The following is a 54,539-nucleotide window of genomic DNA, read 5'->3' as shown; positions in this document are numbered from 1 at the left end:
CTTTCCTAAGCCGTGAAGACTTTCCTAAGGTGAAGATTATCCCCGTTCTCCCACGTTTGGCTGGAGGGTCCGGCTGCAGGGCCTCCACCCGGTCCGCACGGCGCCGTGTCTCGCGGTAGCCTGACGGAATGGGTGCGATGAACGAGCTGATCAACAGGCAGGGCGTTGAAGCGCTGGCCGACATTCTGGCTACCGCGGCACCAGGTTCGCAATGGCCTGACCTCACTGCCGCCGCGACGACACTCAACGAACTCAGCCTGCGGGGACGGACAGACCGTGTCTGCGGCGCCCTGCTTCACGATCTCCGGCGGCTCCCGGGAGCCGGATACACCACTGCTGCCGGTATCTTCCGCCGTGCCCTCGACAACCCAGGGTTCACCGGCTGGATCCTCTGGCCGGTCTCCGAGGCGGCCGTGACCCTGGCGCTGGAATCGGGCGCCGCCCCGGACTTCGACGACTGCCTGGCGCTCCTGGCCGAACTGACCCCTCGGCTGACCGGCGAGTTTGCCATCCGGCGCCTGCTCGCCCACGATCCGGAGGCAGCCCTGCGGGCCATTTCGCAGTGGACGGGACACCCCGATGAGCATGTCCGCCGCCTGGCGAGCGAGGGCACGCGGGCCTACCTCCCCTGGGCCGTCCGGGTCCCGGCCCTGGTCCAGCTTCCGGAGGCCACCCTCCCCATCCTCAATACCCTCTACCGGGATCCCTCAGACTATGTGCGGAGGTCGGTGGCAAACCACCTCAATGACCTTGCCCGCCATGCGCCCGATGTTGTGGTGGCGACGGCGGCCGGCTGGCTGGCCGCGCCCGACGCCAACACCGCCTGGGTGGTCAGGCACGGCCTCAGGACCCTGGTCAAGAAGGGTCACCCGGGGGCGCTGGCACTCCAGGGGTTCGCACCGGCGTCGGTCGTTGTTACGGAGCTCCGGCTGGACCGACAGGTGGTGGTCATGCCCGACGACCTGGCATTCGAGTTCGATTTATCCAACACCGGCCCTGACGAGGCGCGGCTTGCGGTGGATTATGCGGTCCACTATCAGAAGGCGAACGGCAGCCAGTCCGTGAAGGTCTTCAAGCTCACGGCCCTGACGCTTGGCGCGGGTGAGACCAGGACGCTGGCCAAGCGCCACGCCTTCAGGCCCATGACAACCCGGGTCCACCACCCCGGGATGCACGCCCTGGAACTACAGATCAACGGAGTCCGCCATGGACGTTCGGAGTTCCGCGTGGAAACGGCCGGAATAAAAGTGATTTGACTCACATCTAACTCGCGAGTAACCTACTGTGTTAGCGCTAACAGGAACTCAATATACTGCACTCCGGCAAACAACTGACCTTCGTTCCTGCCTGTTGGCAGCTCTTGGTGATGTCCAAGGCCCCCGCCATGGCATCCAACCCCGTATCGCATTACCGGCAAGCGCAGATGCTTGCCGCCCCAGCACCACTTCGCGGATAACCCTCCGCGGAAGGAGAAATCGTGAGAATTAGGAAATTCCTGGGCGCCGTAGCAGTCGTCCTCGCAGTCACTGTGGGTGCCACAGGGTGCGGCACCCGCGGCGGAGCAACCACGCCCGACGCCACGGCGAATCCCAGCGAATCCCTGGTGGGCATCTCCATGCCCACCCAGACATCCGAACGTTGGATCGCCGACGGCGGAAACGTGGAAAAGTCCCTGAAGGATCTGGGCTACAAGACTGACCTGCAGTTCGCCAACGACGATATCCCCACCCAGGTATCGCAGATCGAGAACATGCTGACCAAGGGCGCCAAGGCGCTCATCATTGCGGCCATCGACGGCACCACCCTGACCGACGTGCTCGCTAAGGCGAAGGAGTCGAACGTCAAGGTCATCGCCTATGACCGACTCATCAACGGCACCGAGGACGTGGACTACTACACCACGTTCGATAACTACACCGTGGGCGTGCAGCAGGCAACGTCCCTGCTGACAGGCCTGGGACTGGTTGATGCCAGCGGCAAGAAGGTGGAAGGCAAGGGCCCGTTCAATGTTGAGCTTTTCGCCGGCAGCCCGGATGACAACAACGCCAACTTCTTCTGGACCGGCGCCATGGACACCCTGAAGCCATACATGGACGACGGAACCCTCAAGGTGCCCAGCGGCCAGACCAAGTTCGAGCAGGCGGCCATCCTGCGCTGGCAGGCCCCTGTTGCCCAGAAGCGCATGGAGGACATCCTCACCGCTGCCTACAGCTCCGGCACCAAGCTTGACGGTGTGCTCTCCCCTTATGACGGTCTCTCCATCGGAATCATCTCTGCACTGACCAGCACCGGCGGCTATGCCAAGGGCGACCTGCCGGTCGTCACCGGCCAGGACGCCGAGAAGGGCTCCGTGAAGTCCATCATCGCCGGTGAGCAGTACTCCACCATCTTCAAGGACACCCGCCAGCTGGGTACCCAGGCCGTCAAGATGGTCGACGCCCTGCTGAAGGGCCAGGAGCCCGAGGTCAACGACACCAAAACCTACAACAACAAGGTCAAGGTGGTTCCTGCCTACCTGCTCCAGTCCGTGATCATCACAAAGGAAAACTACAAGAAGGAACTCATCGACTCCGGCTACTACACCGACGCCGACGTCAAGTAACTCTTCTTGCGGGGTTGCGGCCGGCCCCAGGGCCTGGCCGCAACCCCTTCCCGTAGGCCCCCTGCAGCCGCAGGCCTGTCCAGTTTTCCAACCAGTCAGTGGGAATTGACGATGAACACACCCATTCTTCAAATGCGAGGAATCACCAAAACCTTTCCGGGCGTTAAGGCCCTCCAGGACGTCACCCTGGACGTAAACCGCGGCGAAGTCCACGCCATTTGCGGTGAGAACGGGGCGGGCAAGTCCACCCTGATGAAAGTCCTGTCCGGCGTTTACCCGCACAGCTCCTTCGAAGGGGACATCCTCTTCGAAAACGAACCCTGCAACTTCTCCAGCATCAATGACAGCGAGAAGCGCGGCATTGTCATCATCCACCAGGAGCTCGCCCTGAGCCCCTACCTCTCGATCGCCGAAAACATCTACCTCGGAAACGAGCAGGCAAAAAACGGCTGGGTGGACTGGCGAAAAACCAACTTGGAGGCCGCAAAGCTTTTGGCCCGGGTTGGTCTGAGCGAAAATCCCATTACTCCCGTCCAGCACATCAGCGTGGGCAAGCAGCAGCTGGTGGAAATCGCCAAGGCGCTCTCGAAGGAAGTCAAGCTCCTCATCCTGGACGAGCCCACGGCTGCGCTCAACGACGAGGACTCCGGCCATCTCCTGGACCTGATCCTGCATCTGAAGGGCCAGGGAATCACCAGCATCATCATCAGCCATAAACTCAACGAGATCCGCAAGGTCGCAGACGCCGTCACCATCATCCGCGACGGCAAAACCATCGAGACGCTGCGGCTGGATGAAGGCCAGATCACGCAGGAACGGATCATCCGAGGCATGGTGGGCCGGGACCTGGAAAGCCTCTACCCGGACCGAAACCCGCGGATCGGCGAGGAAGTCCTGCGGATCGAGGACTGGTCAGTCCGGCACCCCCAGGACCACACCCGCATGGTGGTCCATAACGCCAGCCTCAACGTCCGCAAGGGCGAAGTGGTAGGTCTAGCCGGCCTGATGGGCGCCGGCCGGACGGAGCTGGCCATGAGCGTTTTCGGACGCACCTACGGCACGGCGATGTCCGGCACGGTGTACAAGTACGGCAAGGAAATCAACACGTCCACGGTGTCCCAGGCGATCGGGCACGGTATCGCCTACGCCACCGAAGACCGGAAGCACTACGGCCTGAACCTCATTGAGGATATCCAGCGGAACATCTCGATGGCTGCGCTTCGCAAGCTGGTCAAGGGCGGCTGGGTGGACAAAAACAGGGAAACGGTGGTGGCCAACGGCTACCGCATGAGCATGAACATCAAGGCACCGTCGGTCGCGGCCATCACCGGCAAACTGTCCGGCGGAAACCAGCAGAAGGTGGTGCTCAGCAAATGGATGTTTTCCGACCCTGACGTGCTGATCCTCGATGAGCCCACCCGCGGGATCGACGTCGGCGCCAAATTCGAGATCTACACGATCATTGCCAAGCTTGCGGCGGAAGGAAAGGCGGTCATCGTCATCTCCTCGGAGCTGCCCGAACTCCTTGGCATTTGCGACAGGATCTACACCCTTTCCGCCGGCCACGTCACCGGTGAGGTGCCCATCGCCGAAGCATCCCAGGAAAAACTCATGCACTACATGACCAAAGAGAAGGAATAGGACCATGTCCGCCCTACGAGAATCCCTCGGCTTCCTGACAAGCCGCCTCCGCCAGGTTGGCATCTTCGTCGCCCTGATCCTGATCGTCCTGCTGTTCCAGGTGCTCACCGACGGAATCCTGCTGCAGCCGCAGAACGTCACCAACCTGGTGGTCCAGAACAGCTACATCCTGATCCTCGCCATCGGCATGGTGATGGTGATTATCGCCGGTCACATCGACCTCTCAGTGGGATCGATCGCCGGCTTCATCGGCGCCGTTGCCGGCGTCATGATGGTCCATTGGGGGTGGGCCTGGTGGCTGGCCATCCCTGCCTGCCTCCTGGTGGGCGCCCTGGTCGGGGCATGGCAAGGGTACTGGATCGCCTATGTCGGCATCCCGGCGTTCATCGTCACCCTGGCGGGCATGCTCATTTTCCGCGGCCTCACCCTGATCACCCTGAAGAACCAGCAGATCACCCCGTTCCCGTCCGAACTGCGCGCACTGGGCGGCGGCTTCCTCCCCGACATCTCCGGGGGAACATCCGTACTGGAATGGCTGACCGTCATCCTCGGGGTGGGAGCCACCCTGGCACTGGTCATCCAGGCGCTCAAGGAACGCCGTATCCGCAAGAAGTTCGACCTCGAGAACGAACCCATGGCGTGGTTCGCCACCAAGACCACCTTCATTGCCCTGCTCATGCTGACCATCACGTTCCTCCTCGCCAGCTACCGGGGCACACCCATCGTGCTGATCGTGCTGGCCGTCCTGGTGATCGTGTACACGGCGCTCATGAACAACAGCGTCTTCGGCCGCCACATTTACGCCATCGGCGGCAACCTGCACGCAGCAGAGCTCTCCGGCGTGAAAACCAAGGCCGTCACCTTCCGGCTCTTCGTCAACATGGGCGTCCTGGCTGCCCTGGCCGGCCTGGTGTTCACCGCCCGACTGAACTCGGCACAGCCCGCAGGCGGAACCGGCTTCGAACTGGATTCCATCGCCGCGGCCTTCATCGGCGGTGCCGCGGTTCAGGGCGGCATCGGCACCGTAGCCGGAGCCATGATCGGCGGCCTCATCATGGGCGTTCTGAATAACGGCATGTCAATCCTCGGCCTCGGCACCGACTACCAGCAGCTCATCAAGGGTTTGGTCCTCCTGCTGGCCGTGGGCTTCGACATCTTCAACAAAAACCGCACCGGTGGCGGCGGAAGCACCATCGGGAAGCGGTTCAAGCTTAGGAGCTCGCCTCCGGCCACGGGCGAACCGAAGGCGCCGGCAACCGTCCCCGTGCAGTCACAGGACCGACCCGTCCCTGTTACCGCAGCCAAGCCCGAGTAACCGGGGCTGCCGACCGCTGCCAGGACCCTCCGGCTTCCCAATCGGAAGCCCCGCGGGGCATAGTTAACGCTCACAATCAATTCCGCAGCACCTACACAACAAAGGAGCACCATGTCTACCCCCATAGACCGCATTGATATCGAGGTCGCCAGCCGCTACCTTCTCGACGAAGAGCTCGATGCCGCTGTCGGCCGCCTTCGGGAGGTTGCCCTCCTGACGGGCACCCAGGGCATTCTCGTTACCCGGGTTGGACCCGGCCGCTACACCGCAGCCCTGTCAGATCAGGTTCCATTCGGAATGACACGCGAACTCGTTTCCTGAGGACTGCCGGAACCATGGACGAGGCGACCGAGGACTGGCATCAGCTCATTGGCAGCTGGGTGGAACTGCGCTCTGGGGGGAGCGTCATCCGCACCGGCGAAGTTGAGACCGCAGCAGCGGACTCGTCAGTGATGTGGCTGAAGTTCAACGGTACCCATGGCCGGCAGATGGTGGCCAAGACGGACGGCTACGAGGTTCTGCCAATTCGTGAAGCAGGCTTCACGACGTAGCAGGCCGCAAAAGAAAAGGGAGGCCGACGGCGGCAGGTGACTGCCGCCGTCGGCCTCCTTTTGCTGTCCCCCGACAAAGCCGTCAGGGCTCGGTTGTCAGATAGAACCGGTGGTGAACTGCCAGGTCTTGGTGGCCAACTGGTTGCCGGCGAGGTCGCGGCGCAGGCGTGACTCTTGAGAACGAACGTTCCGCTGCCTACGCCCTGAACCGCGGTGCTGAAGGTGGCAGAGACGTTGCTGCCCGCCGCCACCGCCGTCGAATCTGCACCGGGTGACTTGGCCGCAACCGTCGGCGCCGGAGCGGTGGGGGCCGACGCCAGCAGAGCAGCAACAACGAGGGCCGTGCCCCCACTGAACAGCAGGCGGTTCGGCGTTCCGGTTCCGGCGCCGGTGATGACGTCCGCGGTTGGGATTCTCCTAAGAAAACGCCCACAGCAGGTGCCACTGCAGCGGTCAGTCTTCCGTGGGCGTGGTCCTGCTGGGGTGGTAGGTCCGCCAACTGTGCTCCGGCTCGAAGCCCAGGAGCCTCCTCGCTTTGCCGATGGAGAGCATGGTCTCGTGTTCCCCCAGTTCCTTGGTCACCGCGACATTCGGGAACACTTCTTTTGCGAGGCTGGCGCTGGAACGGCTCATCACGGTGTCCGCGTTGGCGATGATGAAGGCTTCGAAGCCGGGCCTGCCGTTTTCCAGGGCCCTGGCCACGGCCTGGGCTCCGTCGCGGCCATCGATGTAGCCCCACAGGTTCCACTTGCGCAGCATGGCGTCCGAATCGAATGAGGGGAAACGTTCGTAGTCCTCGGCGTCCATGACGTTGGAAAACCGCAAGGCCGCGATGCTCAGGTCCGGGTCCCACCGCGTCAGTTCGATGGCCATCTGCTCCTCAAGATGTTTGACCAGCGAGTAGGTGCTCTCCGGGCGCGCGGGATATTCCTCGTCGACGGGGATGTAGGGAGGGTCGACGTCGAACGGCAGGCCCAACACCGTCTCACTGGAGGCGTACACCACCTTCTTGATGCCGGCCCGGCGGGCCGCCTGGAAGACGTTGTAGGTGGAGAGCATGTTGTTCTCGAAGGTTGCGGCGTCCGGGAGGATGCCCGGCGCGGGGATAGCGCCCAGGTGGACGACAGCGTCAAAGCCCGAGTGCCTGTCGTCCAGCCCCAGCAGCACATCGAGGACCTGGCCGTAGTTGCGCAGGTCCACGATGGCCAGGCCCGGGCTTCTGTCCCCGGCGCGGTCCAGGTTCAGCACCTGGTGCCCGTCTGCCGTGAGCCTGCGGACGACGTGGCGCCCCAGCTTTCCGCTTCCGCCGGTCACTGCAATTCTCATGGTGATCTTCCTGTCCTAGGTTGCGAGGAACTTCTCGACGGCGGCGATGGCCGCCGCGGTGATTTCGCCGGGGTTCCCGCTGCCGTCAACGGAGACCACCAGCCCACGGCCTGCGTAAACGGACACTACCTCATGCGTTTCGCGATGGTAGAGATCCAGCCTCCGTCGGAATACATCCACTGTGTCGTCCTTGCGGCCATGGTCCTGGGCGCGCTTCAGCATCCGCTGTTCCAGTTCGGCATCAGGGGCCCGGAGTTCGATGACAGCGTCCACGTGCTGGTCCTGGGCGGCCAGCATGTTATCCAGTTCGGAAACCTGCGGCGCCGTCCGGGGGTAGCCGTCCAGCAGGAAACCTGCCTGGACGTCGGCGTCCAGCAGCCGGTCCTTCACCAGGGCGTTGGTCAGGTGGTCAGGCACAAAAAGGCCGTCGTTCAGGTATTTGGAGGCTTCCTTGCCCAGCTGCGTTTCCCGGTTGACGTTGTCGCGGAAGATCTCCCCGGTCGAGACGGCAGGAATGTTGAAATGCTGGGCGATGTGCTCGGCCTGGGTGCCTTTGCCGGAGCCGGGCGGACCGATGATGAGAAGTCTGGTCATGTTGTACGTCCCTCCGCGGCGCCATCGCCGCTGGTTTCGCCGGTCCGTCGACGGCAGCGTCAACGCGTGCTTCATTCTGCCCACAACGGGCAACACAATGCCAGCCTCCGGGAGGGGATCCGGAGGCTGGCATTAGCTTGAAGGAGTGTTAGAACCTCGAGTTCACCGCTGGCTGAACGCTCACTGCCTGGTTGCCGTTCACGTCGGTCACACCGGTTGGCGGCGCCACTGTGGGGGACGAAGTGCCAACGCCACTGTTGACGTTTCCGGAGCGGGTACCAAGTGTGATGGTCACAGTTTGCGTGGTCCTGTCCCAGACGATCTTGGATGCGTTGTTGCCGTTCCCCTTGAACGTCAGGGTGCCGGGGGGAGCATAGTAGTTGCCGCCGAGGGTCACATCACCAATTTTCGGAGAGCATGCGGCGCCGCCGGTGGTGGACAAACTGAGAACGTTAGCACTGCTGATCGTCACGGTCACCACATTATTGCCGGCTATTTCCGCGGTCTGCACGCCACTGGTCCAAGCGCTGCAGATCGATGTGCTGCTGATGTCGGCGGAGTACTTGATGGTGAGCGTGTCCCCAGCCTCAACTGTCCCGGCCATGTTCCTCGTGGGGCTGGACAGTGTCACAGAGGCCGTTGGCGCCTCAGTGTCCTTGGAGGACGTCGCCGTTCCCGCTGCACTGGCGTTGCCTGCCGCGTCAGCGGCAATGGCCGTGTACGTAATGGCTCCGTCAGTGAACGTCGTTAGGTCGAAGTTGACGGCCGTCCACTGGCCGGAGCCGTTGGTAATCACTGTCTGAGTCGACGTGTGCGCAGCACCTGCGTCCTTTACGGTCACTGTCACCGAGGAACCGGCTTCGGCCGTACCGCTGACAGGGACACTGGCGGTGTTGGCAATATTCACGACCGACGGAGCACTGACCGTTGGCGCTGCCGGCGGGGTGGAATCACCGCTGAGCCCCGCACTGCGGCCTGATTCGATCCCGGCCCAGGCGCCGAGGACCGGCGTCACGGTGTAGTGCCAGGTGCCGGCCGGCAGGCTCGCTTCGGTGCAGGCCAGCGTGGTGATTGTTCCTGCGCAGCCTCCCCCCGCGGCAACCCTGGTCCCGCCGGTTGCCGAGGTGTAGCGGGCAACGATGTAGCCGGTAACCGGGCGGCCCGCCGCCGTCGTGCCCTGCGACCAACTGACTGTTGCGGCACCGGCGGCAACCGACGCTGCCGGAGCTGCCACGGCAGGGATGGAGTCGGCCCTGGCAGCGCCCGCGTTGCTGCTCATGGTCTGCCAGAACGCGCTGGCCGCTGGGCCGCCCCACGTCATCACGAGGGCTGCAGCCATAGCGCCGGCGATGCGGGCGTGCCTGCGCGGCCCGGATTTGACGTGCTGGTTGGGTTCCGCAGGCTGCGGGGTCTTGCTGGAGCGGCTCATTTCCGTGCCTCCAAAGTGACGGGCAGGCTGAACGTTGCACCCTGGCAACCGGAAGATGAGGCCATGGACATGGCGGCGGCTCCCGGCAGCGTGATCAGGACCGACGAGTTCGCCGGTATGGTCACTGTTGGTGCAAGCGGGGCGGCCGGATCCACGAAGGCCACCCCGGTGGTGGTGCAGCCGGGATGGTTGGCATCCGCCGTCGCGGCGCCGTTGCCACGGATCGCGTAAACCTGGACCGCGGAGGCGTTGGGGTTGAACGCCCGGACGGCAACATCGGCGGTGCCGCCCGGGACGAGAGTGCCCTGCGGGCCGTCACCGGCTACAAGGGCTTCAACGGTCACGGTTTCCATGGTGCCGTTGGTGGCCGAACCGGACCCGGCGCCCGCCGTGGCCCAGTAGGCGTATGCCCCGCCGGCGCCTGTCGCGATGCACAGGGCAACGGTTGCCGCCGCAGTCCTGGCAGCCAGCCGTCGGGAAGTTTTCCTCGGTGTGCGTGTCATGTCAGTTCCCCTCCCCTGCTCCGGAGTATGCGAGCTGGAGGGTGGCGCCCTTGCAGCCGTCCTGGTTGAGTGCCGTATCCAGCATGGCGATTTGGGGCCACAGTGCCGGAGCTATGCCGAGCGATTGGAGGGAGCTGGACCCCACAGGAACCGTGAGCGGATACGGTCCGCTGTAATTTGTCACCACGTAGTCCGCCGAGGTACAGGGAAGTGCCGCGGCAACGGCAGCCTGGGTCCGGGTGATGCCGGAAATGGAGACCGACAGGCTGGACAGTGCCAGGCCCTTGTTGTTGGGGTTGGAGATGGAAAGATTCAGCGGAATCGTGGCTCCAGGGGTGAGCGGGGCGTCAAGGTTCCCGGAAATGCTGAAAGTCTTCTTGGAGGTCTGGACATGGAGCTGGACGACGACGGCGGCAGCCTGGCCCGCGCCGGCCGCTGTACCGATGGTCAGGTCGGCTTTGCCCACCGGAGTGGTGGCCGACGTCGCCACTGTCAGCGTGACCGTGGCGGCTTTCCCGGAACTCAGCGTCACTGCCGCCGGCGAGAAGGCCGCCGTCGTACTGGCCGGGAGGCCCGAAACAGTGGGGGTGACGCTGCCGCTGTACCCGTTTGTGGAGGTCAGGGACACCGAATAGCTGACCGGGTCACCCCGGTCCACCGTCCGGCTGGAGGGATTCACCTGGATGGTGACGCCCTTAGTTTTGTTGCCCTGGCTCCCGCCCTGGCTGGCCGCAAAGATGGTGCCCGCTGAAACGAGCATGACCAAAAGCCCCACCAGCAGCACTTTCACTGCCGTGGTGGTTCTTCGCATCGCTGTGCGGAAGTACCCAGATTCGTTCTGCACGTCTAGCCCTTCAGGTCTGACAGTAACAGGAGAGGTGGAATTCGCCGGCAGGAGAGGTTCTGCTCCTCCCCCGCCGGCGAAGCTTGTTAGAGGCTGCTGACGTTGACCGTGACCACTGCGCCCTTGCAGGCATCCTGGTTCACAGTGTCACTGTCATTGAACGTCAGTGTTCCGCTGCCCACAGACGTGCCGGTCGCGCCGGCTGCCACCAGGGAGTCGCTGGTAACGGCCGTGACGTCGAACCAGGCGGGAAGGCACTCGGCGACGCTGGTGGCCACGCTGGCGGACAATGCGCCCACCCGCGTGCTGCTGGTCGTGGTGTTGTCAGCGGTGTAGGCAACCGGGGTGCTGTTTCCGGGGGCAAGGCCGCCTTCGAACGTTGCGTGCAGGGTGACCGTGCCGTTGCCGGCTGAGTTGGTGGCACTGCCGCTGCCGGAACCCGTGGTGGTCCAGTAGGCGATGGCAGCGCCGCCGCCGCCTGCTACGAGGGCCAGTGCTCCGGCGGCGGCCAGGACCTTATTCTTCTTCGTCATTTTGCGCATGAGTGAGACTCCTTTGGCTGGGGGTAAAACTGATGGTGAGACGCACAGCCATCGGGAACCACTAAGGGAACTTGCTTCCGGCTGATCGATGACGCCCATACTTCCCGGCACTGAATGCGTGAACAACGCGTAGCGGTACTGGTTTTTGTTGCGGGTCCCCGTTGCCCACTGCTTGGATTGCAGGCCGGGTACTCAGTTTTGCTTCAGCCGGACGGCGTACTGGGCGGGAATGGCTGGGATCGCCGGGCGGTGAGGGGCTGCGCAAATTTCTTGTACATTCAAGCCTATCGGCCGCCTTAAGGATTCGTTCGGCCACACCACGGCACAAAACCAAGTAGTGCGCAACCGCGCCGTGCCAACCCCGACGGTGACGTTCCCACAGGCCAGGGCTGTATATACTTCTGGATATCGGTTTAGCAGCAGGCCGTTGGAAAGTTCGTCGATCCAGCGACCCTTAACGCCAGGCTCCCTTTGCGGATTGGCGGGACGTTGCCGGCTCGTTTTGACCTGAGCGAATGGCACCAAGAATCGTGGCCAGCGAGTCAACAGCAAAAACCGATACATCCATCACCGAGCACCTGCATGAACTGGTCCTCAACAGCTCCGATGTTGAAGACTTCCTTAACGAGCTCGCCCGTGTGTCCGTGCGCGGCCTCTCGGATCTCGACGACGAGGTCCTCTGCAGCATTACGCTGCTGCGGCACCGCAAGGCTGCCACGGTGGCAAGCAGCGGGCCGGATGCCCAGGCCATCGGCCAGATCGAGTACCAATGCGGCGACAGTCCCGGCATGGCAGCGTCACTGGAGCAGACCGCCATCCACATCCCTGACGTCGCCGGCGATGACCGCTGGCCCCAGTACTCTGCGGCCGTCTTGGGGCAAGGGGTCCGTTCGGTGCTTGCGCTGCCGTTCGACCTCGATGGGGACACCAAAGCCGCCCTGCTGTTGTACTCACGGCGGCCCAACCGGTTCGACGGCCGTGTCCTCGAATTCGCCACGGATTTTGTCAGCCAGACATCCCTCGCCCTCCGCCTCGCCGTCCGGTTCGCGCATTACAGCGAGTCGGCAGCGAACCTTCGAGCAACGCTGGAGTCCCGCACGGTCATCGACATGGCAGTGGGCATCATCATGGCGCAGAACCGCTGCAGCCAGCAGGATGCCTTCGAGATCCTCAGGACCGCCTCCAGCACCCGCAATTCCAAGCTTCACGACGTCGCTGCGGCGGTAGTCAACTCCCTGGGACAGGGGCCGGCGCGCACGCACTATGACGGATAGCGTCCCGACGGCGGCAGGCCGGCGTCGGACGTTGACCGTCCTGCCCGCGGTGACCAGCCTGTCCGAATTCGCCGGAGCGCTGCCGGTTCGCCCGGAGCCCTCCGGCGACCAGGACGTTCTCCGGCGAATTCGGCGCCGTGGCGCTACACCTGGTCGTAGACGAGCTCCTGCCCGTCAACCCGCACGCCCGACGTCGGCTGGTGCGGCGTCAGCTTCCCGCCGGGCATCAAATGCTGCACGTCCACGCCGTCAAGCAGCACAGCATGGTCGGAAATGAGCCGCCGATGGCACCGCCACCACACGGTCTCGCTGCACATGACCGCCACTGACATCCCCGCAGCCTGCGTGATCAGCCCATCGAGGGCGTCCAGGAATTCCGACGACCTCATGTAGGCCGCGTAGGCACGGAATGAGTCGTTGCGCAGCGCCACGTCCGGCGAATCGGGCGGTAGTTTCCTAAATCCGCCCAACCGCTTTTCCCAGCGGTACCTGACCCCCGCCGCGGGCAGCCACTCTGCGAGCTGGTCCTTGCCGAAGTGCGGAAACTTGCGGCTTCCTGGGGCAATGCGGACGTCAACCAAGGCCTCTACGCCTCCGGCAGACAGCAGTTCCGTGAACTCAGCCTTGCCCGCCGTTCCGTGGCCCACTGTCAGCAGCCGTGTCCTTTTCTCCGTCATGACCCCATCCGCCATGAACCCACCCTTTCACAGGCGCAGCACATATCCGGCGAAGCCCTTCACTCCGGGTTTTCCTGCAGGAAGTGAGTGAGCGTCCTGTGTGGATTCCGGTTAGCGGCGCATAATTGAACACACGGGCGGCCGCGGCCATTGGAGGACACCATGAAGTTTCTCGGAGCACTGATTGTCATCTGGCTGATTATCGGGGGAATCGCCGCCTGGCAGCGCGGCTACTTCGGTGGAACTGCCGCGTCCTGCGCGGAGATCGGCACGGTGGCGGTGACCATCGTCGCGGGTCCGCTGAATTACATGGGGGCCAACCCGCAGATTGAGTGTGAGCTGCCCCAGCCGTCCCCCTAGCCAGATCCTTGGTGCCGCGCCCGGCGTTCCTTAGAGTAGGGAACGCCGGGCGCGGACTTTTCTTGCGCCCGGGAACCGATTCCGCAGCCTCGAAAGGACCGCCGAGAATGGCATACGTCACCGTTGGAACCGAGAACAGCACCAACATTGAGCTCTACTACGAAGACCACGGGAGCGGCCAGCCGGTCGTCCTGATCCATGGCTACCCGTTGGACGGTTCCTCCTGGGAAAAGCAGGCTGCCGCACTCCTGGACGCCGGGTACCGCGTCATTACCTACGACCGCCGCGGTTTCGGCAAGTCCAGCAAAACCACTGGCGGCTATGACTACGGCACTTTCGCCGCCGACCTCGATGCCCTTCTGACTGCTCTTGACCTCAACGACACTGTGCTGGTGGGCTTTTCCATGGGCACCGGCGAAATTGCCCGGTACCTCAGCACCTACGGTTCGGCCCGCGTGGCCAGGGCGGCGTTCCTGGGATCCCTGGAGCCGTTCCTCCTGAAGACGGATGACAACCCCGACGGCGTTCCGCAGGAGGTCTTCGACGGACTCACGAAGGCGGTCACGGCGGACCGGTACGCGTTCTTTACGGAATTCTTCAAGAACTTCTACAACACCGACACGTTCCTGGGCACACCGCGTCTGAGCCAGGAAGCCGTGAATGCCAGCTGGAGCCTGGCGGCAGGAGCGGGAGCCACTGCCTCCGTAGCGGCACAGCCCACGTGGCTCACGGATTTCCGCGCCGACATCCCCAGGATCGACGTCCCCGCGCTCATTGTCCACGGCACGGCGGACAACATCCTCCCCATCGACTCCACAGGGCGCCTCTTTGCCAAAGCCCTGCCCAGCGCTGACTACGTGGAGATCGAAGGCGCCCCGCACGGCCTGCTGTGGACTCACGCCGCGGAAGTGAACGACGCCCTGCTCGCGTTCCTCAAGAAGTAGGGGCCGGCCGAAACAGAACGGCGGAGGGGCCAGGCACCGTGCCTGGCCCCTCCGCCGTTTCCTGCAAATACTGCCTGGATCAGGCCCTGGCAGCCCTGGGCGGCAGGGCCAGCTTGAAGACCTTCGCCCAGGACGATCCCACCTGCTTCAGCAGGGGTCCGGTGGTGTACTTCAGGCCGTAGCGCTGGCAGATCTCGCGGACCCGCGGGGCCACCTCCGCGTACCGGTTGGAGGGCAGGTCCGGGAAGAGGTGGTGCTCGATCTGGTGCGAGAGGTTGCCGGTCATCAGGTGCATGAACTTGGAACCGGAGATGTTGGCAGAGCCGATCATCTGGCGGACGTACCAGTCGCCGCGCGTTTCGCCTTCCACCATTTCCTCGGTGAAGGTGTCGGTGCCTTCAGGGAAGTGGCCGCAGAAGATGACGGCGTGCGCCCAGACGTTGCGTACGGCGTTGGCCGCCAGGGTGCCGTAGAGGGCCTGCCTGCCGGAGCCGGTGAGCATGGCGACGGCGGGAGTGGCAGCGTAGTCCTTGGTGAACTGGGTGATTACCTTGCGGCCCAGGGCCTTGAGGTCCTTGTTCAGCGCTTCCTTGGACTTCGTGCCTTCCTTGTACTCGGTCAGCTCGAGGTCGTAGATGGCGATGCCCCACTCGAAGATGGGCGCCAGGATGGCGTTGAACAGCGGGTTGGCCAGGTTGATTGGCTTCCACGGCTGGTTCTCGTCCATGCGCAGGAGGTTGTATCCGACGTCGTTGTCCTTGCCCAACACGTTGGTCCAGCGGTGGTGCAGGTCGTTGTGGGTGTGCTGCCAGGAGCGCGAGGGGGTGACGAAGTCCCATTCCCACGTGGTGGAGTGGATGTCCGGGTCCCGCATCCAGTCCCACTGGCCATGCAGGATGTTGTGGCCCAGTTCCATGTTTTCCAGGATTTTGGCCAGGCTCAGCAGCGTGGTGCCGGTGACCCAGGCCGCCTTGTTTTTGCTGACCATCAGTGCCGCGCGGCCGGAGATCTCCAGCCCGCGCTGGATCTTGATCATGCGCCGGATGTACGCGGCGTCGGAGGCTCCGCGCTTTGCGAGGATCTCGTCGCGGATGGCGTCGAGTTCGCGGCCCAGCTCGGCTACCTGTTCGTCGGTAAGGTGCGCTGCGGCGGGCGGGCGGACCGATGGGCTGCCGGATTCCGCCAGCGCTCCGGGGCGCGTCCTTGCCGCTCCGGTCGGGGCGGCGGTTTTGCTTTCTGAAACTACTGACATTCGGTGATGCTCCTCAGATTTCGAGGTTGACGGGTCCGGCGGCTGCCGAGACACACGTTTGGATCAGTTGGCCGGGCTCGCCGTGGACCTCGTTGGTGCGGAGGTCACGGACCTGTCCGGCCAGGAGCGGGGTCAGGCAGCTGTGGCAGATTCCCATCCGGCAGCCGCTTGGCATGAGCACCCCGGCGTCCTCGCCCACATCCAGGAGGGGCGTGTCGCCGTCGGCGACCACTTCCCGGTCAGATGCTTCAAAGGTGACCAGGCCGCCGTCGTGTCCCACACCGCCGGCGAAGCTGGTGTTGAAGCGTTCGATCATGAGGTTGCCGGGATCGCCGGCAACCGCAACATCGGTGCCGGGGGCTCCGGCGGTGAGGGCGGCTTGTTTCCAGAGCGCCTCGGCGTCGTCCAGGAAGCTGTCCGGGCCGCAGGCGTAGGCGGCACGTTCCTTCCAGTCCGGGCAGAGGTCGTCCAGTTCCGCGGTGGTGGTGAAGTTCATCCGGCCCTGCTGCCCGGTGAACCAGTGGGCCAACCGGAAGTTGGGGAACTGGTCAGCGAGTTCCGCAAGTTCCTCGCGGAACAGGCTGTCGGAGGGCGTGCGGGCAGAGTGGATGAGGACGACGTCGGCATCCCGGCGCCGGGGTACCAGCGTACGGATCATGGACATCACCGGGGTGATGCCGCTTCCGGCGGTGACCATCAGGAGCGGCCGGGGGTGCTCCGGCAGGACAAAGTCGCCCTGCGGTGGGGCCAGGAACAGAACGTCGCCCGGCCTGGTGGTGCGGACAAGGGTTCCGGAAACGGCCCCGACGTCTGTGACGGTGATGGCCGGGTCCTTGCCGGCGGGTGCGCTCAGGGAATAGGAGCGCCAGTGGCGGACACCGTCCAACTCGACTCCGATGCGGGCCCACTGGCCGGCAAGGTGCGAGTGCCAGCCGCGGCCGGGGCGGAAGAAGATGGTGGCCGACTGGGCTGTCTCCTGCACCACTCGGGTCACCACTCCGCGGAGTTGACGCGCCGAGAAGACAGGGTTGAAGAGCGCCAGGATATCTTCGGGCGCCAAGGGGGTGGTCAACACAGAGGCCGCCTGGGCCAGCTGACGAAGCCGGATCATGCGGTTAAGCCTAAAGCGGCGCGAGCCATATTTCTCTCTCCCGTCACATGACCGTTCCGCAGTCACGCTTTGATGATGGACGCTAAGCCCCCAAGCCGCTACAAGAATAACGGCTCCCGTCCGAGGATGGTTCCTTGAACAAATAATAGTAAGGATGCTGACTAAATGCCACTCCAAGCCACCGGGACGGGCGGGCGACTGCAGGGGGCTGCCTGTCAGCGGGTGTCGCGTTCCTGGAATTCATCGTCCAGGTCGTGGTGCCGGAATTCGGTCTCGGGATTGGGTTCCCCTTCAGCCACGTACTCGTAATCCAGCTGGCGCTGGACCTGGCTGTCCAGGACCTGCAGGTCCTGGTTCGACACGGCCGACAAATCTTCCGGGAACTCGTCTTCCGGAGACAGATGGAGCTTTTCAGACATGGGGAGCCTCTCTGGGCCGTCACGATATCCGGGCCGCATTTGCCCGCACGCTCTCAGGATATTCCCTTCCGTGCAGATCACCCAGCGGAGGCTGGGCCGGTTCAGGGGCCGGAGGGTCTCCATCCGACGGCGGGCGCGATATACCGGGCGATGTTGCCGAGCATTTTGGCGTTGAAGTCCACGCCCAGCTGGTTGGGCACGGTCACCAGCAGGGTGTCCGCGGCCTGGACGGCGGCGTCAGCCGCCAACTGTTCGGCAAGCACATCCGGAGCGCCCGCGTACGTCTTTCCAAACCGTGCTGTCAGGCCGTCGATCACGCCCACCTGATCCCGGCTGTCGCGCAGTGCGCTGCCTGCGAAGTACCTGTTGTCCTCCTCGTCCACGATCGGCAGGATGCTCCGGCTGACCGACACGCGCGGCTGGTGGCTGTGTCCTGCGGCAGCCCACGCCTCGCGGAAGAGCTGGATCTGTTCCGCCTGCAGCCGGTCGAAGGGGACGCCGGTGTCTTCGGTGAGCAGCGTGGAGCTCATCAGGTTCATCCCCAGGCCCGCGGCCCAGACGGCGGTCTTCCGGCTTCCGGCTCCCCACCAGATTCGTTCAGACAGGCCGGGGGCTTGCGGCTGGATGGGCAGCATTCCCCTGGTTCCGCCGGCGTAGCGCGGGTCCGCCTCAGCCACTCCGGCTCCGCTGATGGCCTGGCGGAACAGCTCCGTGTGGCGGCGGGCCATGTCGGCGTCCGATTCCCCCGCGTCCGGAACATGGCCGAACGCCGCAGCCCCGTTGCGGGCCGGCTCGGGTGAGCCGCGGCTGATGCCCAGCTGCAGCCGGCCGCCGCTGATCAGGTCCGTGGCCGCGGCTTCCTCTGCCATGTAGAGCGGGTTCTCGTAGCGCATGTCAATCACCCCGGTGCCCATCTCTATCCGGCTGGTCCGCGCCGCAATGGCAGCCAGGAGCGGGAAGGGGGACGCCTGCTGCCGGGCAAAGTGGTGCACCCGGAAGAACGCCCCGTCGATTCCGAGTTCCTCCGCCGCGACCGCCAGCTCAATGCCCTGGAGCAGGGCCTCGCCCGCGGTTCGGGTCCGTGAGCCCTGGCCTGGGCCCCAGTGGCCAAAAGAAAGGAATCCGATGCGCAGCATGTATGGCCCAACCGGCTCGCGGCTGCCCGCATTCCCGCTGGCATGATGAGCCTGTGACTATTCCTACTGAAACAGTGCCAATCGCAAAGATCACAGCGCTCTTCGTCCTGGCTGCGGCGGCTGAGATCGGCGGCGCATGGCTGGTGTGGCAATCCGTCCGTGAGGGCAAGGACTGGTGGTGGGCCGGGCTGGGTGTCATTGCCCTGGGCCTCTACGGCTTCGTGGCCACGCTGCAGCCCGATGCGCATTTCGGCCGGATCCTTGCGGCCTATGGCGGGGTGTTTGTGGCGGGTTCACTTGCCTGGGGAATGATCTTTGATGGCTTCCGGCCCGACCGGTGGGACATAACGGGCTCCGTCATCTGCCTGGTGGGCGTCGCCGTGATCATGTTTGCGCCCAGGAACGCGGGCTGAGCCTTTCTGGCCGCAGCCGCCGTCGTACTGGAGAATCTCACTCATGAAGCACACCGATTACTGCGTTGTAGGCGGCGGCATCGTGGGGCTCGCCACGGCCTACCAGCTCCTGCTGAAGGATCCCGGCGCGTCCCTGGTCCTGCTGGAGGCCGCGGACACGTTGGCGTCGCACCAGACCGGCCACAACAGCGGCGTGATCCACTCGGGCATCTACTACGCCCCGGACAGCCTGAAAGCCCGCTTCAGCAAAGCGGGAGCCCAGCAGACCAAAGAGTTCTGCCGCGATCACGGAATCCCCTACCAGGAACCGGGAAAGCTCCTCGTGGCCACCACCGAACTGGAATTCGAGCGGCTGGCGGCCCTTGAAGAGCGGGCGGCCGTCCACGGCCTGGCCTGCGAGCGCATTGACCAGGCCGGGCTCCGGCGCCGCGAGCCCAACGTCGCCGGGCTGGGTGCCCTGTTCATCCCGAGCACCGGCATCGTGGACTACACAGCAGTGTCCCGGAAACTGGCCGGGCTGGTGGCGGCGGCGGGTGCGCAGGTCATCACGGGTGCCCGGGTCTCAGCCATTGCGGAGGGCCCGGACCGGGTGGAGGTGGGCACGGCGGCGGAGAGGTACAGCTGCGGCCGGCTGGTGGTGTGCGCCGGCCTGCAGTCGGACCGGCTGGCGGAACTGGCCGGGCTGGACATCGACGTCCAGATCATTCCCTTCCGGGGCGAGTATTTTGTGCTCCCCGCGGAGAAGTCAGGCTATGTCCGGCACCTGATCTATCCCGTCCCCGACCCTGCCCTCCCTTTCCTGGGCGTCCACCTCACCCCTACCGTTGCGGGTGCTGTCACCGTGGGGCCCAATGCAGTGCTGGGGCTCTCACGCGAGGGCTACCCGAAGTTTTCGGTGAACGTCCGGGACGTCGCGCGGTATGTGCGGTTTCCCGGCCTGTGGCGCGTTGCCCGGGCACACGCCGCGACGGCTGTCAGCGAGGTACGGAACTCGCTGTTCAAGGGCAGTTACCTGAAGGAATGCCAGAAGTACGCCCCGGGCCTGACCACGGCGGACCTCCTTCCGTATGCGGCAGGCATCCGCGCCCAGGCCGTCCGCCGGGATGGAACCATGATCCACGATTTCCTCCTGGCCGAGACGGACCGGATGATCCACGTGCTGAACGCGCCCTCCCCCGCTGCCACTGCGGCACTGCCCATCGGCGAGCATCTGGCGTCCAAGGCGGTGCTGGACAGGGCCGCCTGACACGGCCGGGCAGCCAAACGTCCGACGGCGGCGCGCCACCTCGGCTTCCCTCCCGGCGACTCACCGACGCCCGCCACACGGGCCGGGCGGCGGGACCCGGCCCAGGCCAACGGCTAAACTGTCCCCGTGTCCACGAACCAGCCGCCGTCCGGCGATCCCGCCCCGCCGCGCCGGGGAAAAATCGCCGAACGCCTGCTTCCGGGCGGCACCGAGCCGGATCCCCGCTTCACGCTGGCCAACGAACGCACGTTCCTTGCCTGGATCAGGACGTCACTGGCGCTCCTCGCCGGGGGGATCGCCATCGAGGCGTTCACCGCAGACCTGTTCCTCGAGCCGGTCCGCAAGGGCCTGGCAGTCCTGTTGCTCCTTCTTGGCATGCTGCTGAGCGCCGGTGCAGCGGTGCGTTGGATCCGGGTGGAGCGGAGCATGCGCAACAAAACCCCGCTTCCGCTGCCGCTTATCGTGCCGCTGCTGGCGGGCGCAGGGGCCCTGGCTGCCGCCGTCGTCCTCGTCTTTATCCTCTGGCGCTGACCCGTGGCCCGCAGCAGGGAGGCAGCCCGCGGCCACGAGGACCCGGGCCTCCAGCCCGAGCGAACCTCGCTGGCGTGGGGCCGGACCATGATGGCCCTGGTGACGGTCAGCGCTATTTTCCTGCGCTGGCTTCCCCACCACGGCCTCCCCATCCTGCTGCTTTTTGCCGTTTCGACAACCGCTGCCGGCGTTATCTACTTCACGCAGCGCCGGCGCTACAGCACCAGCACCGCAGGGATCACGCACGAAACGGTCGACGCCGACACGTCGGCCGTTCTGTGGACCGCGTCCGCAGCGGTTGCGTTGGGCGCCCTGGGCATCCTGGTGGTTCTCGCCGGCTAGTCGGGCCCGGCCAGGGGTCAGAACATGGGCAGGAAGAATCCGGCAATGAGCGCGACCGTGCCGACGCCGGTGAGCAGCCGCCCCACCACAACCGCAGTCCTCCCGGCCGCTTCCGGCACCGCGGTCTGCCATTGGGTGGGGCGTTTGGGGTGGTAATAAATGGGAAGAGTGTCCCCCACCGCCATGCCCTTGATGTCGTGCGGCGACATGGGCGCGTGGTGGATCCGGTATTTGTGGTCAAACCACCGGAAGCCCGTCCCGCTGGCATCCTTATAGACCACGCCTTCGGCCACCACCCAGGGATTCACGAAGCGCCGCAGGATCCCGGCGTAGACCAGGAGCATCAGCCCGGCAGGCAGGCACAACCAGGTCAGCATTTCCAGAATGGGACCTGCCATATCGAGCGCAGTGGGCATGGTCAAAATGCTACAGGGAACGGCCCCCGATCAGCCGATAGAGTTTTTGTCGACTTACAGCGCCCAAAACGCCCCGGAAGTCGCCCGATGTGGACAAAAACTCCAGCCTTTTCCCCTACCGGACGCCGCCGTTCCGGACGTTTGTCGCATAGATTGGGACAACGGAACGGAGTAATTTCATGCGTTTAGCAGTGGCCCAAATCATCACCGGCGCCGATCCGGCCGCCAACCTGGAACTGATCCGGGAATACGCCACCCGGGCGAAGGCTGCCGGGGCGGAACTCGTCGTGTTCCCGGAGGCTGCCATGCGCGCCTTCGGCCACCGGCTGACGGATATCGCCGAACCTGTCGACGGCGCCTGGGCCGGAAGCGTCCGGAGCATCGCCAAAGAACTGGGCATCACAGTGGTGGCCGGCATGTTCACCCCCGGCAAGGACGGGCGCGTCCGCAACACCCTGCTGGTCACCGGGCCCGGCGTGGAAACCTCCTACGATAAGATCCACCTCTTTGACGCGTTCGGCTTCGCCGAATCCGACACGGTGGACGCGGGAACAGCCCCCGTAACCTTCGAGGTGAACGGCACCATCTTCGGCCTGGCCACCTGCTACGACGTCCGCTTCCCGGCCCTCTTCGCCGCAAACGCCAAGGCAGGAGCCCAGGTAAACATCATCTGCGCCTCCTGGGGTGCCGGCGAGGGCAAGGCAGAGCAGTGGGACCTGCTGGTCCGGGCACGCGCTTTGGACAGCACCACGTTCGTGGTGGCATGCGGGCAGGGTGATCCGGCAAGCATCGGCCTGCCCACCACGGGCAGCGCACCCACGGGCATCGGCCACAGCGCCGTCGTCTCCCCGCTGGGGTCAGAGCTGGTGGCCTTGGGCGGCGAGCCGGAACTCGCCCTCGTCGACATTGACCCGTCCACGGTTGCCGAAGTACGCGGCAAACTGCCTGTCCTGGCCAACGCCCGGACCTTCTAGCCTCCGGCGCACGCTGCCGGCCCGGCTGGGGAACGGCACAGGCCAGGAGCGGAAATAGTCCCCCATCGCCGCGTGCACCGTACGTGACTCCCGGGGCCGGTGAGCCGCCGTTCATTTGCGTGAAACCTTGCCGATTGGAACGTCCGACGGCGGCTCCTCACCACGGGTGCACGACGGTGCCTGCCGTTGCTGGCATCCCGGGCGCGGGGCAACCGCCGCCGGCACCGTCCCACAGGTTCCGTTTACATCCCGGAAACAAGATGGTGACGCGATCTTCATCTGGGCATCATCTGCGTAACGTCCCTGCAACGTGGCGAAGCGCAAACGGAAACACACCGCGGCAAATATTGGCCAGGGGGAATGCGAGGGCCCAACTGGAGAGTCCCGTATTGCAGGCTTAACGCGAAGGGACCGCAGGTGGAAATCACCGCTCAACACGTCTGGCTGATGTTTTCAGCGGCGATGGTACTGTTCATGACCCCGGGGCTCGGCCTCTTCTACGGCGGCATGACGCGGGCGAAGGCAGCCCTGAACATGATCCTGATGAGCTTCATCTCCGCCGGCACCGTTGGTGTCATTTGGGTCCTGTGGGGCTACTCCATGACCACCGGCGAGGGCATCCTGGGCCTCTTCGGCAACCCGATTGCCAATTTCGGCCTGGAGAACCTCATGGGTTCGCCGGACCTCATCAAAGCCGGCTACAGCGCCACCTTCGCCATCATCACCGTGGCCCTGATCAGCGGCGCCATAGCCGACCGGGCCCGGTTCAGCGCCTGGGCCGTGTTTGTTCCGGTGTGGGTCACGCTCGTTTACTGCCCGCTGGCCTACATGATCTGGGGCGGCGGACTCCTGAGCCCGGGCGGCGCCCTGACCGCGGTCTTTGGCCAGGTCATCGACTTCGCCGGCGGCGCAGTGGTGGAGATCAGCTCCGGCACGGCTGCCTTGGTCCTTGCCCTGATCGTGGGCCAACGGCACGGCTTCGCCAAGGATCCAAACCACCGCCCGCACAATGTCCCCTTCATCATGCTGGGTGCGGCCATCCTGTGGTTCGGATGGTTCGGCTTCAACGGCGGCGCCGCGACGACGGCGGAGCAGGCTGGCCTCATCTGGGTCAACACCCTGGTCACCCCCGCCGCGGCCATGCTGGGCTGGCTGGTCATCGAGAAGATCCGGCACGGCCACCCCACATCCCTCGGCGCTGCCTCCGGCGTCGTGGCCGGCCTCGTGGCCATCACACCGTCGTGCGCCAACATCAGCCCGGTGGCAGCCGTCGGTCTGGGCCTGGTAGCCGGGGCTGCCTGCTGCTGGTTTGTGGACCTGAAGTACCGCTTTGGAATGGACGACTCCCTCGACGTGGTGGGTGTCCACCTGGGCGCCGGCCTGATCGGCACGCTGGCCCTTGGCTTTATCGCTCTTCCCGTGGACGGCGTAGGCGGGGGCCTGTTCCACGGCGGCGGCGTCCAGCAGCTGATTGCCCAGGCGGCCGCCGTGGTCGTTACCCTGTTCCTCTCCGGCGGCATGACGCTGGTCATTGGACGGGCGATCAACAAGACCATAGGTTTCCGGGTAAGCCATGAGGCCGAGACCGTGGGCGTGGACCTCGCCGAGCACGCTGAAAGCGCCTACGCCTTCGGGGAGCTGGGCAGCCGTTTCACTCCGGCCGGCCACGTTACCGCTGCTGCGCCGGCAGCTCAGGAACCGGCACCCTCCCGGGCCAAGGAGGACAGCTTCGCCTGAGAACGCGCTTATTCCGGCGCGCCCGAAAGCATCGGTCTCTATGTGGTAACGGCTCTGGAGGATACGTGGAAGGGCGGCGTATCCTGATGTCACATCGCTAGCCTGAGAGCTGAAAAATGGCGAAGAAGAAGAAGAAGAAACGCGGGCACCCTCTGGCCGCGGCCCTGGGAAGGGTCCTCGGATTCTTCACCGCGAGCGCATTATGCGGAGTCCTCGCTGCGAGCCTGGTGGTTCCAGCCGTAGCAGCCGCAGGTTTCGGCGTCAGCAGCTCGATCAATTTCTTCGACCGCCTGCCCGAGGAACTCGTCGTCTCGCCGCCGTCGCAGACAACCAAGGTCCTGGCCTCCGACGGGCAGCAGATCGCCACGTTCTATGCCGAGAACCGGATCAAGGTCCCGCTTGACCAGATGTCCCCGTATGTCCGCGACGCCGTCATCGCCATCGAGGACAGCCGCTACTACGACCACGCCGGAATCGACCCGCAAGGGATCCTGCGCGCAGCGATCTCCAACATGACCAGTAGCGGAACGCAGGGTGCTTCCACCATCACCCAGCAGTACGTCACCAACGTGATCAACGAGGCCTACCTGTCCCAGGACAGGAAGGACGAGGTGATCCTCAGCGGCCAAAAGAGCGTCGGGGACAAGCTTCGTGAGATGAAGCTTGCCGTCTCCCTGGAAAAGCGGTTCAGCAAGGATCAGATCCTCGAGGGCTACCTGAACATCGTGTTCTTCAACCGGGATGCGTACGGAATTGAGGCCGCTTCACAGTACTACTTCAGCACCTCGGCAAAAGACCTCACCCTGCCGCAGGCCGCGCTGCTGGCCGGGCTCGTGAACAGTCCCAGCTTCTACAACCCGGCAGTGAACCCGGACAAATCGATCGTCCGGCGCAACCAGGTGCTTTCCGAGATGCTGGCTACGGGCAAAATCACCCAGGCCGACCACGACGCGGCCGTGGCAACTCCCATTGAGTTGAAGCTGAATCCCGGACGGCAGGGCTGCGCCAACGCCACCATGGCACCCTACTTCTGCGACTACATTTCCCACCTCATCCTCAACAATCCTGCCTACGGTTCCAGCCTGATCGAACGGGAACGGAGGCTCTACCGCGGCGGCCTGACCATCAAAACCACACTCGACCCCAGGCTGCAGACTGCGGCGCAGGCCCAGGTGGACGGCACGGCGGGCGCCAATCCGGACCGGTGGGGGGCTGCGCTGGTGACCGTCCAGCCCGGCACGGGCAATATCCTCGCAATGGCCCAGAACACGGTCTTCCTGCCGGAGGAAGGGAAATTCGATACACAGCTGAACTTCAATGTTGATGCCCGTGATCCGCAGGGCAATGACCTGAACGGCGCCGGCGGTTTCCAGCCGGGATCCACCATGAAGCCGTTCACGTTCGCGCAATGGCTCAATGAAGGCAAGTCCATGACCGCCGAAGTGGACGCTTCCCGGCGGGTGTATCCGTTGGGATTCCCCTGGCGGTCCAGCTGTGGCAAGGTCCTGGGCGCCTACAGCACGGCACAGAACAACCCCGAACTGGGTGCCGCCGATGACCTGCAGAACGCGGACGAGGGCTACTACCGCCGCATGCCCATCAACTATGGGCTTTACAACTCCATCAACACCGCCACCTTCGCTACCGCCGCCCAGCTGGATTTCTGCGGGATCCAGAAGATGGTGGACGCGGTGGGGCTGCACAGCGGCCTGGACGGTGCGCCGATCAACATGCACCAGCTTGGCAACCTGCTGGGTGCCATCGGGGTCGCACCGCTCCACCTGGCTAATGCCTTTGCAACCTTCGCCAATGACGGCCGTTATTGCGCCCCCATCGCAGTGGTGGAGGTCACGGACGTGAACGGCGGGAAGCTTCCCGCACAGACCAGCGAGTGCCGCGACGCCGTCAAGCCGGAGGTGGCCCGCGGTGTCAACGCAGTTCTCCAGGACGTCCTGAAAGTTGGCTCGGGCGTGTGGATCAATCCCAAGATCCACACCGTGGTGCCCACCGCGGCCAAGACCGGCACCTCGAACAACAACGGCGCCACTTGGATTGTGGGCTACACCTCAGGCCTGGCCACCGCGTCCTTCTTCGGCGATGCCTTGGAGGGCCAGAAGCGGCCGGGCCAGAATGTGACCATCAACGGGGTGTTCTACCCCCGCCTTGACGGCTACATGATTGCCGGCCCGCAGTGGGTGAACTACATGCTGCAGGTGGTGCGGCTCTACCCGGCCAATCCGTTCCCGCCGCCGCCTGCTTCCATGTCGTCTCCGACCCCGTCGCCAAGCACGCCGGCCCGCCGGCCTTAGGAGCCGTTACCCAGGATCGCCCAGCCACGGGCAGGCAAGGCCACGCGGTTGCTTGCCGCGAGGTGTCCGTTGCCTTCCAGCAGGATGGCGTCCGACGGCGGCACCTCCACGTCCGCCGGATGGTCCGACTGGTTGAGGGCCACCACAATAGTGGGGACTTTCCCGTCCGGTCCGGCTTCTCCGGTGGACCGGTACACAAGGTTCTCGTTGCTGAGGGACAGCACGGTGGTGTGGGACGTGTGCAGCCAGGCGTGCCGCCGTCGCATTCCGATCAGTTCCCGGTGCAGCTGGTAAATGTGGTGGCCCATGTCCGCAAGGTCCGACGGTGCTGCCGGGAACTGCGGACGGACGTCGTCGTCGCCTCCTGCCCTGTCCTCCTTGACGCCGCGGTACCCCTGTTCATCGCCGTAGTAGATGGTGGGTGTGCCGCCCACGGTGAAAAGGACAACCAGTGCCAGCGGCAGGAGCACCGGGTCCCTGAGCCGGCTGGCGATCCGGGTGACGTCGTGGTTGCCCACAAACGTCAGCGGGATAAAGGCGTCCAGGAACGAATTGTGGCGTTCCAGCGAGGACGCCAGTTCGTAGAAGTTGGCGTCATTCAGGGAGCTCCACACCGCCTTCCACAGCTCATACTGCGTGGCGGAATCCAGGGTTCCGCTGCCCACTTCCCCCGCGTAGTCGCCATGGATGTATTCGCCCACGAAGTACGCCTCCGGATAGTCCGCCCGCACATCCGCCAGCACGGTTGACCAGAACGCTGACGGGACGGCATAGGCCGCGTCAAGCCGCCAGCCGTCCGCGCCGCGTCCCAGCCAATGCTTCATGACACCGGCCACAAATTCCGCAACTGCGGGCTCAGCATGGTTCAGGGCCACGAGATGGTGGTGGCCCTCGAAGTCCTCGTAGTCCGGCTCGGCCTGCTGCCGCCCGTCCTGTTCCGGCGGGTACTGGGGACCGGGCTGTTGCCAGTTGATCCTGAACCATGAAGCGGTGGGCGCGTCCGGACCATGGGCCATGGCCTCCGTGAACGGCTGGAACGAGCGCCCGGTGTGGTTGAACACGCCGTCCAGGAGCACCCGAAGTCCCCGGGCGTGGGCTTCGTGAATGAGCTGGTCAAAGTCGTTGTCGTCGCCCAGCCGGGGATCGATGCGGAAATAGTCAGTGGTGTCGTAGCCGTGCGTTTCGGAGGCGAAGACCGGGCCCAAGGCAAGGCCGGATGCTCCGAGGTCAACGATGTAGTCCAGCCACGGAATCAGTTTCTGCAGCCGGGGTTCCACCGGCGCGCCGGCAGGGAGCGCTGCCTTTTCGGCCCCGGCGAAGCCCAGCGGATAGACCTGCCACCACACTGCGTGCGTGACCCAACCCGGTTCTGCCATGGCGGAGCACCTTTCCTTGGGAACGTCGGACAAGGCTCCATTCTGCTCCACCTTTCGGGCAGGGTCATATCAGGCCGGCCGTGATCGGTCAGCGCTTCCGCAGGGCCGGTGGTGGGAAAATGGTCGGGTGCAGACCCTTGAGACCGACCGGCTGATCCTGCGGCCGTGGGAGCCGGAGGACGCAGACTTCGCCTTTGACCTGTATTCCCGGTGGGAAGTGCAGCGGTTCATTGGCAATCCGCCCCAGGTGATGACCGAACGCTCCCAGGCGGAGGAACGGATCAGCGCGTGGCGGCTCCTGGATGACCCGGTGCACGCTGTCTGGGCGGTACAGATCAAAGAATCGGGCCAGTTGGCGGGAAATCTGCTCCTGAAGTCCATCCCGGCGTCCGGCGAGTCCCTGCCGCTGCAGCCATCCGGCGATACGGAGATCGGCTGGCACTTCCACCCGGACCATTGGGGGCACGGGTACGCGTCCGAGGCAGCGGCCGCCGCCCTGCGCTATGCCTTCGGCAGCGGCCTCACACGGGTGGTGGCGGTGACGGCACCGGCCAACGCAGCGTCCCGGAAGGTGTGCGGCCGGATCGGAATGAAGCACCTGGGGCAGACCGCCCGGTACTACAACGCACTGTGCGAACTCTTCGAGGCGAACGCCCCGCAGCCGTAACAGCCGGCTGTTTCGTCGGATGCGGCTGTTTCGTCGGATGCGTCAGCCGGACGCACGCCGTCGGATCCGTCAGTCGGCGAGGATGAGGTAGAGCGCCCGGCGGGTGTCGTCCAGCTTTTCGATCGCGGCCGTGCGCTGTTCCTCGGTGGCGCCGCGGAACTGGTGGATGACCCCCATGAGTTTTCCGATGCTCTCATGGAGGGCGGGGCCTGTGGCGTCGCGGGAGGTGTTCCAGGCGTTGGCCAGTTCCTCGCTGTTTTCGGCCACGTACTCCCGGCCGGCCTCGGTGAGGGTGAACTCGGTGCGCCGGCCCTCGCCCACCGGGCTGATGAGTTCTTCATCAACCAGCTGCTGCAGCGTGGGGTAGACGGATCCCGGGCTGGGCCGCCACGCGCCGGCGGTCTTTTCGGCGATCGTTTTGATCAGTCCGTAGCCGTTCGACGGTGCTTCCGCCAGGAGGGAGAGGATGGCCGAACGCACATCACCCCTGTTGGCCCGCCGGGGACCTCCCGGCCCAAACCCGGGTCCAAATCCCGGGCCGAAACCGCGGGGGCCGAACCCTCCCCCGCCGTGTCCGTGCGGCCCGCGGCGGCCGTGGCCGCGGCCGAAGCGTCCGTGGGGCGCGGCATTTTCTGCAAATTTGTGGTTCTCGAACATGCCTTTCATGGCGGCACAGTCCTTCCGGTACGTGGAGTGTCTCCCGCTCACCACGCCGGCGAGCGATACTTAACGATATATCGCTGAGTATCGCTTGACAAGGGCCGACGACGGCGGGAAGTACCGCCGTCGTCATCCCGCTATCCGGCGCCGCTCCACAGCCTCTGCCACCACGTGCGCCTTGGTTTCGGTTCCGGCGGCGCGGCCGGGGTACGGGCAGCGCGGCGCCCGTACCAGCGCGCCACTTCGTCCTCAACATCCCGGGTGCTGGTGATGACGGGCGGGCCGCCCTCGAGCTGCCGGCGGGCATCAATTACGCGGGCGTTGAAGTCCGCCAGGATGTCCCTGACCTGCTTTTCGGTGAACTGGGCGTCGAGGCGGGCATCCAGTTCGGCGTCCTCGGTGCGGAGCAGGATGGCCTTGGGACCCATACCACTGATGTTCTCCCGCTGGATCAGGCCCTTGACCCACCAGTCCGGATCGTAGGCCTCCCCCAGGCCGGGGATTGGCTTGCCCGAGTATTTGAGGTTGTCGAATTTTCCCTGGGCCATGGCGTCGCGAATCAGGTATTCCACCCTCTTGGCGTCGTCAACCTTCTTACGCTTCTGCCGCTCGTTTTCCTCGGCCGCCTCCAGCTGCGCTTCCTCCTCCGCGCTGATGCCCGCGCCGCGGTGGGAACGCAGCTCGGCGCCACGTTCCAGCCGCCGCCTGAAGGCGCTGTCGCCTCCACCCATGACCCGTCACCGCCTCCGAAATGCACCGATCCTGCTTCCAGTATTCAAGTGCGCGTGCCGGGTTTCAACGGGTCCGCAACCCGTGCTGGCAGCGGCGACGCCGCCGAAAAGCGGAGTACGACGGCGGGAGGCCCGCCGTCGTACTCATGCATTGGATGCTGTTACCGGCAGTCCCGGCGCAGTGAGCGGGTGCCGACCGCGGCGCGGCTGCCCTGGACTCAGGCGCGGGCGTGGTCGGCGAGGATGGCGTCGATCTGGCCAGCGGCCTCACGCATACCTTCCTCCATGCCCATCTGGACCATCTGTTCCATCTGCTCTTCGGACTCGAACGTGGATTGGATGGTCATCCGCGTGCGGCCGCCGGTGTCCTCAAGGGTGACAGTGGCGTGGGTGATGCCCATGGAATCCACAGGATCGCCTCCTTCGTCGGCGAAACCGTCGTCGAATTCCAGGCGGCTGGGTGCCTGGATGGCGGTGAAACGCCACCAGCCCCCGGCCTTCTCGCCCTCCGGGCCGGTCATGTAGTAGTCGGCTTTTCCGCCGGGTTCGAAGTCGAACCGCTCAAAAGTGGCCGGCCAGCTGGGCGGGCCCCACCACCGCTCAAGCTGCCGCGGGTCCTCCCAGACCTGCCAGACGAGTTCGACGGCGGCGTCGAACTCGGCGACGAGGGTGAAGCTGAGTGCCTCGAGATTCTTGGTGGAACTGATAACCGACATTGCGGAACCTTCCTATCCTTCAGCCAGAATGTCCGCGATCCGCCCGACGCGCTGCCGCCAGATCGCCTCGTACTCGTCGAGCAGCCGGCGGGCCTTCTGCAGTCCTTCATGGTTGCCCCGCACGATCTGCTCCCTTCCGCGCTTCTCCTTGGTAACCAGGGAGGCACGCTCCAACACCGCCACATGCTTCTGGACGGCGGCGAAACTCATGGCGTAGAGGGCCGCGAGGCCGGACACCGAGTACTCCGCCACCGTTACCCTGCGGACAATGTCACGTCGGGTGGCATCCGCGAACGCCTGGAAAAGGCGGTCGGCGTCGGCATCACTCATCAGATCTACAACCATTTGGTTGTACGATACGCCCTGGATAGGCGGAGTGTCAACGGTCGGCAGGGCATCGCCGTGGCGCCGCCCGCGAAAACTCTGCGGCAACACTCCGGCAGGGCGTTGACAGCCAGTGCAACTAATGCCATGCTCGTTACATGAACGACCTGTTGGACAGCTGGACAGCTGGACAAGATCGAGTGGTGCGCGTCGGCGCGGCCGAAGCCGTTTTTGCGTCGCTTCGCGGTGCTATTGAAGCCGGCAAAATTCCTGTGGGTACCCGGCTGGACTCAGAGGCAACACTGGCAAAGCAATACGGAGTCAGCCGCACCATGGTCCGGGAGGCCCTTCGTTCCTGCACCGCCCTCGGACTGACCGCCACCCACACCGGCAAGGGAACCTTCGTCATCGCCGACAAGGTGGCACAGGACCTCAAGCTCGGCAAATACTCCGCCAGCGCCCTCGTGGAGGCCCGCCCCCACGTTGAAGTTCCGGCCGCGGGGCTTGCCGCCCAGCGCCGCACCAACGAGGACCTCGAAGCCCTCCGGGAAATCCTCCGCGAAATGTCCGAGGCGGAAAACCTCCAGCAGTGGGTTCAGCTGAACACCGAGTTCCATGCGACCATCGCACGGTCCAGCGGCAACGGCGTCTTTGAATCATTCCTCTCGGACATCGTTGAGGCAATGGCGAACCAGTCCAACACCCTCAACCTCGTCGCCGACCGACGCAAGGAATCCGGCGAAGAACATGCCCGCATCTTCGAGGCCATCGAGCGCGGCTCTGCCGAGGACGCGTCCCAGGCCATGGCCATGCATCTGCACGGGGTGGAGTGCGCCCTGGGCACCCTCATCCCGGGCGGCGAAAAAGCCGCGGCAGGCGGATCAGGCTAACCACACTTTTCACAGCCGCTAACGCCTTTATCCTCTGACGCGCCCACGCCTCCCTCGGCCGGGCGCGGCCATCAACCGAGCCCAAACTTGCCCAAAAACAGACGCCCATGCCCGTCCACGAAGCCTCTAAGGATCCCCATGACCACTGACCTGACCGCCCCGGCAGCCGTACCGCAGACCCGGTCCGAGCACGACCTCCTCGGCGACCGGGACGTCCCCGCCAACGCCTACTGGGGCGTCCACACACTCCGGGCCGTGGAGAACTTCCCCATCACGGGCCAGCCGCTGTCCTCCAACACGTACCTGGTCCGCGGGCTGGCCGCCGTCAAGCTCGCCGCGGCCCGCACCAACCTGGAACTCGGGCTCCTGGACCCCGAACGCGCCCACGCCATCGAAGCCGCGTGCACCGACATCATGAACGGCCAGCTCAGCGACCAGTTCGTTGTGGACGTGATCCAGGGCGGCGCCGGGACGTCGTCGAACATGAACGCGAACGAGGTCATCGCCAACCGCGCCTTGGAAGTCCTCGGCTACCCCAAGGGCGACTACGCCCGCCTGCACCCCAACGACCACGTGAACCTCTCCCAGTCAACCAACGACGTCTACCCCACCGCCGTGAAACTGGGCACCATCTTCGCCGCCCGGGAACTCCTCGACGCCCTGGCCGAGCTCGAGGAAGCCTGCGCCTCCAAGGCCCTGGAATTCCGCACCGTCGTCAAAATGGGCCGCACGCAGCTCCAGGACGCCGTCCCCATGACCCTGGGCCAGGAATTCGGAACCTATGCCGTCACCATCGGCGAGGACCGGCTCCGCCTTGCCGAAGCCGAACTGCTCATCCACGAAATCAACCTCGGCGCCACCGCCATCGGCACCGGCCTGAACGCCCCGCCCGGGTACGCCGAAGCGGCCTGCCGGCACCTCGCCGCCATCACCGGACTGCCCCTGGTCACCGCGCCCGACCTGATCGAAGCCACCCAGGACGTCGGTGCGTTTGTGCACCTCTCCGGCGTCCTGAAGCGCGTCGCGGTAAAGCTCTCCAAAATCTGCAACGACCTGCGCCTGCTCTCCTCCGGCCCCCGCGCCGGACTCGGCGAAATCAACCTGCCCGCCGTGCAGTCCGGGTCCTCCATCATGCCCGGCAAGATCAACCCGGTGATCCCGGAAGTCGTCTCGCAGGTCGCCTACGAAGTCATCGGCAACGACGTCACCATCACCATGGCCGCCGAAGCCGGGCAGCTCCAGCTCAACGCCTTCGAACCCATCATTGTCCACAGCCTCCACAAGAGCATCTCCCACCTCGAAGCAGCCTGCCGCACCCTCACCGCACGCTGCATCCGCGGCATCACAGCCAACACCGACCACCTCCGCAGCACGGTCGAACAATCCATCGGCCTGGTCACCGCCCTGAACCCCCACCTCGGCTACGCCACCGCCACCGCGATCGCCCAGGAAGCCCTCGCCACCGGCAAAGGCGTCGCCGAACTCGTCCTCGAACACGGCCTCCTCACCCAAACCCAGCTCCAGCAGCTCCTCAGCCCCCAGCGCCTCGCCAACCTCAGCAAATAACTGCCGGGAGACGCAGGCACCAATCTCCACCCCACTCGCCCAGGGAGCAGGGGGCACACCGACGTGCCCAATTTTCCTGGCCGGCCAGAGAGAAACGGACTCAATGACGAGGACCGTTCCACCACCGGGCCACCAGCCCGGCCTCACCCAAGGAGTGATCATGAAAAACAAATCCACCGTGCCCGCCGTCGTGCCCGGCTTTGACATCCCCGCCGCCGGCATAGCGGGCCCCAGGGAAAGCACTGCGCCGGCACCCACTGAAGGCGCCCCTCCCTTCGAAATGACAGAGGAGCAACGGCAACCCGAGCCCGTTTCGGCGCGCTGAAAGGCAGCGGCACATGTCCCTCGAAGTTGAGACCCGAACTCCGCCACGCCACGCCGACCGCAGCACCAACTGGCGGCCCAACACGGTCAGATCACTGATCATCGACTACCTCGCAGTCAACGGTGCGAGCAAGGTAGCGGAGATCAGCGCAGCCGTCACCGCCTCGCGGAACTGCGTCCGTTACCATCTGGCCGCGCTGGAACGCGCGTCGATCGTCCGCTCCAACATTTCGCCCGGGACGCGGGAGGGCTTCACGCCCTTCTATGCCCTGATTCCGGAAAGCAGGGTCCCGGAGAACAGGCCGGGGTAAACACGCGGGTCCTGTCCAGCCCCGACGTGCAGTCGGTCACATCATGGTCATTTCACTTGCGTTATCCATCCATCAACCCGCACTATGGTCATGGGAATGCGCTTTCCACCAGCCCCACTCCTCGCCGCTGAGGATGCGGCCCGGCACAAAAACTCCTGGCCTCAAACAGCCCTGAATGGAAGTACTGACGATGACGTTCGAAACTGACTACTCCGTGACCCTGAAAATATCGGACCGCTCCGCCGTCGACCACACGCTGGAGGCGGTCGTGCAGGACCTGTCGGCCCGTGCGAACACTCCCCGATCCCGCATCGCCGTTCGCTGCAGCGGCCCCAGCATCTTCACAGTCAGCGTGCGCGTGTAATCGGTCACACTTTCGGCATTTCGGTTGTCAACGCAGCCTGCCACCGTGAACCATGAATAAGGGAATCCGTTTCCCGCCTGCCTGAAACAGCAATCCTCACCGACGAGGATGCGGCTCCAAACAACGACGTGGGGCCGTCGACTGCATGAGTGAAAGTACTGACAATGACGTTTGAAACCACTGATTCCGTAACGCTGAAAATCTGGGACCGCTCGGCCATCGATCACACCATCGACGCCGCCGTGCAGGATCTGACGCCGCGTGCCCAGGCCGCCAAATGCGGCATTTCGGTCACCCGCAGCGGACCCAACACCTTCACCGTGGGCCTGAGCCGCAACGTCCCGCAGGGCGCCAGGTTCGAGGAAGTCACCCGCTAGAAAACCAAAGCAGAGGACGACGGCGGGACTTCCCGCCGTCGTCCTCTTGCGTTGAGCATCGGTTTATCCCCAAGTAGGTAGCAGCAGATGTCGTTTTGACCGCTCAAAAGGACACCTGCTGCTACCTACTTGGGTTAGCGGCGCTCCCTCCCCCATCCAGAAATAAGTGACCCAGCGGCACAAATTGCTGGCACACTGAGCCAATGAATGAGTCGCGCACCACCACCCGACGGCAAGGACTCCGGGCCGCGATGTTTGTCGATTTCGACAACGTCTACCTTGGCCTCCAGGCGCTGGATCCGTTGGCGGCGAAGCGGTTCGCCGAGGACCCCAAGCACTGGGCTGATGCCCTGTCCGCCGGCGGGCCGGGTGAGAACTCCCGCCGCTTCCTCATCCGGAACTGCTACCTGAACCCGGTGGTGTTCTCGAAGTACCGTACGTACTGGACGCGGGCGGGCTTCCGCGTCATCGACTGTCCGTCGCTGACGCAGCGGGGCAAAAGCAGCACCGATATCAACCTCGTCCTCGACGCGATGGACACATTGACGGGGGTCAGTGAAATTGACGAGTTCTTTATCGCCTCTGCCGACGCTGATTTCACGTCCCTGATCCAGCGCTTCCGTGCCGCCGACAAGCTGACCACCGTCATCGCCGCCGGAGCGGTGGCCTTCGCTTACCGGGAGATGGCGGACAGCGTGGTGGAATCCCATGACTTTGTGGCGATCCTCAACGGCACCACCGGAGAGCCAATCCATGCGGTGGCCTCCGTCCAGCCGCAGCGGGAGGCACAGGGCGCGGCGAAGGCAAAGCCAAAGACGAAACCCAAAGCGGCGTCCGCAGCTGTGCGGGAAGTCTGCGACTTTGTCCGTACCGCCCCCGGGCCGGTGGTCGGGGCCATGGTGGCGCACCGGGCCCTGACAGCGGATCCGAACCTGAAGACTGACTGGGGCGGCTTGGGGAAGTTCGGGACGTGGGTGGCGCAGATCGGCCAGGGCATTGAGTACTCTCCGGCACGGGGCGGCTGGGTCTGGGACGCGCAGCGGTTTTCCAGTGACGACCTGCCCGTCGAAGCCGAAGTGGAACCCGGCATTGAGGAACGCGTGACCCGGGTGACCGACGTGCCGGCGCTCTCGGAAGCCCAGTTCCGGCAGCTGTTCCAGGCGATGGCAGCCAGGCTTCAGGAGCAGCCGGTCAACCGCAGCGACTTGTCGCGGCTCGTCCGCGATGACTGCGTCACGGCTGGCCAGCCGGTGTCGCGGGGTGCCGTGAACTTCGTGATCCAGGGCCTGGGCTACGCCAACTTCCAGCTCGACGAAACGGCCACCGCGGCAGGGCTGGCAACAGCCTGGACAGATGACGTGGAAGAGCTGTGCCGGGTGGCGCTCATGGAGTTCGACGACGCCGAGCGGCAGGCCCTGAGGCGCTGGGCCAGCGGCGGCCTGCTGGACGCCTAAGATGGTGCGGACGGCCGACCTGGCGGAGCGGGCGGGAACCGCAGCTTTTTGACACTTCCTCCTGCCGCTGCAATATTCTCAAGAGCGCACTCTGTGCATCTGGTTGTGTAATACGCAATAAGATGAGGGTGCCACGGAGCCCGAATGGGCTCAGGAAAGGAACAGGCTCATGGGTCACAAAGTAAAGGCAGTCATTGCCAGGGAAAAGAACGCCCCCGTATCGGTGGAGACCATCCTGGTGCCGGATCCGGGTCCCGGCGAGGCCTTGGTGGACATCCTCACCAGCGGGGTCTGCCACACAGATCTCCACTACAGGCAGGGCGGCATCAGCGACGATTTCCCCTTCCTGCTGGGCCATGAGGCCACCGGTGTGGTCAGCGCCGTCGGTCCCGGTGTCACCGAGGTGGCCCCCGGCGACCGCGTGATCCTGAACTGGCGTGCAGTGTGCGGCGAATGCCGCGCCTGCGCGAAGGGGCAGGCGCAGTACTGCTTCAACACGCACAACGCTACGCAGAAGATGACGCTCGAGGACGGCACGGAGCTCTCCCCCGCGCTGGGCATCGGCGCCTTCGCGGAGAAGACCCTCGTCGCCGCCGGGCAGTGCACCAAGGTGGATGACGACGTCGATCCCGCCGCCGTCGGCCTGCTCGGCTGCGGTGTGATGGCCGGCATTGGCGCGGCCATCAACACCGGTGAGGTTAAGCGCGGCGAGTCCGTCGCCGTGATCGGCTGCGGCGGTGTGGGCATCGCCGCGATCGCCGGCGCCAAGCTGGCCGGAGCCACCACCATCATCGCCGTGGACATCGACGCCAACAAGGTGGAGATGGCCAAAGCGCTCGGAGCCACGCACGGTGTGGACTCCAGCAAGGAAGACCCGGTCGAGGCCATCCGGGCCCTGACCGGCGGCCACGGTGCAGACGTCGTCATCGAGGCTGTCGGACGACCCGAAACCTACAAGCAGGCCTTCTACGCGCGCGACCTCGCCGGCCGCGTGGTGCTGGTGGGCGTTCCGACGCCGAGCATGCTGCTTGAGCTCCCCCTGTTGGATGTCTTCGGCCGCGGCGGGTCCCTGAAGTCGTCCTGGTACGGCGACTGCCTGCCGTCCCGGGATTTCCCGATGCTGGTGGCGCACTACAAGCAGGGCAACCTGGACCTGGACGCCTTCGTGACCGAACGCATCACCATCGACCAGGTGGAGGAGGCCTTCGCCAAGATGCACGAAGGCAAGGTCCTCCGTTCGGTTGTTGAACTCCCCTCGGGGGTGGCTTCCTGATGGGCGTCACTATTGAAAACCTGGTCACCTCCGGGACGTTTTCGCTCGACGGCGGTACCTGGGACGTGGACAACAACGTCTGGATCGTGGGCAATGAGGATGAGTGCGTAATCATCGACTCCCCGCATGATGCAGAAGCGATCATCCGCCAGGTCGGGGGCCGGAAGGTCGTGGCCATCCTGCTCACCCACGCGCATAACGACCACATCGGGGCTGCCCGTGCGGTGGCCGCAGCGGTGGACGCCCCGATCTACCTGAACCCGGAAGACCTGATGCTCTGGGAACAGGTCTACCCTGACCACAGGCCGGACCACTACCTCGCGGACGGCGACGAGTTCCAGGTGGGGGGCGCCACACTGAGGGCAATCCACACACCGGGCCACTCCCCCGGCTCCACCTGCTTCCTCCTGGAGCGCGAAGGGACGGTGTTCACCGGAGACACGCTCTTCAACGGCGGTCCGGGAGCCACCGGCAGGTCCTACAGCGACTACCCCACCATCCTGGCCTCCATCCGGGAGCGGCTGCTTAGTCTCCCGCCCGAGACTGTGGTCCGCACCGGCCACGGCGACAACACCACGATCGGGGCGGAGCGGGAGACCCTGGCTAAGGCTGCCCAGTAAAGGTTCGACCGGCGTCCGGCCGGGGATGCTTCACGGCCGGATCGCTGGAGTCCCTGACGCTCGGGGAAGCCACGTTGAGGGATGCCACACGTTCGAGCCTTGGGTGCAGGTCGTCGCCGTCTTCCACGACTCCTGTCTGCCACCACAGTTTCAGGCCTTCGGGCGCTACCTCGAGGCTGGCCAGATTGTTGTTAAACCAGGGCCCCTCCACGCGTGTCCAGCGGAACGGCGGGTCAGGGACGCGTGCCGAACGGGCAACCAGGGCACCTAAGGGAGCGGCAAGGCCGTAGGCCATGACTGCACCGAAGGATCTCATCAGCCGGGGCAAGGGGTTACGGATCGGGGAGCAGACCGCCTGGATGATCCGGCTCCCGGAGGAGCGTTCCACCTCCGCGACGTAGGAAAAGTGCACGTCCCCGGACAGGAAGGTGACGGTCTCCGGTGAGGGTCCGCGCTTGCCATCTGCGACCTCGGTTGCCATGGCAGCCACCTCCCGGAAGCTCTTTTGGAAGGCGCCCCAGTGTTCCAGGTCCACCGCTTGGCGCAGCTTCTCGCCGGCCCGGGCGGCGAACTTCCCCCACGCGCCTTCCGACACGGCCTCATTCCACGATTCGACGTGGTGCAGCCCCATCGGCAACAGGAAAGGCAGCGACGTCGCCACCAGCAGGTGGCGGAATCCACCGCGCATCCTGCTGTCGAGCCAGGCCATTTCCTCATCATCGAGGAGTGCGCGGGCTTCCGGCGCGAGGTTCCGGGCGGCGCGGGAGTCAAGCACTATCAGCCTGGTGTCCCCGAAATCCCGGCAGAAGCTCCACCGGTAGGATGCCGGGTCCTGGTCTGCGCGCTCGGCAAAACTGTCCAGTTCTTCGCTGAGGTCGAGTTCGGACCCGCTCCCGTGGCCCACGACGCGCTGCCAGATAGCGTCGTCAAGCCGCTCCTGCGGCGAGAGGTTCCCCAGATGCTGGTAGACCCAGTAGGAGGAAAGCCCGGAGACAATCCGCTCATGCCACCAAGGCTTAGCCTCCATGTCCCTTTTCCAGCTCAGCGATGCGTTCCAGTCGTCCCGGATATCGTGGTCATCGAAGATCATTGCGCTGGGCAGGGTGGACAGGAGCCACCTGTTTGCCGGGTCGGACCACGCGAGATTGTAGAGGTGGGCATATTCCTCGTAGTCCTTGAGCTCTTCGCCAGGCGGCTCACCCATGTCACGGCGGGCGCGAATGAATTCCTGCATCTCTTCGCTGGTGGAGTCGGCATATACCTGGTCTCCGAGGAAGACCACCAGGTCCGGCCATGCCAGGCCGTCGTCTGAGGCCATCGCCAGCGCGTAGGCGCGGAGCGAGTCGACGCCGTGCGTCCTATTGCCGGACACATCGTGCGGAACACTGGTGCGGCAGGAACCGTAGGCCATGCGCAGCGGCTTGCCGGGTTTCAAGGTTGCGATCACCGGCGGCGGGAACCCGGAGGCGGGATCCGGCCAGCACTGCGTTCCGTTGATTTCCAAGGTGTAGGGCAGCACGGTTCCTGGTTCCAGTCCGTCCACTTCCACCAGCGCGTAGTGGTGGCCGTGCACGGCGAAGGAACGGGCCGCCCAGTCCCTGCCGCCGGCGCGGACTGACACCCGGGCAGCAGACCGGGTCTCCACCCAGATGCTGGCCGAGGTCTCATCCACGTACCGCATCATGGGCCCAAGCACCAGTGGTGACGTCGTCATGACTTAGTTGTACCCGTTCCAGCCCGCGGCAACCATGGGCCGGCAAAAGAACCTGGGAAACTATCAACGGCCCGGACAGTCGCGTCAGTCGAAGCCCGGCCCCATCCCCTGGAACACGCTCAGCAAGCTCCGCGCGAACGTACACTTGTGGCCCTAAATTCCAGGGCCCCAAGTGTACGTTCGCGCATCCCAAAGGCTCTTCACCGCGGGGCATCGCAGTTACGCAGGGTCGAGCTGGCCCAGGCAGTAGTTCTTGAACCAGTGCCGGATCCGCTGCGGCAGCCGGGGGTACACCACCGCCGTGCACTTCATGGTGAGGTCAAAACGGCGCCCGTGGCTTGCGCTCCAGGTCAGGCCGAAGTCTCGGCGGAGGTGGTCCGGCAGGAAGCCCGCGGTAAGGAACCGCGCGAACGGCATGACGGCGCGGTACCAGAGCGGCCCACTCTTCGGATGGAGCAGTCCGTGCGCCACCCGGACGGCGGCGTCGTCAGGGCTGAGCGACTGGAGTCGTCCGTTGTAGTACGCGCCGAAAGCTGCACGGTCCGGCGGCCAGAGCTCGGCCGGGAGCTGCAGGGCGGTCCCGAGCTTCGCGTATTCGCGGTACATGTAATCTGCCGCTTCATCATCCAGCGGCCCATAGACACGCTCGAAAACCGTGACAGCCGTGTCATAGAGCGTCGCCGCCACCCACAACTGCGATGCCGCGTCGTAGGCGTTGTAGCCTTTGGAGGTCTCATCCGGGGGCCGCTGGACCGGTGCGTGGGCCCGGTTCACCATGCGGCGGACGGCTTTCACCTGCCCGTCCGTACCGTACACGATGGCGTAGACATAAGTGAGGGTGTTCCGCAGCCGGTCAACCGGCCGTTCAATGAAGGTGGTGTGCTCGGCCACGCCCTGGCCGATGGCCGGATGAGCGAGCTGCAGCAGGATGGCGCGGCCCGCCCCGGCGAGCAGAATGCCCTCCGCGCCCAAGTCCGCAAGTCCGGGAACCATGTCCACACGATACCGGAGAGAGCGGACACCGGCCACGCTGAGGCGCACGACGGCGGCCGCTAACCCGCCGTCGTCCGCTTCCCTTTTCGGGCGCAACATTTTGGTGAACCCGGCGGATCACCCTATTCTCTTGGTTAGCCTTACCTAACTACCGGAAGATCCCGTGCCTCACCGCCACCGCCTCGCCCAGCGACATGCCCATGCCCATGCGGCCTGAGATCTTCCGCGACCCATGGGGGATCCCACACCTGCGGGCCGGCTCCCCCGACGAGCTGTCCTTCCTCCAGGGCTACAACGCCGCTGCTGACCGGTCGTGGCAGGTCGAAATGGAACGCTGGCGGTCGGAGGGCCGCACTGCCGAACATCTTGGCGCGGACGGGCTGGACTGGGACCGGTTTGCCCGCCGGGTGCGGCTGGACGACACCGTGCGCCGGTGCTTCGAGAACCTCGACGCCGAAACCAGGCGCTGGTGCACGGCCTACGTCGACGGCGTGAACCATGCCCTGGAAACAGGCCGCCGGGACGCCGACGAGTTCAGCGCAACGGACACCGCGCCCGCCGCGTGGCAGCCCTGGACGCCGCTGGGCGTTTTCCTGGTCCACCATATTCTCTTCGGCACCTTCCCCAATAAACTCTGGCGCGGGCACGTGTCCGCCACCCTCGGCGCCGATGCGGTGGGCCTGTTCAGCATCGAGGCGCCCGTGTGGGCGGGCAGCAACGCGTGGGCGGCCGCGGGTACCGTGACCGCATCCGGCAGGCCCCTCCTTGCCGGCGACCCGCACCGCCTGATGGAGCTCCCGGGCGTCTACCAGCAGGTGCGGCTGGCGTGTCCGGAGTTCGACGTCGTCGGGCTGGCTTTCCCGGGCGTCCCCGGGACCCCGCACTTTGGCCACGCAGGCCCGGTGGCCTGGGCGGTCACCAACGCCATGGCTGATTACCAGGACCTGTTCCGCGAGCAGCTGCGGAGTTCAGGCGGCCTGGTCTCCGCGCTGGGCCCGGACGGCTGGGAGCCGGTCCAGGCACACCATGAGGAAGAAATCCTGGTCCGCGGCGCGGCGTCGGAAACAGTGAAGGTCATCGAGACAGCCCGCGGTCCGGTCATCTCGGGAGGGGCCGACGGCGGCGCGCTGAGTCTGCGGACGCCCGCCCGGGCTGCCGGGACGCTGGGCTTCGAGGCCCTCCTGCCGCTCCTGCGGAGCCGTTCCGCGGCGGACGTGGAAGGGGCACTGGACGCCTGGGTGGAACCGGTCAATTGCGTGCTGGTTGCTGATTCCGGCGGTGACGTTCGCCAACTGGTCGCAGGGAAGGTCCCCGTCCGGAACCGGCAGAACCGGGTCAGCCCGGTCCCGGCATGGTCAGCGGAACACCAGTGGAGGGGTGCTTGGGAGAAGATGCCACGGCTGAACGTGGCCTCGCTGGCGGTGAATGCCAACGACCGCGACTCCGGCGGCGGCGACCAACTGGGACTTGAGTTCGCCCCGGCCCACCGCGCCCGGCGCATCCGGCAGCTGCTGGAGGAGCACGGACCCGGGCTGGACGCCGACGCCATGCAGCAGATCCACATGGACACCCATCTCGGCTCCTGGCCAGCACTGCGCGGCCTGCTGCAGGAATCCGGTTCGCTTACTGCGGAGGCGTCCGCCCTCAGGGAACGGCTGCTGCAGTGGGACGGCCACATGGATGGAAGCAGCAACGAAGCCGGCGCCTTCGCGGCCTGGCGGTCTGCGCTGGTCCTGGCGCTGGCCCGCACACCCAAGCTGCAGCCCCTGGCTGAACCGCACGGCTTCACCCCTCTCTTCGGGCCGTGGCTCCACGCCCCGTCGCGGGTGGGCTTCGCGCTCGAGACACTGATCACGAAGGGTCCGGAGGCCGGCGTCGACGTCGGTGAGGCAACGCGGGAGGCCCTGGAGGAAGTGGCCGCAGCACCGCCGGCAGGGACGTGGGGTTCCAGCCATACCGTCCTCCCGCTGCATGCCCTGAACGATCACGGCCCCCGCGGCCTGGCGCCTTCAGTCCCTGCCACCGGTTTATCCGGCGACACTGGCTGCGTCCTGTCCGCCGAGAGCCTCCCGGGCGTGACGGACAGGTCTTTCCGCGGGCCGGTGGCCCGGTACGTCTGGGACCTGGCGGACCGCGCCGCGAGCCGCTGGGTCGTGCCGTTTGGCGCGTCAGGACATCCGGACGATCCGCATTTTGCAAGCCAGCTGCCCCTGTGGGCGGCAGGCGACCTTATCCCCGTCATCACCGACTGGGGGCAGCTGACCAAGGAGAACCATGACCCGCGCTGACACAGCCATTCCGCTCTCCGCCAGGGAGGCCGTCTACACGGAGGTGCTGCCCGGCGTGGGCAGGCTGCGGCTTATCCCGCTGGCCCCGGAAAGTGACGCGGACCTGCTTTACGGCTGGGTCAGGGAGGACCGGGCCAGGTTCTGGGGCATGCAGTCCATGAGCAGGGACGACGTCCGGGACATCTACCTTTTCGTGGACAGCCTGGATACCCATCACGCCTATCTGATGTGCATCGATGACGAGCCCGTGGGGCTGTTCCAGACGTATGAGCCGCTGCGGGATCCGGTGGCTGACGCCTACCCGGCACGTCCGGGGGACACCGGACTTCACCTGCTGCTGGCTCCGGCTACGCGTCCTGTCCGGAACTTCACCGCCACCCTCCTGGCGGGCCTGATCCGGTTCCTGTTCTCCGACCCCGCCAAGGACCGCGTCGTCGCGGAGCCGGATGCCCGCAACAGCAAGGCGATCCGGCGTTTCGAGGACTTCGGGTTCGAGGCCGGGGCCAAGGTGCAGCTGGCCGAGAAGGAAGCGCAGCTGGTGTTCCTCAGCCGGGAACGTTTCGAGTCCCGGCGGGTCTAGCTCTTCCAGCTGTGGCGGAACAATGCGTTTTCTCTCGCCGCAACTCAGTGCGCCAATCGCCCGAACGTACACTTGTGGCCCTCATGTGAATTGTCATGGCGCTGCGAGCGTCAGGAGCTGCCTCCAGGCGTTCTCAACTCAAACGGACGACGGCGGGACGTCCCGCCGTCGTCCGCTTGCTTTGTCGCCTGGACAGGCAGTGCGCGATAGTTTTAGGGCATGACGGCAACCTACCGGTACGACGTGGAGGTCCTGCACCTGCTGGTGTCACCGGCGCACGCCTACTTCGGCCGGGCCCGCCAAGGTGCTGCGGACGTCCCCACCACCGACGCGGACCGGGTTGACTTGGTCTCGGGCAAAGGCATCGTGGGTGACCGGTTCTTCGGCAAGGCGGCGCATATGGATGCCGCCGTGACCGTGATGGCTGTGGAAGCGCTCGAAGCCATCGCCGCTGAACTGGGATCGGCCCCCTTCGATCCGCTCCTGACGCGCCGCAACGTGATCCTTCGGGGAGCGGACCTGCCTCCCCTGCTCGGCGGCGAATTTGCGCTCGAATCACACAACCAGGTGGCGCGATTCAAGGCCGGCAGACCCGCGCACCCCTGCGCGTGGATGGATCAGATGCTTGCCCCCGGCGCGCATAAGGCCATGCGCGGACGGGGCGGCATCCGCTGCCAGGTACTGAGCGACGGCGCCCTGTACCGCGGACCCGCAGTCCTGATCAGCCCCGTCCCACTGGACCCGGCACGCGCCGGCGCCCCCACACTGCTGCGGTCTTCCCGCCTGCCTTAACCGGTGCCCTTCTTATCGGTGCTGCTAGGCCCGGACCTGGAATCCGCTGGGCTTGTCGAAGAGCCGCCGGGTTTCGCTTCCGGCTGCGGCAATCCAGAGGACTGAATCGTCTGCGGCAGCCTGATCCACGACACCGGTCATAACGTGTTCGCCCCAGAGCCAGACCTCGACTGTGTGGCCTGGGAGCCGTGCCCAGTCGGTGCGCAGGCCACGTCTGCTGGCAACCTTGTCCGATTGAATGCCCGACACGGTAGCGCCTCTTACCAGCCGCGCTCGGCGAGCCGGTGGGGCTGCGCGATCTCGTCCACGTTGATGCCCACCATGGCTTCGCCCAGGCCGCGGGAGGCTTGGGCGATGACGTCGGGGTCGTCATAGTAGGCAGTGGCCCTGACGACGGCGGCGGCACGCTGGGCCGGGTTGCCGGACTTGAAGATCCCGGAACCGACGAACACGCCGTCGGCGCCGAGCTGCATCATCATCGCAGCGTCGGCCGGGGTGGCGATGCCTCCGGCGGTGAACAGCACCACGGGGAGCTTGCCGGTGGTCGCGATTTCCTTGACCAGCTCGTACGGGGCCTGCAGTTCCTTGGCCGCGACGTACAGCTCATCCTCGGGCAGGGCCGCGAGCTTGAGGATCTCGGCGCGGATCTGGCGCATGTGCGTGGTGGCGTTGGAGACATCCCCGGTGCCGGCCTCGCCCTTGGACCGGATCATCGCCGCGCCCTCGTTGATACGGCGCAGCGCCTCACCAAGGTTGGTGGCACCGCACACGAACGGAACGGTGAAGTTCCACTTGTCGATGTGGTTGGTGTAGTCCGCCGGGGTCAGGACCTCGGACTCGTCGATGTAGTCCACCCCCAGGGACTGCAGGACCTGCGCCTCGACGAAGTGGCCGATCCGGGCCTTGGCCATGACCGGTACGGACACGGCATCGATGATCTTGTCGATCATGTCCGGATCGGACATCCGGGACACGCCGCCCTGGGCACGGATATCAGCCGGAACGCGTTCCAGCGCCATCACTGCAAAGGCACCGGCGTCTTCGGCGATGCGGGCCTGTTCGACGTTGACGACGTCCATGATGACGCCGCCCTTGAGCATCTCAGCCATGCCGCGCTTGACACGGCTGCTGCCGGTGACGGCGATGTGTTCGTATGGGAGTGGTCTAAGGGTCACTTCTTGCTCCAAAGGGGCCGGACGCCTGGCCAGGCGTTATGTTTGCGGGAAAAAGCCCCGGGTATCCATGGACACCCGGGGCTGCAGTTGCTTCACCGGATCAGCACTCGATGACGTTCACGGCGAGGCCTCCTCGGGAGGTTTCCTTGTACTTGGTTTTCATGTCGGCACCGGTTTCCCTCATGGTCTTGATGGCCTTGTCGAGGGATACCTTGTGGCTGCCGTCGCCGTGCAGGGCAAGGCGGGCGGCGTTGATGGCTTTGACGCTGGCGATGGCGTTCCGCTCGATGCACGGAATCTGCACCAGCCCGCCCACGGGGTCGCAGGTCAGGCCAAGGTTGTGCTCGATCCCCACTTCGGCGGCGTTTTCCACCTGGGCAGGCGTCCCGCCCAGCACCTCGCAGAGGCCGGCTGCGGCCATGGAACAGGCCGAACCCACCTCACCCTGGCAGCCCACTTCCGCTCCCGAGATGGAGGCGTTGATCTTGAACAGGATTCCAACGGCGGCCGCGGCCAGCATGAAGCGGACCACGCCGTCGTCGTTGGCGCCGGGGACGAACTTCACGTAGTAGTGCAGCACCGCCGGGACGATGCCGGCCGCGCCGTTGGTGGGGGCGGTGACAATGCGCCCGCCGGCGGCGTTTTCCTCGTTCACGGCCAGGGCGAACAGGTTCACCCATTCCATCGCCCGAAGCGGGTCGGTCACCCCGGTGTCCGCCGTCAGGGTCTGGAACAACGACGGCGCGCGGCGCCTGACCTTGAGGCCGCCGGGCAGGATGCCTTCCGCGGCGCAGCCGTTGTCCACGCATTCGCGCATGACCGCCCACAGCCCCAGCAGCTTCTCCCTCAGTTCCGCTTCCGTGCGCCAGGTGAGTTCGTTGGCGAGCATCACGTCCGAGATGGACATGCCTTCGCGGCTGCAAATCTCCAGGAGCTCATCGGCGGTGCTGAACGGGTAGGGCAGGACGGTGGCATCGGCCACCACCCGGTCGCTGGCATCGGCGTCCCCGTCAACGACGAAGCCGCCCCCAATCGAATAGAAGCTCCGCTCGCTGAGGACGGCGCCGCTATGGTTCAGGGCTCGGAAGGTCATGCCGTTGGGGTGGGCCGGGAGGGACTTGCGCCGGTGCAGCACCACGTCCTCGTCCCAGTTGAAGTCCACCCGGTGGACCCCGCCCACCCACAGTTCGGCGTCGAGGGCGGCAGCAGCCACCTGGTCATCAGCCGTGGAGGTGTCCACGGTTTCGGGGTCCAGCCCCTTGAAGCCCAGGACCACGGCCTTGTCCGAGCCGTGGCCCCGTCCGGTTGCGCCGAGGGAGCCGAACAGTTCAGCCTGCACGCGCCTGGTGGAGCTCAGGTGTCCATCGCTTTTGAGCCCGTCGGCGAACAGCTTCGCTGCCCGCATCGGGCCGACCGTGTGTGACGACGACGGCCCGATGCCAACGGAAAACAGGTCCAGGACGCTAAGTGCCATTAAGGGACCTCAGGGGAGGCATATTCCCGCATGGCGTCCAGGAGCCAGCGGCCCAGGAACTCTGCGAACGAGGCGCGGGGGAAGATCCGGAAGCTCTCCTCACCGGTCTTCCACAGGACCACGGGGATGTTGCCGATTTCCGTGGACAGCGCCGTGCCGGCTTTGAACTCGCGGGGGTGGAGGTCCAGCGAGCAGCCCTTTTCCAGGACGGCCCGGGACCGCGGCCCGGTGAGTTCGAAGGTGGTGCGGTTGGCGGACAGGTCCACCACCTGGCCTTCACCGTCGGCGAGGGCTTCCCGGAGTGCCTGGATCAGGTCACCGCCGAGCGACTCGTGGGCTTCCAGGGGTGCCACGACCAGGAATTCCTCGGGTCCGAGCCACAGGACGGAAGTGTCGCCCGAGCCGCTGACGGCGCCGCACGTCGCAGGCAGCCCGCCGGTGACTGACGCGATCCGCTGCCCGGCGTCGGTGTCCCGGGCAACCCGGAGGCCCACCATGGTCAGGAAGGTGATTTCGCTCAGTTCGACGGTGCCGGGGACGGAGCCGGTTTCAAACGCTGCCCGGAGCACTGCGGCCGGGCTGGTTCGCAGGGAGAGGTTCGTCTCGGGGGAGGTTTTGGGTGCTGCTGTTTCAGCCATCTTTACGGGTCCCTTCAGGGTCAAAAAGTACGGTTTCTGCGACAACAACGTCCACGACCTGGTCGCCGGCGGCGGCCACCAGGGTCTCGCCGATGCGGTTGCGGCCGTTCTTGATCAGGGCCAGGCCGAAGGATCTGCCCAGCGCGGCGGAGTGGTAGCTGGAAGTAACGAAGCCTTCCATGGGGACTGGCCCGTCCGAAGGGTTGATGGACCGGCCCTTTTCCACGAGCTGGGTGCCTTCCGGCAGCCGGATGGTGCCGTCAACGGGCAGCACGCTGACCAGGTGCTTGCGGTCCTCGCGGCGGGCATCGACCCGGTTGTAGGACCGCTTGCCGATGAAGTCCTTGGCTTTGGAGACGATCCATTCCATCCCGGCGTCCTGCGGGGTGACGGTGCCGTCGGTGTCCTGCCCAACGATCGGGTAGCCCTTTTCGGCGCGGAGCACGTGCATGGTTTCGGTGCCGTACGGGGTGATGTTGAATTCGGCCCCGGCGGCGGCCACGGCTTCCCAGGTGTTCAGGCCGTACCAGGCCGGCACGTTGATCTCGTAGGCCAGCTCACCGGAGAAGGAGATCCGGCAGACCCGGGCGCGGACGCCCGAGGCGAGCGTGGTTTCGCGGAAGGTCATGAACGGGAAGGCTTCGGTTTCCAGTCCGCCGTTGGCGGCCAGTTCCGGTGCCACCTTCGCCAGGACCGCGCGGGATTTTGGCCCGACGACGGCAATGGTGCTCCACTGTTCGGTCACCGAGGTGCAGTGCACGTCCAGTTCCGGCCATTCGGTCTGCAGCCATTCCTCCAGCCAGTCCAGCACCTTCGCGGCGCCGCCGGTGGTGGTGGTCATGAAGAAGCGGTCATCGTCGAGGCGCAGGGTCACGCCGTCGTCGAAGATCATGCCGTCAGCCAGGCACATCACGCCGTAGCGTGCGGAACCCGGGGCGAGCTTCTTGAACGCGTTGGTGTAGATCCGGTTGAGGAACTCGCCGGCGTCCTTGCCCCGGATTTCGATTTTGCCCAGGGTGGTGGCGTCCATGAAGCCCACGGAGTCGCGGACGGCGGCGCACTCGCGCAGCACGGCGGCGTCCATGTCCTCCCCGTCCTGCGGGTAGTACCAGGGCCGCTTCCACTGTCCAACGTCCTCGAACAGGGCACCCTTGGCGACGTGCCACGGGTGGATGGAGGTGACGCGGGCGGGGTCGAACAGTTCGCCGCGCTGGCGCCCGGCGAGGGCCGCGAACGCCACGGGGGTGAACGGTGCCCGGTAGGTGGTGGTGCCGATATCGCCGATGCCGCGGGACGCTTCGCCGGCCTGCCGGAGCGCGGCGGCGATGACGCCGATCGCGTTGACGCCGGAGGTCTTGCCCTGGTCGTTCGCGGTGCTGATGGAGGTGTAGCGCTTGATGTGCTCCACCGACCGCATTCCGGCCCCGGTGGAGCGCAGCACGTCAGCCACGGACTGGTCCCGCTGGAAGTCAACGAAATGGTGGTGCCAGTCATCAGGAGTGCCTTGTTCGCCGGGGACCAGCCACAGCTGCCGCGTGGGGGCGGACGCCTTCGGCTCGCCAATCGGCGTCGGCTTTGTGCTGGATTCGAAGCCGGCGGCGATCGCGGCCGAGGCTCCGGCGGAGATGCCTTCGGTGACGCAGTCGCCGAGTTCGAAGCTGCCGCGGCCGGAGCCAACAATCTGCTGGTTGGGGACCACGGTGCTCGGCACGAAAGCTGCCAGATCGTCGTCCCAGCGCAGCTTGCCCTGCCGCTGCGAGTGCAGGTGCACCAGCGGGCTCCAGCCACCGGAAACGGCCAGCAGGTCACACGGGATCTCTTCGACGCCGGAGGTGAGCTCGCCGTCGTCGTTGAGGCTGCGGACGGTGACGCCGTCCAGCCCGCCGTCGGCGGAAGCTGACGTGTTGGCAACGGCGCTGCCGACCAGCACCCGGGTGCCGGCCTCGACGGCGGCAGCAGCCACCTCGGTCAGCTGGGGACGGGCGTCGACGACGGCGGCGATCCTAACGCCGGCGGCGCGCAGGTCCGCGGCCAGGGCGTAGGCGCTGTCGTTGGTGGTGCTGATGACAACACGCTGCCCGGCGGCCACCGCATAGCGGTTGAGGTAGCTGCGCACGGCCGAGGCGAGCATGATGCCGGGGCGGTCGTTGTTTTCGAAAACCAGCGGACGCTCGTGCGCTCCGGGGGCCAGCACCACCTGATTGGCACGGATGTGCCAAATCCGCTGCCGGGACACACCGGACGCGGCCGGGCTCGACAGGTGGTCGGTACGGTTCTGGACGGCGATGACGTAGTTCGCGTCGTAGGCGCCAAAGGCCGTGGTGCGGTTCAGGACGGTGGATTCGGCGCCGGAGACGAGCTCGGCCTCGACGTCCGCCACCCATTCCAGGGCAGGCTTGCCCTCGATGGTCTGTGCGAGTTCGGGGGCGGTGGAGCCGGACAGGAGTGATCCGCCCAGTTCGGGCTGGTCATCCAGCAGCATGACGCGGGCGCCGGTGCGGACAGCTTCGCGGGCCGCGGCCAGGCCGGCGGGGCCGCCGCCGATCACCAGGACGTCGGTGTGGACGTACTTCTTGTCGTACTCCGCGCGGTCCTCTTCGGGATCCAGGCGGCCCAGGCCGTTAAGCAGTTCAGCCTTCAGGCCGTCCACCAGGGTCACGGTGGTTGCGGGGAGCATGGACTCGGCCACGTGGCCCGGGAACCGTGGCGCGATCTTCACCAGCGCGTTGGCTTCCTCCACGCCTGCGGACATGATGCCGCGGGGCCGGTCCTCGTAGAGCGAGTTGCCGATGGCGATCCGGCCGTTGGCGAGCAGTGCCGAGGCCAGCGTGTCACCGGGGTGGCCCGTAAATTCCTCGCCGTCAACGGTGAAACGCCAGGAGATGGTGCGGTCGATGCGTCCGCCGGCGGCGAGGCGGGCGTTCTGGGAAGTCACTTGGTTGCTCCTTCCGGGGCGGTGGTGCTGGCGGGTGCTGTGCTTGTGGCAAGGCTGGTTGCAGCGATGCTGGGAGCCGCGGTCCCGGTGGTGGTGCTGTCCGGGGCGGTGCTGGCAGTGCCGGACTCAGGTGCCGGGGCAGCTTTGTCAGGCCGGGGCGCGCCCATGGGGTAGATCGCCTGGATCTCATAGGTGACCGTGTCGCGGAGCATGTTGAACCACTGGCGGCAGCCGGTGCTGTGGAGCCAGCGTTCAGCAAAGGCGCCCTTGGTGTTGTCCCGGTAGAACAGGAACTCGGCCCATTCGCGGTCGTTCAGTTCGTTCGGGTTTTCCGGATAGGCCACGTGGGCCTGGCCGCCGTAGTGGAACTCGGTCTCGTCGCGGGAGCCGCAGTTGGGGCATGAAATGAGGAGCATGTCCGGACTCTCTTCTAGTGGGCCACGGCGGCTGCGCCGTGTTCGTCGATCAGGGCGCCGGTTTCGAACCGCTCCAGCGCAAACGGCTTGTTCAGTTCGTGTGGCGTTCCCGTGGCGATGGTGTGGGCAAAGGTGAGGCCCGCGGCAGGAGTGCCCTTGAAGCCGCCGGTGCCCCAGCCACAGTTCACGAACATGTTGTCCACCGGAGTGGTGCCCACGATCGGGGAAGCGTCCAGGGTCGTGTCAACGATGCCGCCCCAGGTCCTGAGGACGTGCGCCCGGGCAAAGATCGGGAAGAGCTCGACGGCGGCCGCCATCTGGTGCTCGATCACATGGAAGGAGCCGCGCTGGCCGTAACCGTTGTAGGAGTCCACACCGGCGCCCATGACCAGCTCGCCCTTGTGCGCCTGGGAGACGTAGACGTGCACGTGGTTGGACATGACCACCGTGGGGTGGACCGGTTCGTGCAGTTCGGAAACCAGCGCCTGGAGCGGGTGGGACTGGATGGGAAGCCGGAAGCCCGCCATCTCGGCCAGGACACTGCTGTGCCCGGCGGCGCACAGGCCCACCTTTTCGGTGTTGATGGTGCCCCGGTTGGTCTTCACTCCGGTGACGCGGTTGCCGTCCTTGACGAAGCCGGTGACTTCGCAGTTCTGGATGATGTCCACGCCCAACTCGTCGCACTTGCGGGCGAAGGCCCAGGCCACGTGGTCATGCTTGGCGATACCGGCCCGCGGCTGGTACGTGGCGCCCATGACGGGGTAGCGGATGTTGTCGTTGATGTTCAGGATGGGGCAGAGTTCCTTGACCTGCTTCGGGTCCAGCCACTCAGCGTCCACGCCGTTGAGCTGGTTCGCACCCACGCGCCGCATGCTTTCACGGACGTCACCCAGGGTATGGGCGAGGTTCATCACGCCGCGCTGGCTGAAGAGGAAGTCGTATTCGAGCTCCTCCGGCAGGACTTCCCAGAGCTTGAGGGCGTGCTCGTAGATAGCCGCGCTCTCGTCCCAGAGGTAGTTGGACCGGATGATGGTGGTGTTCCGGGCCATGTTTCCGCCGGCCAGCCAGCCCTTTTCGAGGACGGCGATGTTGGTCATGCCGTGGTTCTTGGCCAGGAAGTAGGCGGTGGCCAGGCCGTGCCCGCCGCCGCCAACGATGACTGCGTCATAGGAAGGCTTCGGGTCCGGGTTGTGCCAGAGGAATGCCGGGTGCTCCGGAAGCAGATCGGCCATCATGCCACCTCGTTCGTGTCAGAGGAGAGGTTGGGGTAGAGCGGGAACTTTCCGGCCAGGATTTCAACCCGCTGGCGGAGTTCTGCCGCGGTCTCGTCGCTGAATTCGCGCTTGAGTGCTGCGGCGATAATGTCCGCGACCTCGGTGAATTCCGCCTTCCCGAACCCACGCGTGGCCAGTGCCGGCGTGCCGATACGAAGACCGGAAGAGATCATCGGCGGACGCGGGTCGAAGGGCACGGCGTTGCGGTTGACGGTGATGCCGATCCGGTGCAGGCGGTCTTCGCCCTGCTGGCCGTCCAGTTCAGAATTGCGCAGGTCCACCAGGACCAGGTGCACGTCGGTGCCGCCGCTGACGACGGTCACGCCGGACTCTGCAACATCGGCAGCCAGAATGCGTTCTGCGATGATGCGGGCGCCTTCCAGGGTGCGTTCCTGCCGGTCGCGGAACGCCGGCTCGGCAGCGAGCTTGAACGCCACAGCCTTCCCGGCGATGACGTGCTCCAGCGGTCCACCCTGCTGTCCGGGGAACACGGCGGAGTTGACCTTCTTGGCGATGTCGGCGTCGTTGGTGAGGATCACACCACCGCGCGGGCCGCCAAGGGTCTTGTGCGTGGTGCTGGTGACGATGTGGGCGTGCGGCACGGGGTTGGGGTGGAGCCCTGCGGCCACCAGGCCTGCGAAGTGGGCCATGTCCACCATCAGGTAGGCGCCTACCAGGTCCGCGATGCGGCGGAATTCGGCAAAGTCCAGCTGCCGGGTGTAGGCGGACCAGCCGGCGACGATCAGATTCGGCTTGTTCTCAACCGCCAGGCGCTCAACTTCAGCCATGTCAATCCGCATGGTGTCTTCACTGACTCCATACGGGACCACTTTGTAGAGCTTGCCGGAGAAGTTGATGCGCATGCCGTGCGTCAGGTGGCCACCGTGTGCAAGGTTCAACCCCAGGATGGTGTCGCCGGGCTGGATCAGGGCGAACATCGCCGCTGCGTTGGCCTGGGCGCCTGAGTGGGGCTGCACATTGGCGAATTCGGAGCCGAAGAGTGACTTAAGACGGTCGATGGCCAGCTGCTCGACCACGTCAACGTGTTCGCAGCCGCCGTAATAACGCTTGCCCGGGTAGCCTTCGGCGTACTTGTTGGTCAGGACGGAACCCTGCGCCTCCATGACGGCAGTCGGCGCAAAGTTTTCGGAGGCGATCATCTCCAGCGTGCCCTGCTGCCGCAGGAGCTCCTGCTGAACGGCTGCGTGGATCGCAGGATCGGTCTCTGCGAGCGTACGGGTCAGAACGTCGACCATCTTTTCTCCTCTGATATCTAATATCCTGTTGATATATTAGTTTCGTGGTTCAAGTATGCTATCCCCGGATGGCGGGTGTCAACAGATTTTTCATGTCGTTCCCGGGACGCCGGAAGCGCGGCTCGGGGGCCGCGCTTCCGGTACTACGTAGAGATTTAAGGCCCAGGTCAGGTGAAGAGCGCCTTGCGGACGGCATCCTCGAAGCCGCTGACATGGCTCCTCGCCAGGTCGCCGGCCCGCGCCTCATCGCCATCAATCACCGCACCGAGCAGGTCCAGGTGCTCATGCACGTGGCGGGAGAGGTCGGGAAGGCGATCCAGCACCATGCACCAAATGCGGGTGGCGAGATTGTCATAGCGGATCAGGACATCTTCGAGGTGGGGATTGGCTGCGGCCGCGTAGATGCCTTGGTGTACACGTGCATCCAACCGCAGGGTTTCGACCACGGAGGCCGCATGCGTATCGAAGGACTCTACGGCCCGCATCACAGCCCGCAGTTGCTCCCGCTGCCGCTCCGTGGCCACTCTGGCAGCACGGGAGGCTGCGAGCGGTTCAAGCTGCGTCCGGATTTCGGAAATGAAAGCAAGGTCGGTCACCTCCACCCGGGTAGCAAAAGTGCCCCGGCGCGGGTACGACACCACGAGCCGGTCAAGCTCAAGCCGCTTCAGGGCTTCACGCACCGGAGTCCGCCCCATGCCGAGGTCCCTGGCGAGGTGGTCGTCATTGAGGAGGTCGCCGGGTTTGATGTCAAGCATCAGCAGCCGGTCGCGGATACGCTCATACGCCACGTCCGCCAACGACTTCTTGACGGCATCTTCCACGATTGCCAAAGCTTCAACTGCCATAACCTGGACCCCTTTCCA

At 65.4% G+C, this 54,539-nt stretch carries 57 protein-coding genes; 29 read left to right on the top strand and 28 right to left on the bottom strand.

The features are described from left to right. The first annotated feature begins 128 nt into the window (after positions 1 to 128). The 6 genes from AU175_RS14055 (at position 129) to AU175_RS14030 (ending at position 6,109) form a co-directional block, all read left to right on the top strand. Positions 129 to 1,256 (top strand): DNA alkylation repair protein, encoded by a 1,128-nt coding sequence (locus AU175_RS14055; RefSeq protein WP_066290015.1) that lies wholly within the window; start codon positions 129 to 131, stop codon positions 1,254 to 1,256. Between the two features lie 221 nt (positions 1,257 to 1,477). Next, positions 1,478 to 2,602 carry a multiple monosaccharide ABC transporter substrate-binding protein gene (gene chvE / locus AU175_RS14050; RefSeq protein ID WP_197497112.1) on the top strand — a complete coding sequence of 375 codons (1,125 nt, stop codon included), beginning with the start codon at positions 1,478 to 1,480 and terminating at the stop codon, positions 2,600 to 2,602. A gap of 111 nt (positions 2,603 to 2,713) precedes the next feature. Continuing rightward, positions 2,714 to 4,243 (top strand): multiple monosaccharide ABC transporter ATP-binding protein, encoded by a 1,530-nt coding sequence (mmsA, locus tag AU175_RS14045; RefSeq protein ID WP_066290011.1) that lies wholly within the window; start codon positions 2,714 to 2,716, stop codon positions 4,241 to 4,243. 4 nt (positions 4,244 to 4,247) lie between these two features. After that, the gene (gene mmsB, locus AU175_RS14040) at positions 4,248 to 5,558 is read left to right on the top strand and encodes a multiple monosaccharide ABC transporter permease (protein WP_066290009.1); all 1,311 of its coding nucleotides are present in this window, start codon (positions 4,248 to 4,250) and stop codon (positions 5,556 to 5,558) included. 111 nt (positions 5,559 to 5,669) lie between these two features. Beyond that, positions 5,670 to 5,879 (top strand): hypothetical protein, encoded by a 210-nt coding sequence (locus AU175_RS14035; RefSeq protein ID WP_066290007.1) that lies wholly within the window; start codon positions 5,670 to 5,672, stop codon positions 5,877 to 5,879. Between the two features lie 14 nt (positions 5,880 to 5,893). Continuing rightward, complete coding sequence (locus AU175_RS14030; RefSeq protein ID WP_066289998.1) at positions 5,894 to 6,109, top strand: hypothetical protein; 216 nt, start codon at positions 5,894 to 5,896, stop codon at positions 6,107 to 6,109. Positions 6,110 to 6,562: 453 nt separating this feature from the next. Here the strand turns inward: AU175_RS14030 and AU175_RS14025 are convergent, their stop codons facing one another. The 6 genes from AU175_RS14025 to AU175_RS14000 all read right to left on the bottom strand — a co-directional run bounded on the left by AU175_RS14025 (position 6,563) and on the right by AU175_RS14000 (position 11,347). Then, positions 6,563 to 7,435, bottom strand: a complete 873-nt coding sequence (locus tag AU175_RS14025) for an NAD-dependent epimerase/dehydratase family protein (protein ID WP_066289996.1) — start codon at positions 7,433 to 7,435, stop codon at positions 6,563 to 6,565. Positions 7,436 to 7,450: 15 nt separating this feature from the next. Next, a complete protein-coding gene (locus AU175_RS14020; RefSeq protein ID WP_066289995.1) occupies positions 7,451 to 8,029 on the bottom strand; it encodes an adenylate kinase in 579 nt (192 codons plus the stop codon). Positions 8,030 to 8,177: 148 nt separating this feature from the next. Further along, positions 8,178 to 9,458 (bottom strand): hypothetical protein, encoded by a 1,281-nt coding sequence (locus AU175_RS14015; protein WP_082979163.1) that lies wholly within the window; start codon positions 9,456 to 9,458, stop codon positions 8,178 to 8,180. Further along, positions 9,455 to 9,961 carry a hypothetical protein gene (locus AU175_RS14010; RefSeq protein ID WP_066289993.1) on the bottom strand — a complete coding sequence of 169 codons (507 nt, stop codon included), beginning with the start codon at positions 9,959 to 9,961 and terminating at the stop codon, positions 9,455 to 9,457. Before AU175_RS14010 ends, AU175_RS14015 begins: the two co-directional genes overlap by 4 nt. Position 9,962: 1 nt before the next feature. Further along, the gene (locus AU175_RS14005; RefSeq protein WP_231938571.1) at positions 9,963 to 10,805 is read right to left on the bottom strand and encodes a hypothetical protein; all 843 of its coding nucleotides are present in this window, start codon (positions 10,803 to 10,805) and stop codon (positions 9,963 to 9,965) included. Between the two features lie 86 nt (positions 10,806 to 10,891). Next, entirely contained in the window at positions 10,892 to 11,347 is a 456-nt protein-coding gene (locus AU175_RS14000; protein WP_066289989.1) for a hypothetical protein, read from the bottom strand. 530 nt (positions 11,348 to 11,877) lie between these two features. Between AU175_RS14000 and AU175_RS13995 the strand changes: the two genes are divergently transcribed. After that, positions 11,878 to 12,621: a GAF and ANTAR domain-containing protein gene (locus tag AU175_RS13995; protein ID WP_066289987.1), complete on the top strand. Its 744-nt coding sequence runs from the start codon at positions 11,878 to 11,880 to the stop codon at positions 12,619 to 12,621. Positions 12,622 to 12,764: 143 nt separating this feature from the next. Here the strand turns inward: AU175_RS13995 and AU175_RS13990 are convergent, their stop codons facing one another. Beyond that, positions 12,765 to 13,298 carry a DUF488 domain-containing protein gene (locus AU175_RS13990; RefSeq protein ID WP_197497111.1) on the bottom strand — a complete coding sequence of 178 codons (534 nt, stop codon included), beginning with the start codon at positions 13,296 to 13,298 and terminating at the stop codon, positions 12,765 to 12,767. Between the two features lie 162 nt (positions 13,299 to 13,460). Between AU175_RS13990 and AU175_RS13985 the strand changes: the two genes are divergently transcribed. Both AU175_RS13985 and AU175_RS13980 read left to right on the top strand, forming a co-directional pair. Then, positions 13,461 to 13,658, top strand: coding sequence for a hypothetical protein (locus AU175_RS13985; protein WP_066289980.1), 198 nt, complete (start codon positions 13,461 to 13,463; stop codon positions 13,656 to 13,658). Between the two features lie 107 nt (positions 13,659 to 13,765). Further along, a complete protein-coding gene (locus AU175_RS13980) occupies positions 13,766 to 14,602 on the top strand; it encodes an alpha/beta fold hydrolase (RefSeq protein ID WP_066289977.1) in 837 nt (278 codons plus the stop codon). A 79-nt stretch (positions 14,603 to 14,681) separates the two neighbouring features. Here the strand turns inward: AU175_RS13980 and AU175_RS13975 are convergent, their stop codons facing one another. The 4 genes from AU175_RS13975 to AU175_RS13960 form a co-directional block, all read right to left on the bottom strand. Further along, positions 14,682 to 15,854, bottom strand: coding sequence for a fatty acid desaturase family protein (locus AU175_RS13975; RefSeq protein ID WP_066289975.1), 1,173 nt, complete (start codon positions 15,852 to 15,854; stop codon positions 14,682 to 14,684). A 13-nt stretch (positions 15,855 to 15,867) separates the two neighbouring features. Further along, the gene (locus AU175_RS13970) at positions 15,868 to 16,965 is read right to left on the bottom strand and encodes a ferredoxin reductase (protein ID WP_066289973.1); all 1,098 of its coding nucleotides are present in this window, start codon (positions 16,963 to 16,965) and stop codon (positions 15,868 to 15,870) included. A gap of 215 nt (positions 16,966 to 17,180) precedes the next feature. Continuing rightward, entirely contained in the window at positions 17,181 to 17,384 is a 204-nt protein-coding gene (locus AU175_RS13965; protein WP_066289972.1) for a hypothetical protein, read from the bottom strand. 101 nt (positions 17,385 to 17,485) lie between these two features. Then, positions 17,486 to 18,520, bottom strand: a complete 1,035-nt coding sequence (locus AU175_RS13960) for an LLM class flavin-dependent oxidoreductase (RefSeq protein WP_066289969.1) — start codon at positions 18,518 to 18,520, stop codon at positions 17,486 to 17,488. A gap of 74 nt (positions 18,521 to 18,594) precedes the next feature. Here AU175_RS13960 and AU175_RS13955 point away from each other — a divergent pair, with 74 nt between their 5' ends. The 4 genes from AU175_RS13955 to AU175_RS13940 all read left to right on the top strand — a co-directional run bounded on the left by AU175_RS13955 (position 18,595) and on the right by AU175_RS13940 (position 21,052). Then, positions 18,595 to 18,933, top strand: a complete 339-nt coding sequence (locus AU175_RS13955; RefSeq protein WP_066291130.1) for a YnfA family protein — start codon at positions 18,595 to 18,597, stop codon at positions 18,931 to 18,933. Between the two features lie 43 nt (positions 18,934 to 18,976). Next, positions 18,977 to 20,179: an L-2-hydroxyglutarate oxidase gene (gene lhgO / locus AU175_RS13950; RefSeq protein WP_066289967.1), complete on the top strand. Its 1,203-nt coding sequence runs from the start codon at positions 18,977 to 18,979 to the stop codon at positions 20,177 to 20,179. Between the two features lie 126 nt (positions 20,180 to 20,305). Further along, positions 20,306 to 20,710, top strand: a complete 405-nt coding sequence (locus AU175_RS13945) for a YidH family protein (RefSeq protein WP_066289964.1) — start codon at positions 20,306 to 20,308, stop codon at positions 20,708 to 20,710. A 3-nt stretch (positions 20,711 to 20,713) separates the two neighbouring features. After that, a complete protein-coding gene (locus tag AU175_RS13940; RefSeq protein ID WP_066289962.1) occupies positions 20,714 to 21,052 on the top strand; it encodes a DUF202 domain-containing protein in 339 nt (112 codons plus the stop codon). Between the two features lie 17 nt (positions 21,053 to 21,069). Here the strand turns inward: AU175_RS13940 and AU175_RS13935 are convergent, their stop codons facing one another. Then, positions 21,070 to 21,468 (bottom strand): DUF3592 domain-containing protein, encoded by a 399-nt coding sequence (locus AU175_RS13935; RefSeq protein ID WP_066289955.1) that lies wholly within the window; start codon positions 21,466 to 21,468, stop codon positions 21,070 to 21,072. 179 nt (positions 21,469 to 21,647) lie between these two features. Here AU175_RS13935 and AU175_RS13930 point away from each other — a divergent pair, with 179 nt between their 5' ends. From AU175_RS13930 to AU175_RS13920, 3 genes are all read left to right on the top strand, one after another. After that, positions 21,648 to 22,442, top strand: coding sequence for a carbon-nitrogen hydrolase family protein (locus AU175_RS13930; RefSeq protein ID WP_066289953.1), 795 nt, complete (start codon positions 21,648 to 21,650; stop codon positions 22,440 to 22,442). A gap of 417 nt (positions 22,443 to 22,859) precedes the next feature. After that, entirely contained in the window at positions 22,860 to 24,179 is a 1,320-nt protein-coding gene (locus tag AU175_RS13925) for an ammonium transporter (RefSeq protein ID WP_197497110.1), read from the top strand. A 116-nt stretch (positions 24,180 to 24,295) separates the two neighbouring features. Further along, complete coding sequence (locus tag AU175_RS13920) at positions 24,296 to 26,488, top strand: transglycosylase domain-containing protein (RefSeq protein WP_066289947.1); 2,193 nt, start codon at positions 24,296 to 24,298, stop codon at positions 26,486 to 26,488. Here AU175_RS13920 and AU175_RS13915 read toward each other — a convergent pair. Further along, on the bottom strand, positions 26,485 to 27,864 hold the full coding sequence (locus tag AU175_RS13915) for an alpha-amylase family glycosyl hydrolase (protein WP_066289945.1): 1,380 nt from the start codon (positions 27,862 to 27,864) through the stop codon (positions 26,485 to 26,487). The two genes, AU175_RS13920 and AU175_RS13915, sit on opposite strands and share 4 nt — an antisense overlap. Positions 27,865 to 27,991: 127 nt before the next feature. Between AU175_RS13915 and AU175_RS13910 the strand changes: the two genes are divergently transcribed. Beyond that, the gene (locus AU175_RS13910) at positions 27,992 to 28,531 is read left to right on the top strand and encodes a GNAT family N-acetyltransferase (RefSeq protein WP_066289944.1); all 540 of its coding nucleotides are present in this window, start codon (positions 27,992 to 27,994) and stop codon (positions 28,529 to 28,531) included. Positions 28,532 to 28,600: 69 nt separating this feature from the next. On the opposite strand, the gene AU175_RS13905 is transcribed toward AU175_RS13910, so the two are convergent. From AU175_RS13905 to AU175_RS13890, 4 genes are all read right to left on the bottom strand, one after another. Further along, positions 28,601 to 29,197: a PadR family transcriptional regulator gene (locus tag AU175_RS13905; protein WP_066289942.1), complete on the bottom strand. Its 597-nt coding sequence runs from the start codon at positions 29,195 to 29,197 to the stop codon at positions 28,601 to 28,603. 131 nt (positions 29,198 to 29,328) lie between these two features. Next, the gene (locus AU175_RS13900; protein WP_066289939.1) at positions 29,329 to 29,922 is read right to left on the bottom strand and encodes a J-domain-containing protein; all 594 of its coding nucleotides are present in this window, start codon (positions 29,920 to 29,922) and stop codon (positions 29,329 to 29,331) included. A gap of 218 nt (positions 29,923 to 30,140) precedes the next feature. Beyond that, positions 30,141 to 30,638 carry an SRPBCC family protein gene (locus AU175_RS13895; protein WP_066289937.1) on the bottom strand — a complete coding sequence of 166 codons (498 nt, stop codon included), beginning with the start codon at positions 30,636 to 30,638 and terminating at the stop codon, positions 30,141 to 30,143. 12 nt (positions 30,639 to 30,650) lie between these two features. Then, positions 30,651 to 30,983 (bottom strand): ArsR/SmtB family transcription factor, encoded by a 333-nt coding sequence (locus tag AU175_RS13890; RefSeq protein WP_066289934.1) that lies wholly within the window; start codon positions 30,981 to 30,983, stop codon positions 30,651 to 30,653. A gap of 137 nt (positions 30,984 to 31,120) precedes the next feature. On the opposite strand from AU175_RS13890, the gene AU175_RS13885 reads away from it, so the two are divergent. From AU175_RS13885 to AU175_RS13850, 9 genes are all read left to right on the top strand, one after another. Then, positions 31,121 to 31,852: a FadR/GntR family transcriptional regulator gene (locus AU175_RS13885; protein WP_066289931.1), complete on the top strand. Its 732-nt coding sequence runs from the start codon at positions 31,121 to 31,123 to the stop codon at positions 31,850 to 31,852. A 138-nt stretch (positions 31,853 to 31,990) separates the two neighbouring features. After that, positions 31,991 to 33,418 (top strand): aspartate ammonia-lyase, encoded by a 1,428-nt coding sequence (locus tag AU175_RS13880; protein WP_066289928.1) that lies wholly within the window; start codon positions 31,991 to 31,993, stop codon positions 33,416 to 33,418. Between the two features lie 160 nt (positions 33,419 to 33,578). Next, positions 33,579 to 33,743, top strand: coding sequence for a hypothetical protein (locus tag AU175_RS21800; protein WP_156642324.1), 165 nt, complete (start codon positions 33,579 to 33,581; stop codon positions 33,741 to 33,743). Between the two features lie 13 nt (positions 33,744 to 33,756). Beyond that, positions 33,757 to 34,053: a winged helix-turn-helix domain-containing protein gene (locus tag AU175_RS13875; protein ID WP_066289926.1), complete on the top strand. Its 297-nt coding sequence runs from the start codon at positions 33,757 to 33,759 to the stop codon at positions 34,051 to 34,053. Positions 34,054 to 34,243: 190 nt separating this feature from the next. Beyond that, positions 34,244 to 34,417: a hypothetical protein gene (locus AU175_RS13870; RefSeq protein WP_197497109.1), complete on the top strand. Its 174-nt coding sequence runs from the start codon at positions 34,244 to 34,246 to the stop codon at positions 34,415 to 34,417. Positions 34,418 to 34,581: 164 nt separating this feature from the next. After that, a complete protein-coding gene (locus AU175_RS13865) occupies positions 34,582 to 34,794 on the top strand; it encodes a hypothetical protein (RefSeq protein ID WP_197497108.1) in 213 nt (70 codons plus the stop codon). 203 nt (positions 34,795 to 34,997) lie between these two features. Then, positions 34,998 to 36,248 carry an NYN domain-containing protein gene (locus AU175_RS13860; protein WP_066289915.1) on the top strand — a complete coding sequence of 417 codons (1,251 nt, stop codon included), beginning with the start codon at positions 34,998 to 35,000 and terminating at the stop codon, positions 36,246 to 36,248. A gap of 169 nt (positions 36,249 to 36,417) precedes the next feature. Next, a complete protein-coding gene (locus AU175_RS13855; protein WP_066289913.1) occupies positions 36,418 to 37,521 on the top strand; it encodes an S-(hydroxymethyl)mycothiol dehydrogenase in 1,104 nt (367 codons plus the stop codon). Further along, a complete protein-coding gene (locus AU175_RS13850; protein ID WP_066289910.1) occupies positions 37,521 to 38,141 on the top strand; it encodes an MBL fold metallo-hydrolase in 621 nt (206 codons plus the stop codon). The genes AU175_RS13855 and AU175_RS13850 overlap by 1 nt, the downstream gene beginning before the upstream one ends. On the opposite strand, the gene AU175_RS13845 is transcribed toward AU175_RS13850, so the two are convergent. Together AU175_RS13845 and AU175_RS13840 are read right to left on the bottom strand one after the other, a co-directional pair. Next, a complete protein-coding gene (locus AU175_RS13845) occupies positions 38,125 to 39,855 on the bottom strand; it encodes an alkaline phosphatase D family protein (RefSeq protein ID WP_066289908.1) in 1,731 nt (576 codons plus the stop codon). The genes AU175_RS13850 and AU175_RS13845 overlap by 17 nt on opposite strands. Before the next feature lie 219 nt (positions 39,856 to 40,074). Then, a complete protein-coding gene (locus AU175_RS13840; protein WP_066291128.1) occupies positions 40,075 to 40,848 on the bottom strand; it encodes an oxygenase MpaB family protein in 774 nt (257 codons plus the stop codon). A 200-nt stretch (positions 40,849 to 41,048) separates the two neighbouring features. Between AU175_RS13840 and AU175_RS13835 the strand changes: the two genes are divergently transcribed. The 3 genes from AU175_RS13835 to AU175_RS13825 all read left to right on the top strand — a co-directional run bounded on the left by AU175_RS13835 (position 41,049) and on the right by AU175_RS13825 (position 44,508). Next, positions 41,049 to 43,136, top strand: coding sequence for a penicillin acylase family protein (locus AU175_RS13835; RefSeq protein WP_231938570.1), 2,088 nt, complete (start codon positions 41,049 to 41,051; stop codon positions 43,134 to 43,136). After that, on the top strand, positions 43,123 to 43,716 hold the full coding sequence (locus AU175_RS13830; protein ID WP_066289905.1) for a GNAT family N-acetyltransferase: 594 nt from the start codon (positions 43,123 to 43,125) through the stop codon (positions 43,714 to 43,716). Before AU175_RS13835 ends, AU175_RS13830 begins: the two co-directional genes overlap by 14 nt. Positions 43,717 to 43,935: 219 nt before the next feature. Beyond that, positions 43,936 to 44,508 carry an MOSC domain-containing protein gene (locus AU175_RS13825; RefSeq protein WP_066289902.1) on the top strand — a complete coding sequence of 191 codons (573 nt, stop codon included), beginning with the start codon at positions 43,936 to 43,938 and terminating at the stop codon, positions 44,506 to 44,508. 24 nt (positions 44,509 to 44,532) lie between these two features. Here the strand turns inward: AU175_RS13825 and AU175_RS13820 are convergent, their stop codons facing one another. The 9 genes from AU175_RS13820 to AU175_RS13780 all read right to left on the bottom strand — a co-directional run bounded on the left by AU175_RS13820 (position 44,533) and on the right by AU175_RS13780 (position 54,521). Then, positions 44,533 to 44,757: a hypothetical protein gene (locus tag AU175_RS13820; RefSeq protein WP_066289896.1), complete on the bottom strand. Its 225-nt coding sequence runs from the start codon at positions 44,755 to 44,757 to the stop codon at positions 44,533 to 44,535. 11 nt (positions 44,758 to 44,768) lie between these two features. Then, positions 44,769 to 45,683, bottom strand: a complete 915-nt coding sequence (gene pdxS / locus AU175_RS13815; RefSeq protein WP_066289893.1) for a pyridoxal 5'-phosphate synthase lyase subunit PdxS — start codon at positions 45,681 to 45,683, stop codon at positions 44,769 to 44,771. A 100-nt stretch (positions 45,684 to 45,783) separates the two neighbouring features. Continuing rightward, entirely contained in the window at positions 45,784 to 47,157 is a 1,374-nt protein-coding gene (locus AU175_RS13810) for an L-serine ammonia-lyase (RefSeq protein WP_066289891.1), read from the bottom strand. Next, positions 47,157 to 47,795, bottom strand: coding sequence for a sarcosine oxidase subunit gamma (locus AU175_RS13805; protein ID WP_066289884.1), 639 nt, complete (start codon positions 47,793 to 47,795; stop codon positions 47,157 to 47,159). Before AU175_RS13805 ends, AU175_RS13810 begins: the two co-directional genes overlap by 1 nt. Continuing rightward, entirely contained in the window at positions 47,788 to 50,730 is a 2,943-nt protein-coding gene (locus AU175_RS13800; RefSeq protein ID WP_066289882.1) for a sarcosine oxidase subunit alpha family protein, read from the bottom strand. The genes AU175_RS13805 and AU175_RS13800 overlap by 8 nt, the downstream gene beginning before the upstream one ends. After that, the gene (locus AU175_RS13795; RefSeq protein ID WP_066289879.1) at positions 50,727 to 51,146 is read right to left on the bottom strand and encodes a sarcosine oxidase subunit delta; all 420 of its coding nucleotides are present in this window, start codon (positions 51,144 to 51,146) and stop codon (positions 50,727 to 50,729) included. The genes AU175_RS13800 and AU175_RS13795 overlap by 4 nt, the downstream gene beginning before the upstream one ends. Before the next feature lie 14 nt (positions 51,147 to 51,160). Continuing rightward, on the bottom strand, positions 51,161 to 52,381 hold the full coding sequence (locus tag AU175_RS13790) for a sarcosine oxidase subunit beta family protein (RefSeq protein WP_066289876.1): 1,221 nt from the start codon (positions 52,379 to 52,381) through the stop codon (positions 51,161 to 51,163). Beyond that, on the bottom strand, positions 52,378 to 53,676 hold the full coding sequence (gene glyA, locus AU175_RS13785) for a serine hydroxymethyltransferase (protein WP_066289874.1): 1,299 nt from the start codon (positions 53,674 to 53,676) through the stop codon (positions 52,378 to 52,380). The genes AU175_RS13790 and glyA overlap by 4 nt, the downstream gene beginning before the upstream one ends. Positions 53,677 to 53,843: 167 nt before the next feature. Beyond that, complete coding sequence (locus AU175_RS13780; protein ID WP_066289871.1) at positions 53,844 to 54,521, bottom strand: GntR family transcriptional regulator; 678 nt, start codon at positions 54,519 to 54,521, stop codon at positions 53,844 to 53,846. Between the last annotated feature and the right edge of the window lie 18 nt (positions 54,522 to 54,539).

Origin of the sequence: Arthrobacter sp. B6 (genome assembly GCF_001663775.1) — a bacterium.
In the GTDB taxonomy this organism is placed as follows: domain Bacteria; phylum Actinomycetota; class Actinomycetes; order Actinomycetales; family Micrococcaceae; genus Arthrobacter.
The sequence above is the reverse complement of the archived record's forward strand: the minus strand, read 5'-3'. Positions and strand labels throughout refer to the sequence as shown.

What these genes read in the sequence shown, in the direction of transcription:
- AU175_RS14055 (WP_066290015.1), top strand. Translation starts at nt 129, where the DNA reads ATGGGTGCGATGAACGAGCTGATCAACAGGCAGGGCGTTGAAGCGCTG.
- mmsA (WP_066290011.1), top strand. Translation starts at nt 2,714, where the DNA reads ATGAACACACCCATTCTTCAAATGCGAGGAATCACCAAAACCTTTCCG.
- mmsB (WP_066290009.1), top strand. Translation starts at nt 4,248, where the DNA reads ATGTCCGCCCTACGAGAATCCCTCGGCTTCCTGACAAGCCGCCTCCGC.
- AU175_RS14035 (WP_066290007.1), top strand. Translation starts at nt 5,670, where the DNA reads ATGTCTACCCCCATAGACCGCATTGATATCGAGGTCGCCAGCCGCTAC.
- AU175_RS14030 (WP_066289998.1), top strand. Translation starts at nt 5,894, where the DNA reads ATGGACGAGGCGACCGAGGACTGGCATCAGCTCATTGGCAGCTGGGTG.
- AU175_RS14025 (WP_066289996.1), bottom strand. Translation starts at nt 7,435, where the DNA reads ATGAGAATTGCAGTGACCGGCGGAAGCGGAAAGCTGGGGCGCCACGTC.
- AU175_RS14020 (WP_066289995.1), bottom strand. Translation starts at nt 8,029, where the DNA reads ATGACCAGACTTCTCATCATCGGTCCGCCCGGCTCCGGCAAAGGCACC.
- AU175_RS14015 (WP_082979163.1), bottom strand. Translation starts at nt 9,458, where the DNA reads ATGAGCCGCTCCAGCAAGACCCCGCAGCCTGCGGAACCCAACCAGCAC.
- AU175_RS14010 (WP_066289993.1), bottom strand. Translation starts at nt 9,961, where the DNA reads ATGACACGCACACCGAGGAAAACTTCCCGACGGCTGGCTGCCAGGACT.
- AU175_RS14000 (WP_066289989.1), bottom strand. Translation starts at nt 11,347, where the DNA reads ATGCGCAAAATGACGAAGAAGAATAAGGTCCTGGCCGCCGCCGGAGCA.
- AU175_RS13990 (WP_197497111.1), bottom strand. Translation starts at nt 13,298, where the DNA reads ATGACGGAGAAAAGGACACGGCTGCTGACAGTGGGCCACGGAACGGCG.
- AU175_RS13985 (WP_066289980.1), top strand. Translation starts at nt 13,461, where the DNA reads ATGAAGTTTCTCGGAGCACTGATTGTCATCTGGCTGATTATCGGGGGA.
- AU175_RS13980 (WP_066289977.1), top strand. Translation starts at nt 13,766, where the DNA reads ATGGCATACGTCACCGTTGGAACCGAGAACAGCACCAACATTGAGCTC.
- AU175_RS13975 (WP_066289975.1), bottom strand. Translation starts at nt 15,854, where the DNA reads ATGTCAGTAGTTTCAGAAAGCAAAACCGCCGCCCCGACCGGAGCGGCA.
- AU175_RS13970 (WP_066289973.1), bottom strand. Translation starts at nt 16,965, where the DNA reads ATGATCCGGCTTCGTCAGCTGGCCCAGGCGGCCTCTGTGTTGACCACC.
- AU175_RS13965 (WP_066289972.1), bottom strand. Translation starts at nt 17,384, where the DNA reads ATGTCTGAAAAGCTCCATCTGTCTCCGGAAGACGAGTTCCCGGAAGAT.
- AU175_RS13960 (WP_066289969.1), bottom strand. Translation starts at nt 18,520, where the DNA reads ATGCTGCGCATCGGATTCCTTTCTTTTGGCCACTGGGGCCCAGGCCAG.
- lhgO (WP_066289967.1), top strand. Translation starts at nt 18,977, where the DNA reads ATGAAGCACACCGATTACTGCGTTGTAGGCGGCGGCATCGTGGGGCTC.
- AU175_RS13935 (WP_066289955.1), bottom strand. Translation starts at nt 21,468, where the DNA reads ATGCCCACTGCGCTCGATATGGCAGGTCCCATTCTGGAAATGCTGACC.
- AU175_RS13930 (WP_066289953.1), top strand. Translation starts at nt 21,648, where the DNA reads ATGCGTTTAGCAGTGGCCCAAATCATCACCGGCGCCGATCCGGCCGCC.
- AU175_RS13920 (WP_066289947.1), top strand. Translation starts at nt 24,296, where the DNA reads ATGGCGAAGAAGAAGAAGAAGAAACGCGGGCACCCTCTGGCCGCGGCC.
- AU175_RS13915 (WP_066289945.1), bottom strand. Translation starts at nt 27,864, where the DNA reads ATGGCAGAACCGGGTTGGGTCACGCACGCAGTGTGGTGGCAGGTCTAT.
- AU175_RS13905 (WP_066289942.1), bottom strand. Translation starts at nt 29,197, where the DNA reads ATGAAAGGCATGTTCGAGAACCACAAATTTGCAGAAAATGCCGCGCCC.
- AU175_RS13900 (WP_066289939.1), bottom strand. Translation starts at nt 29,922, where the DNA reads ATGGGTGGAGGCGACAGCGCCTTCAGGCGGCGGCTGGAACGTGGCGCC.
- AU175_RS13895 (WP_066289937.1), bottom strand. Translation starts at nt 30,638, where the DNA reads ATGTCGGTTATCAGTTCCACCAAGAATCTCGAGGCACTCAGCTTCACC.
- AU175_RS13890 (WP_066289934.1), bottom strand. Translation starts at nt 30,983, where the DNA reads ATGGTTGTAGATCTGATGAGTGATGCCGACGCCGACCGCCTTTTCCAG.
- AU175_RS13885 (WP_066289931.1), top strand. Translation starts at nt 31,121, where the DNA reads ATGAACGACCTGTTGGACAGCTGGACAGCTGGACAAGATCGAGTGGTG.
- AU175_RS13880 (WP_066289928.1), top strand. Translation starts at nt 31,991, where the DNA reads ATGACCACTGACCTGACCGCCCCGGCAGCCGTACCGCAGACCCGGTCC.
- AU175_RS21800 (WP_156642324.1), top strand. Translation starts at nt 33,579, where the DNA reads ATGAAAAACAAATCCACCGTGCCCGCCGTCGTGCCCGGCTTTGACATC.
- AU175_RS13875 (WP_066289926.1), top strand. Translation starts at nt 33,757, where the DNA reads ATGTCCCTCGAAGTTGAGACCCGAACTCCGCCACGCCACGCCGACCGC.
- AU175_RS13870 (WP_197497109.1), top strand. Translation starts at nt 34,244, where the DNA reads ATGACGTTCGAAACTGACTACTCCGTGACCCTGAAAATATCGGACCGC.
- AU175_RS13865 (WP_197497108.1), top strand. Translation starts at nt 34,582, where the DNA reads ATGACGTTTGAAACCACTGATTCCGTAACGCTGAAAATCTGGGACCGC.
- AU175_RS13860 (WP_066289915.1), top strand. Translation starts at nt 34,998, where the DNA reads ATGAATGAGTCGCGCACCACCACCCGACGGCAAGGACTCCGGGCCGCG.
- AU175_RS13855 (WP_066289913.1), top strand. Translation starts at nt 36,418, where the DNA reads ATGGGTCACAAAGTAAAGGCAGTCATTGCCAGGGAAAAGAACGCCCCC.
- AU175_RS13850 (WP_066289910.1), top strand. Translation starts at nt 37,521, where the DNA reads ATGGGCGTCACTATTGAAAACCTGGTCACCTCCGGGACGTTTTCGCTC.
- AU175_RS13845 (WP_066289908.1), bottom strand. Translation starts at nt 39,855, where the DNA reads ATGACGACGTCACCACTGGTGCTTGGGCCCATGATGCGGTACGTGGAT.
- AU175_RS13840 (WP_066291128.1), bottom strand. Translation starts at nt 40,848, where the DNA reads ATGGTTCCCGGACTTGCGGACTTGGGCGCGGAGGGCATTCTGCTCGCC.
- AU175_RS13835 (WP_231938570.1), top strand. Translation starts at nt 41,049, where the DNA reads ATGCCCATGCGGCCTGAGATCTTCCGCGACCCATGGGGGATCCCACAC.
- AU175_RS13830 (WP_066289905.1), top strand. Translation starts at nt 43,123, where the DNA reads ATGACCCGCGCTGACACAGCCATTCCGCTCTCCGCCAGGGAGGCCGTC.
- AU175_RS13825 (WP_066289902.1), top strand. Translation starts at nt 43,936, where the DNA reads ATGACGGCAACCTACCGGTACGACGTGGAGGTCCTGCACCTGCTGGTG.
- AU175_RS13810 (WP_066289891.1), bottom strand. Translation starts at nt 47,157, where the DNA reads ATGGCACTTAGCGTCCTGGACCTGTTTTCCGTTGGCATCGGGCCGTCG.
- AU175_RS13805 (WP_066289884.1), bottom strand. Translation starts at nt 47,795, where the DNA reads ATGGCTGAAACAGCAGCACCCAAAACCTCCCCCGAGACGAACCTCTCC.
- AU175_RS13795 (WP_066289879.1), bottom strand. Translation starts at nt 51,146, where the DNA reads ATGCTCCTCATTTCATGCCCCAACTGCGGCTCCCGCGACGAGACCGAG.
- AU175_RS13790 (WP_066289876.1), bottom strand. Translation starts at nt 52,381, where the DNA reads ATGATGGCCGATCTGCTTCCGGAGCACCCGGCATTCCTCTGGCACAAC.
- glyA (WP_066289874.1), bottom strand. Translation starts at nt 53,676, where the DNA reads ATGGTCGACGTTCTGACCCGTACGCTCGCAGAGACCGATCCTGCGATC.
- AU175_RS13780 (WP_066289871.1), bottom strand. Translation starts at nt 54,521, where the DNA reads ATGGCAGTTGAAGCTTTGGCAATCGTGGAAGATGCCGTCAAGAAGTCG.